This window comes from Psychrosphaera aquimarina (assembly GCF_032461525.1).
GTDB lineage: Bacteria > Pseudomonadota > Gammaproteobacteria > Enterobacterales > Alteromonadaceae > Psychrosphaera > Psychrosphaera aquimarina.
The window spans coordinates 634,388-692,058 of sequence record NZ_JAWCUA010000010.1; the positions used below are offsets into that span (position 1 = coordinate 634,388).

The 57,671-nt window shown below is 37.6% G+C and carries 58 protein-coding genes, 1 tRNA gene and 2 pseudogenes (2 of these 61 running past the window's edge); 37 read left to right on the top strand and 24 right to left on the bottom strand.

Annotated elements, in window-relative coordinates:
* The 6 genes and pseudogenes from rimM to RT723_RS14895 all read left to right on the top strand — a co-directional run.
* Positions 1–345, top strand: the 3' portion of a protein-coding gene (gene rimM, locus RT723_RS14870; protein WP_216053621.1) for a ribosome maturation factor RimM. Its footprint begins 195 nt before the window's first position; only the last 345 of its 540 coding nucleotides appear in the window; its start codon lies off the left edge, out of view; the stop codon is at positions 343–345.
* Between the two features lie 5 nt (positions 346–350).
* Positions 351–1,100 (top strand): tRNA (guanosine(37)-N1)-methyltransferase TrmD, encoded by a 750-nt coding sequence (gene trmD, locus RT723_RS14875; RefSeq protein ID WP_216053622.1) that lies wholly within the window; start codon positions 351–353, stop codon positions 1,098–1,100.
* Positions 1,101–1,151: 51 nt separating this feature from the next.
* Entirely contained in the window at positions 1,152–1,520 is a 369-nt protein-coding gene (gene rplS, locus RT723_RS14880) for a 50S ribosomal protein L19 (RefSeq protein WP_216053623.1), read from the top strand.
* 242 nt (positions 1,521–1,762) lie between these two features.
* Positions 1,763–2,845, top strand: coding sequence for a 3-deoxy-7-phosphoheptulonate synthase (locus RT723_RS14885; RefSeq protein WP_315947877.1), 1,083 nt, complete (start codon positions 1,763–1,765; stop codon positions 2,843–2,845).
* An 11-nt stretch (positions 2,846–2,856) separates the two neighbouring features.
* Positions 2,857–3,975, top strand: a complete 1,119-nt coding sequence (gene tyrA, locus RT723_RS14890) for a bifunctional chorismate mutase/prephenate dehydrogenase (protein ID WP_315947879.1) — start codon at positions 2,857–2,859, stop codon at positions 3,973–3,975.
* Positions 3,976–4,118: 143 nt separating this feature from the next.
* A pseudogene (locus RT723_RS14895) lies at positions 4,119–4,960 on the top strand (HDOD domain-containing protein).
* An 85-nt stretch (positions 4,961–5,045) separates the two neighbouring features.
* Here RT723_RS14895 and nadE read toward each other — a convergent pair.
* Complete coding sequence (gene nadE, locus RT723_RS14900; protein ID WP_315947880.1) at positions 5,046–5,879, bottom strand: NAD(+) synthase; 834 nt, start codon at positions 5,877–5,879, stop codon at positions 5,046–5,048.
* Positions 5,880–5,965: 86 nt separating this feature from the next.
* Between nadE and RT723_RS14905 the strand changes: the two genes are divergently transcribed.
* A complete protein-coding gene (locus RT723_RS14905) occupies positions 5,966–6,304 on the top strand; it encodes a P-II family nitrogen regulator (protein ID WP_216053627.1) in 339 nt (112 codons plus the stop codon).
* A gap of 75 nt (positions 6,305–6,379) precedes the next feature.
* Here RT723_RS14905 and RT723_RS14910 read toward each other — a convergent pair whose 3' ends face one another.
* Complete coding sequence (locus RT723_RS14910) at positions 6,380–6,817, bottom strand: Hsp20 family protein (protein WP_216053628.1); 438 nt, start codon at positions 6,815–6,817, stop codon at positions 6,380–6,382.
* 250 nt (positions 6,818–7,067) lie between these two features.
* On the bottom strand, positions 7,068–7,703 hold the full coding sequence (gene tpx / locus RT723_RS14915; RefSeq protein WP_216053629.1) for a thiol peroxidase: 636 nt from the start codon (positions 7,701–7,703) through the stop codon (positions 7,068–7,070).
* Between the two features lie 147 nt (positions 7,704–7,850).
* Here tpx and RT723_RS14920 point away from each other — a divergent pair, with 147 nt between their 5' ends.
* Positions 7,851–8,855, top strand: a complete 1,005-nt coding sequence (locus RT723_RS14920) for a response regulator (protein ID WP_216053630.1) — start codon at positions 7,851–7,853, stop codon at positions 8,853–8,855.
* Positions 8,856–8,857: 2 nt separating this feature from the next.
* The gene (locus RT723_RS14925) at positions 8,858–9,847 is read left to right on the top strand and encodes a GGDEF domain-containing protein (RefSeq protein ID WP_315947883.1); all 990 of its coding nucleotides are present in this window, start codon (positions 8,858–8,860) and stop codon (positions 9,845–9,847) included.
* Between the two features lie 89 nt (positions 9,848–9,936).
* Here RT723_RS14925 and RT723_RS14930 read toward each other — a convergent pair whose 3' ends face one another.
* On the bottom strand, positions 9,937–10,671 hold the full coding sequence (locus RT723_RS14930; RefSeq protein ID WP_315947884.1) for a TIGR04211 family SH3 domain-containing protein: 735 nt from the start codon (positions 10,669–10,671) through the stop codon (positions 9,937–9,939).
* Between the two features lie 211 nt (positions 10,672–10,882).
* On the opposite strand from RT723_RS14930, the gene RT723_RS14935 reads away from it, so the two are divergent.
* On the top strand, positions 10,883–12,442 hold the full coding sequence (locus RT723_RS14935) for a CYTH domain-containing protein (protein ID WP_315947886.1): 1,560 nt from the start codon (positions 10,883–10,885) through the stop codon (positions 12,440–12,442).
* 42 nt (positions 12,443–12,484) lie between these two features.
* Positions 12,485–15,307 carry a bifunctional [glutamate--ammonia ligase]-adenylyl-L-tyrosine phosphorylase/[glutamate--ammonia-ligase] adenylyltransferase gene (glnE, locus tag RT723_RS14940; protein ID WP_315947887.1) on the top strand — a complete coding sequence of 941 codons (2,823 nt, stop codon included), beginning with the start codon at positions 12,485–12,487 and terminating at the stop codon, positions 15,305–15,307.
* On the opposite strand, the gene RT723_RS14945 is transcribed toward glnE, so the two are convergent.
* Both RT723_RS14945 and RT723_RS14950 read right to left on the bottom strand, forming a co-directional pair.
* Positions 15,299–16,489, bottom strand: coding sequence for a GGDEF domain-containing protein (locus RT723_RS14945; protein ID WP_315947888.1), 1,191 nt, complete (start codon positions 16,487–16,489; stop codon positions 15,299–15,301). The genes glnE and RT723_RS14945 overlap by 9 nt on opposite strands.
* 23 nt (positions 16,490–16,512) lie before the next feature.
* A complete protein-coding gene (locus tag RT723_RS14950) occupies positions 16,513–17,478 on the bottom strand; it encodes a hypothetical protein (RefSeq protein ID WP_315947889.1) in 966 nt (321 codons plus the stop codon).
* A gap of 264 nt (positions 17,479–17,742) precedes the next feature.
* Here RT723_RS14950 and dnaK point away from each other — a divergent pair, with 264 nt between their 5' ends.
* Complete coding sequence (gene dnaK, locus RT723_RS14955) at positions 17,743–19,668, top strand: molecular chaperone DnaK (protein ID WP_216053637.1); 1,926 nt, start codon at positions 17,743–17,745, stop codon at positions 19,666–19,668.
* Between the two features lie 206 nt (positions 19,669–19,874).
* On the top strand, positions 19,875–21,017 hold the full coding sequence (gene dnaJ / locus RT723_RS14960) for a molecular chaperone DnaJ (protein ID WP_315947890.1): 1,143 nt from the start codon (positions 19,875–19,877) through the stop codon (positions 21,015–21,017).
* A 75-nt stretch (positions 21,018–21,092) separates the two neighbouring features.
* Here dnaJ and RT723_RS14965 read toward each other — a convergent pair whose 3' ends face one another.
* From RT723_RS14965 to RT723_RS14975, 3 genes are read right to left on the bottom strand one after another with little or no spacing between them, the layout of a single operon-like run.
* Positions 21,093–21,980, bottom strand: a complete 888-nt coding sequence (locus RT723_RS14965; protein WP_315947891.1) for an FAD:protein FMN transferase — start codon at positions 21,978–21,980, stop codon at positions 21,093–21,095.
* A gap of 16 nt (positions 21,981–21,996) precedes the next feature.
* Positions 21,997–23,301, bottom strand: a complete 1,305-nt coding sequence (locus RT723_RS14970) for a DUF3570 domain-containing protein (protein ID WP_315947893.1) — start codon at positions 23,299–23,301, stop codon at positions 21,997–21,999.
* A complete protein-coding gene (locus RT723_RS14975; RefSeq protein WP_216053641.1) occupies positions 23,292–23,504 on the bottom strand; it encodes a DUF4266 domain-containing protein in 213 nt (70 codons plus the stop codon). Before RT723_RS14975 ends, RT723_RS14970 begins: the two co-directional genes overlap by 10 nt.
* A 232-nt stretch (positions 23,505–23,736) precedes the next feature.
* Between RT723_RS14975 and RT723_RS14980 the strand changes: the two genes are divergently transcribed.
* Positions 23,737–26,283 (top strand): DUF748 domain-containing protein, encoded by a 2,547-nt coding sequence (locus tag RT723_RS14980; protein WP_315947894.1) that lies wholly within the window; start codon positions 23,737–23,739, stop codon positions 26,281–26,283.
* A gap of 68 nt (positions 26,284–26,351) precedes the next feature.
* Positions 26,352–27,314, top strand: coding sequence for a zinc transporter ZntB (locus RT723_RS14985; RefSeq protein ID WP_216053643.1), 963 nt, complete (start codon positions 26,352–26,354; stop codon positions 27,312–27,314).
* A gap of 13 nt (positions 27,315–27,327) precedes the next feature.
* On the opposite strand, the gene RT723_RS14990 is transcribed toward RT723_RS14985, so the two are convergent.
* On the bottom strand, positions 27,328–28,509 hold the full coding sequence (locus RT723_RS14990; RefSeq protein WP_315947896.1) for a benzoate/H(+) symporter BenE family transporter: 1,182 nt from the start codon (positions 28,507–28,509) through the stop codon (positions 27,328–27,330).
* A gap of 67 nt (positions 28,510–28,576) precedes the next feature.
* Here RT723_RS14990 and RT723_RS14995 point away from each other — a divergent pair, with 67 nt between their 5' ends.
* Entirely contained in the window at positions 28,577–29,149 is a 573-nt protein-coding gene (locus RT723_RS14995) for a helix-turn-helix domain-containing protein (RefSeq protein ID WP_315947897.1), read from the top strand.
* A gap of 1 nt (position 29,150) precedes the next feature.
* Here RT723_RS14995 and RT723_RS15000 read toward each other — a convergent pair whose 3' ends face one another.
* Both RT723_RS15000 and RT723_RS15005 read right to left on the bottom strand, forming a co-directional pair.
* Positions 29,151–29,513 (bottom strand): DUF2149 domain-containing protein, encoded by a 363-nt coding sequence (locus RT723_RS15000; RefSeq protein ID WP_315947898.1) that lies wholly within the window; start codon positions 29,511–29,513, stop codon positions 29,151–29,153.
* Positions 29,513–30,088, bottom strand: a complete 576-nt coding sequence (locus tag RT723_RS15005) for a MotA/TolQ/ExbB proton channel family protein (RefSeq protein WP_315947899.1) — start codon at positions 30,086–30,088, stop codon at positions 29,513–29,515. Before RT723_RS15005 ends, RT723_RS15000 begins: the two co-directional genes overlap by 1 nt.
* A gap of 191 nt (positions 30,089–30,279) precedes the next feature.
* On the opposite strand from RT723_RS15005, the gene RT723_RS15010 reads away from it, so the two are divergent.
* Complete coding sequence (locus RT723_RS15010) at positions 30,280–30,639, top strand: MerC domain-containing protein (protein ID WP_216053645.1); 360 nt, start codon at positions 30,280–30,282, stop codon at positions 30,637–30,639.
* A 13-nt stretch (positions 30,640–30,652) separates the two neighbouring features.
* On the opposite strand, the gene RT723_RS15015 is transcribed toward RT723_RS15010, so the two are convergent.
* From RT723_RS15015 to RT723_RS15035, 5 genes are all read right to left on the bottom strand, one after another.
* Positions 30,653–31,174 (bottom strand): DUF6702 family protein, encoded by a 522-nt coding sequence (locus RT723_RS15015; RefSeq protein WP_252731584.1) that lies wholly within the window; start codon positions 31,172–31,174, stop codon positions 30,653–30,655.
* Between the two features lie 83 nt (positions 31,175–31,257).
* A complete protein-coding gene (locus RT723_RS15020; protein ID WP_315947900.1) occupies positions 31,258–33,741 on the bottom strand; it encodes a M1 family metallopeptidase in 2,484 nt (827 codons plus the stop codon).
* 239 nt (positions 33,742–33,980) lie between these two features.
* Entirely contained in the window at positions 33,981–34,541 is a 561-nt protein-coding gene (locus RT723_RS15025) for a hypothetical protein (RefSeq protein WP_315947901.1), read from the bottom strand.
* Positions 34,542–34,617: 76 nt separating this feature from the next.
* Complete coding sequence (locus RT723_RS15030; protein ID WP_216053648.1) at positions 34,618–37,038, bottom strand: TonB-dependent receptor; 2,421 nt, start codon at positions 37,036–37,038, stop codon at positions 34,618–34,620.
* Positions 37,039–37,263: 225 nt separating this feature from the next.
* Positions 37,264–38,295 (bottom strand): sterol desaturase family protein, encoded by a 1,032-nt coding sequence (locus RT723_RS15035; protein ID WP_315947902.1) that lies wholly within the window; start codon positions 38,293–38,295, stop codon positions 37,264–37,266.
* A gap of 173 nt (positions 38,296–38,468) precedes the next feature.
* Between RT723_RS15035 and RT723_RS15040 the strand changes: the two genes are divergently transcribed.
* The 14 genes from RT723_RS15040 to RT723_RS15105 all read left to right on the top strand — a co-directional run bounded on the left by RT723_RS15040 (position 38,469) and on the right by RT723_RS15105 (position 49,331).
* A complete protein-coding gene (locus tag RT723_RS15040; protein ID WP_315947903.1) occupies positions 38,469–39,824 on the top strand; it encodes a serine hydrolase domain-containing protein in 1,356 nt (451 codons plus the stop codon).
* A 238-nt stretch (positions 39,825–40,062) separates the two neighbouring features.
* Positions 40,063–40,782, top strand: a complete 720-nt coding sequence (trmJ, locus tag RT723_RS15045; RefSeq protein ID WP_216053651.1) for a tRNA (cytosine(32)/uridine(32)-2'-O)-methyltransferase TrmJ — start codon at positions 40,063–40,065, stop codon at positions 40,780–40,782.
* Positions 40,783–40,794: 12 nt separating this feature from the next.
* The gene (gene cysE, locus RT723_RS15050) at positions 40,795–41,610 is read left to right on the top strand and encodes a serine O-acetyltransferase (RefSeq protein WP_216053652.1); all 816 of its coding nucleotides are present in this window, start codon (positions 40,795–40,797) and stop codon (positions 41,608–41,610) included.
* Between the two features lie 139 nt (positions 41,611–41,749).
* Positions 41,750–42,223: a Fe-S cluster assembly transcriptional regulator IscR gene (gene iscR, locus RT723_RS15055; RefSeq protein WP_315947904.1), complete on the top strand. Its 474-nt coding sequence runs from the start codon at positions 41,750–41,752 to the stop codon at positions 42,221–42,223.
* Positions 42,224–42,287: 64 nt separating this feature from the next.
* Positions 42,288–43,502 carry an IscS subfamily cysteine desulfurase gene (locus RT723_RS15060; protein WP_315947905.1) on the top strand — a complete coding sequence of 405 codons (1,215 nt, stop codon included), beginning with the start codon at positions 42,288–42,290 and terminating at the stop codon, positions 43,500–43,502.
* Positions 43,503–43,592: 90 nt separating this feature from the next.
* Positions 43,593–43,970: a Fe-S cluster assembly scaffold IscU gene (iscU, locus tag RT723_RS15065; RefSeq protein WP_216053655.1), complete on the top strand. Its 378-nt coding sequence runs from the start codon at positions 43,593–43,595 to the stop codon at positions 43,968–43,970.
* Between the two features lie 34 nt (positions 43,971–44,004).
* On the top strand, positions 44,005–44,328 hold the full coding sequence (iscA, locus tag RT723_RS15070; RefSeq protein WP_216053656.1) for an iron-sulfur cluster assembly protein IscA: 324 nt from the start codon (positions 44,005–44,007) through the stop codon (positions 44,326–44,328).
* Between the two features lie 102 nt (positions 44,329–44,430).
* Positions 44,431–44,949 carry a co-chaperone HscB gene (hscB, locus tag RT723_RS15075; protein WP_216053657.1) on the top strand — a complete coding sequence of 173 codons (519 nt, stop codon included), beginning with the start codon at positions 44,431–44,433 and terminating at the stop codon, positions 44,947–44,949.
* An 89-nt stretch (positions 44,950–45,038) separates the two neighbouring features.
* Positions 45,039–46,901, top strand: a complete 1,863-nt coding sequence (gene hscA, locus RT723_RS15080; protein WP_315947906.1) for a Fe-S protein assembly chaperone HscA — start codon at positions 45,039–45,041, stop codon at positions 46,899–46,901.
* A 43-nt stretch (positions 46,902–46,944) separates the two neighbouring features.
* Positions 46,945–47,283 carry an ISC system 2Fe-2S type ferredoxin gene (gene fdx, locus RT723_RS15085; protein ID WP_105053455.1) on the top strand — a complete coding sequence of 113 codons (339 nt, stop codon included), beginning with the start codon at positions 46,945–46,947 and terminating at the stop codon, positions 47,281–47,283.
* Between the two features lie 90 nt (positions 47,284–47,373).
* Positions 47,374–47,769: a DUF2750 domain-containing protein gene (locus RT723_RS15090; protein ID WP_315947908.1), complete on the top strand. Its 396-nt coding sequence runs from the start codon at positions 47,374–47,376 to the stop codon at positions 47,767–47,769.
* Between the two features lie 86 nt (positions 47,770–47,855).
* The gene (locus tag RT723_RS15095; RefSeq protein ID WP_315948545.1) at positions 47,856–48,323 is read left to right on the top strand and encodes an NYN domain-containing protein; all 468 of its coding nucleotides are present in this window, start codon (positions 47,856–47,858) and stop codon (positions 48,321–48,323) included.
* Positions 48,324–48,364: 41 nt separating this feature from the next.
* Positions 48,365–48,778, top strand: a complete 414-nt coding sequence (locus RT723_RS15100) for a DUF1801 domain-containing protein (protein WP_216053660.1) — start codon at positions 48,365–48,367, stop codon at positions 48,776–48,778.
* Between the two features lie 43 nt (positions 48,779–48,821).
* Positions 48,822–49,331 (top strand): GNAT family N-acetyltransferase, encoded by a 510-nt coding sequence (locus tag RT723_RS15105; protein WP_216053661.1) that lies wholly within the window; start codon positions 48,822–48,824, stop codon positions 49,329–49,331.
* Here RT723_RS15105 and RT723_RS15110 read toward each other — a convergent pair.
* The 4 genes from RT723_RS15110 to RT723_RS15125 all read right to left on the bottom strand — a co-directional run bounded on the left by RT723_RS15110 (position 49,328) and on the right by RT723_RS15125 (position 51,586).
* Entirely contained in the window at positions 49,328–49,654 is a 327-nt protein-coding gene (locus RT723_RS15110) for a hypothetical protein (RefSeq protein WP_315947911.1), read from the bottom strand. The genes RT723_RS15105 and RT723_RS15110 overlap by 4 nt on opposite strands.
* A gap of 11 nt (positions 49,655–49,665) precedes the next feature.
* A complete protein-coding gene (locus RT723_RS15115) occupies positions 49,666–50,019 on the bottom strand; it encodes a hypothetical protein (RefSeq protein ID WP_315947913.1) in 354 nt (117 codons plus the stop codon).
* A 48-nt stretch (positions 50,020–50,067) separates the two neighbouring features.
* Positions 50,068–50,589 carry a peroxiredoxin gene (locus RT723_RS15120; RefSeq protein WP_315947914.1) on the bottom strand — a complete coding sequence of 174 codons (522 nt, stop codon included), beginning with the start codon at positions 50,587–50,589 and terminating at the stop codon, positions 50,068–50,070.
* A 181-nt stretch (positions 50,590–50,770) separates the two neighbouring features.
* Positions 50,771–51,586: a putative RNA methyltransferase gene (locus RT723_RS15125; RefSeq protein ID WP_315947916.1), complete on the bottom strand. Its 816-nt coding sequence runs from the start codon at positions 51,584–51,586 to the stop codon at positions 50,771–50,773.
* A gap of 165 nt (positions 51,587–51,751) precedes the next feature.
* Between RT723_RS15125 and RT723_RS15130 the strand changes: the two genes are divergently transcribed.
* Together RT723_RS15130 and RT723_RS15135 are read left to right on the top strand one after the other, a co-directional pair.
* Positions 51,752–51,828: transfer RNA gene (locus tag RT723_RS15130), tRNA-Trp, on the top strand.
* A gap of 485 nt (positions 51,829–52,313) precedes the next feature.
* Positions 52,314–53,306: a transposase gene (locus RT723_RS15135; RefSeq protein ID WP_315947917.1), complete on the top strand. Its 993-nt coding sequence runs from the start codon at positions 52,314–52,316 to the stop codon at positions 53,304–53,306.
* Positions 53,307–53,533: 227 nt separating this feature from the next.
* Here RT723_RS15135 and RT723_RS15140 read toward each other — a convergent pair whose 3' ends face one another.
* Together RT723_RS15140 and RT723_RS15145 are read right to left on the bottom strand one after the other, a co-directional pair.
* The gene (locus tag RT723_RS15140) at positions 53,534–53,656 is read right to left on the bottom strand and encodes a phage integrase N-terminal SAM-like domain-containing protein (RefSeq protein ID WP_315947919.1); all 123 of its coding nucleotides are present in this window, start codon (positions 53,654–53,656) and stop codon (positions 53,534–53,536) included.
* A 980-nt stretch (positions 53,657–54,636) separates the two neighbouring features.
* Positions 54,637–54,861, bottom strand: a pseudogene (locus tag RT723_RS15145) (IS110 family transposase); the annotation flags it as partial.
* A 485-nt stretch (positions 54,862–55,346) separates the two neighbouring features.
* On the opposite strand from RT723_RS15145, the gene RT723_RS15150 reads away from it, so the two are divergent.
* From RT723_RS15150 to RT723_RS15160, 3 genes are all read left to right on the top strand, one after another.
* Positions 55,347–55,814, top strand: coding sequence for a YHS domain-containing (seleno)protein (locus RT723_RS15150; protein WP_315947921.1), 468 nt, complete (start codon positions 55,347–55,349; stop codon positions 55,812–55,814).
* Between the two features lie 169 nt (positions 55,815–55,983).
* Positions 55,984–56,163, top strand: a complete 180-nt coding sequence (locus RT723_RS15155) for a DUF6435 family protein (protein WP_315947922.1) — start codon at positions 55,984–55,986, stop codon at positions 56,161–56,163.
* Between the two features lie 136 nt (positions 56,164–56,299).
* Positions 56,300–56,911: a DJ-1/PfpI family protein gene (locus RT723_RS15160; RefSeq protein WP_315947923.1), complete on the top strand. Its 612-nt coding sequence runs from the start codon at positions 56,300–56,302 to the stop codon at positions 56,909–56,911.
* Positions 56,912–56,982: 71 nt separating this feature from the next.
* Here the strand turns inward: RT723_RS15160 and RT723_RS15165 are convergent, their stop codons facing one another.
* Complete coding sequence (locus RT723_RS15165) at positions 56,983–57,201, bottom strand: DUF2798 domain-containing protein (protein WP_315947925.1); 219 nt, start codon at positions 57,199–57,201, stop codon at positions 56,983–56,985.
* A gap of 287 nt (positions 57,202–57,488) precedes the next feature.
* On the opposite strand from RT723_RS15165, the gene RT723_RS15170 reads away from it, so the two are divergent.
* On the top strand, positions 57,489–57,671 hold the 5' end (the start) of the coding sequence (locus tag RT723_RS15170) for a GNAT family N-acetyltransferase (protein ID WP_315947927.1). The gene runs 249 nt beyond the window's last position; 183 of the gene's 432 nt are visible here — the first part of the coding sequence; the start codon lies at positions 57,489–57,491; its stop codon lies off the right edge, out of view.

The window sequence follows — 57,671 nt, forward strand, 5'->3', positions numbered from 1 at the left end:
GGCTTAATAGCTAAGTTTGATAATGTTGAAAGCAGAGATGACGCAGAAGCTTGGCTTCATGGCGAAATTTATGTTGCAGCGAGTCAATTGCCTGAATTGGCAGGTGACGAGTTTTATTGGCGTGACCTTAATGGCATGACAGTAAAAGCAATCAATGGTTATGACTTAGGTATTGTTTCAGGCCTAATGGAAACGGGTTCAAATGACGTACTGGTTGTTGATGCAAAAAGAAATGATGCATTTGGCAAGACAGAACGACTTATCCCATATATTCAGGACGATGTAATTATTTCAGTTAACAAGGAAGAAAACACCATTACGGTGGACTGGGATCCGGGATTCTGACAAGCATGAATTGTCAGTTATGGATTGGTGTTATTACACTTTTTCCAGAAATGTTTGATGCAATTACCCAACACGGTGTAATTGGCAGAGCCATTCAAAAAGGCACTATCGAGTTTAACACTTGGAATCCCCGAGCGTTTACACACGATAAGCACAACACTGTTGATGACCGACCATATGGCGGTGGTCCAGGAATGTTGATGATGGTTCAACCTTTGACAGACGCTATTCGCGCAGCGAAAGAAGCGGCTGGAGAAGGGGCAAAGGTTATTTATCTTTCTCCTCAGGGTAGAAAGTTAGATCAAACTGGCGTTAAACATTTAACACAACATAAGAAAATTGTGTTGGTTGCGGGTCGTTATGAAGGAATAGATGAACGAGTTATTCAATCGGAAGTCGATGAAGAATGGTCGATTGGAGATTTTGTTTTAAGTGGTGGTGAACTACCAGCCATGACACTGATTGATGCAGTGTCGAGAATGATTCCTGGCGTGTTGGGGCATAAGCTTTCAGCAGAACAAGATTCTTTTTCAGATGGTTTGTTAGATTGCCCACATTATACAAGACCTGAAGTTTTGGCTGGTCAGCGGGTACCAGATGTATTACTTAGCGGTAATCATGAAAAAATCCGACAATGGCGGTTACAACAATCGCTTGGCAGAACCTGGTTACGAAGACCTGATTTAATTAAAAATCTAGCTCTGACTGACGAACAGAAAAAGTTACTTGATTCGTTCCTCGCGGAACAGAAATAAATAACCTTAGACGTTTTGCAATTCAGTGAAATCTAGAAAAGTGAGAATATAATGAGCAAAGTAAGTCAAAACATCATTAAGGCTCTAGAAGACGAGCAAATGAAAACTGATCTTCCGGCATTTGGCCCGGGTGATACAGTAGTTGTAAAAGTACGTGTAAGAGAAGGTAACAAAGAGCGTCTACAGGCGTTTGAAGGTTTCGTTCTAGCGAAGAGAAATCGTGGATTACACTCTGCATTTACAGTACGTAAGATTTCTAACGGTGAAGGTGTTGAGCGTACATTCCAAACGCATAGCCCTGTTATCGACAGCATCGAAGTTAAACGTCGTGGTGATGTACGTCGCGCTAAACTTTACTACATGCGTGAACGTTCTGGTAAGTCAGCACGTATCAAAGAAAAGTTGGACTTTAAAAAGTAAACTTTTTTACTTGATGCCAAAAAGGAGCACATTGTTGCTCCTTTTTTTGTGCCTGAAATTTAAGCATAGTTTACAAAGGATTCTCCTTGTTAGTCCGACGCAAGATAGTCTTGCAAAAAAATCAATTCATATTCCTGATTAAGCGTTGACACTGGTGGCTCATTTTTATAATGTGTAACTAAAGGTGTACGGGGTGTAAAGTTAAAGTTACATAAATCCTCGCTTAATGAATTGAGGTTAATATGAATAAAGATAGTTTGAATAATGTGAACGTAAAAGCTGAAAAGCTTTTAGTTATGCCTAGTGCGCTTAAGTCTGCGTTACCACTTAGTGAAGAAAATAAAACATTTATAGCTGGTGCTCGAAAAACGATCTCCAATATAGTGCACAAAAAAGACCACAGAACGTTAATAATTTCAGGGCCATGTTCAATCCATGATCTGAGTGCGGCCAAAGAATATGCATTGAAGTTAAAAAAGCTACAAGAACAATGCAAAGATTCAGTGTATCTAGTGATGCGTGTTTACTTTGAAAAACCTAGAACAACAGTAGGATGGAAAGGCTTAATCAATGACCCTCATTTGGATGGTTCATTTGATATCGAAACTGGTTTGTTAAATGCTCGTGAATTATTACTGTGGTTAACCGACCAAGAAATTCCAATTGCTACTGAGGCACTTGATCCTATTTCTCCTCAATATTTATCTGATTTAATTAGCTGGTCGGCAATTGGTGCTCGTACCACAGAATCACAGACTCACAGAGAAATGGCCAGTGGTTTGTCTATGCCTATCGGATTTAAAAATGGCACTGATGGTAATGTTGGTATTGCAGTTAATGCGATGGGAGCAGCCGAAAGTGGGCATAACTTTATTGGGATAAACGATAAAGGTCAGGTTGCTATTATTCAAACTCAAGGCAACCCAGATGCGCATTTAATATTACGCGGCGGTAAGCAACCTAATTATCAAGCTGAATTTGTGGATGCCGCAGAAGCTGATATTGCAAAATCTGGATATAATCCTGCAATTATTGTGGATTGCTCACATGCCAATACAAATAAAGATTATACTAGGCAGCCAATTGTCGCTAAGGACATCTTAGAGCAGTTAGAGCAAGGGAATCGTTCTATTGTCGGGATTATGTTGGAAAGTCATATTAATGAAGGTAACCAAAAACTAACTGATGACCTTAGTACGTTAGAGTATGGTGTTTCTATTACAGACGCTTGTATAGATTGGGCCGCCACAGAAACCTTAGTATTAGAATTTGCACAGCGATTAGAAGCTGTCATTAAATCAAAACAATTAAATACAGCAGCATAACGGAGCTTAGTTTGGCGTTAAATAATCTGAGAGATGAGATCGACAAGTTGGACACCCAACTTGTTGAGTTACTTGCAAAAAGACAAGTAATTACCACCGCTGTTGGTAAATATAAACAAGAAGTTGGTAAGCCAATTTATGATCCCCAGCGAGAATCTGAGCTTATTGCTAAACGCCGTGAACTAGCCTCATCGTTAAATGTACAACCTGATCTAATAGAAGATTTGTTACGCCGTATCATGCGGGAGTCATATCAAAGCCAGCATGATGCTTATCGACGTGTTTTACCAGAAAGTAGTAAGGTGGTGATTGTTGGTGGTAAAGGGGCGTTAGGTGCGCGTTTCTTTGATATGTTTACTCGCTCTAATTATGTAGTTGAAATATTAGATAAGCACGATTGGCCGCAGGCACAAACCATACTAAAAGATGCAAAGTTGGTACTGATCACCGTTCCAATTAAATTGACTGAACAAGTTATTGTTCAACTGCCAGAGCTACCTAATGATTGTGTATTAGCGGATTTAACTTCGTTAAAACAATCCCCATTAAAATCCATGTTAGACAAACATTCTGGCCCAGTCGTGGGGTTACATCCTATGTTTGGCCCAGATGTACCAAACTTTGTAAAACAAGTTTTTGTGGTATGTGAAGGGCGATTTCCTGAACAATACGACTGGTTGTTACAACAAATCAAAATTTGGGGCGCCGTTCTACAAGTTGATGATGCAGCAGAGCATGATTCCAGTATGGAGTTGATACAAGCAATGCGACATTTTACCACATTTGTATATGGCCGATTTTTGTCAAATGAAAAACCCGATCTGGACCAGTTATTACGACTCAGTTCACCGATATATCGATTAGAGCTAGCAATGACAGGACGCCTATTTGCTCAAGATCCAAACCTTTACGCAGATATCATTTTTGGCGCTAAAAACGCATTGGAACTCGCCACTCGATTTAGACAAGAGCTTGACGATGCAATTACGCTTTTACAACAGAATGACAAAGAAAGTTTTAAACAAAGTTTTGAATTAGTGGCGCAGTGGTTTGGTGGAAAATCGAATGAATTTTTAGCTGACAGCCGTACCCTGTTGAAATCTGCACAAGACTCTCGGATTTTAAAATAGATATAATTTTACGATTGATCACTTTTCAAGCTAGTATTGATGTAATTGTAGTAAAAAAGTAGTTGTTTAATCATCTATTTAGTTTAACAATAGCTCTATAAGTATAAGACTTTTATACCAAATATATTTTTGAAGGAAATAATATGTCTACAGAAAATGCCTTACTGACGATCCTTGTTGAAAAAATTCAAAGTGACTCTCTTGTCTTACCCACTCTTCCAGAAATAGCTATTCGAATTCGTGAAACTGCAGATGACCCAGATGTTAATTTACAAGCAATGGCTCATGTTATCGCTCAAGATCCTGCGTTATCAGCTCGTATGGTAAAAGTGGCAAACAGTGCATTTATGGGGCGCTCTGTAAAAGTCGAAACACTTAATCAAGCTGTAACTCGTATTGGTTTACGCCAAATTAAAAATATTGCTACGGCCATTGCGATGGAACAACTTTTTGTTTCCAAGAATGAATTAGTTCGTGAGTACATGGGCAAATCATGGCAAAAAACAGTGAACGTGGCTTGTGTGGCTATGGCTGTGTTACAAATTTGGTTAAAAGATAACAAACGTACTTCATTAAATATCGATACCTTAACTTTAGTTGCTTTAGTGCATAGTATTGGTGTACTTCCAATATTATCGGAAGCTGAACGTCATGAAGAAGTATTTGCTAATCCAAGTTTCTTAGAAGCGGCAATCAAGCGTATGGCCGGTAAACTGGGGGCGCGATAATGCGCTCTTGGGAATTTACAGGTGAGTTTATCGATGTGACTGAAAACTGGAATAACTTAACGTTCCAAACTGAACAAGTGAGTTATATAGACTTTGTTCGTATCGGTGCTATATACAATAAAGTTCTTGGTAAGAATGTTGATACTAACGAGTTATTAACGCCATATATTGAAAAAGGTATTTTACCTGACTTAGATTTCTTAAGTTCAGATGAATTTACTGAAGCTTTAAATGATGTGAAGTCAGTATTCTCTTAATCTTTTGGTAGTAAACGTTTTATAACGTGTTGTTAACCAATAAAAAAGCTAGTCATGGACTAGCTTTTTTTATATCTAAAATTTATCAATCATAGACGGTAGGGATTGGTTCACGTTTATGTTGTGTTCGATTAAAAATCGCCACTAATTTGTTACTTGCGTCAGAACCGATGTTTTTGCCTTCCAGAAAGTCATCTATTTGATCGTAACTTAGACCTAACGCTGACTCATCTTCTTTACCAGGGTCTAACTCTTCAAGGTCGGCCGTTGGAGCTTTGGTCACTAATGCTTGTGGAGCGCCAAGGTGACTGGCTAATGCTCTTACTTGACGTTTGTTTAAGCCAAATAAAGGAATAAGGTCACATGCACCATCACCGAATTTAGTGAAAAAACCTGTGATATTCTCTGCAGAATGGTCGGTACCTAACACTAAACCGCCGAGTAAACCTGCAACTTCATATTGTGCAATCATACGCATTCGGGCTTTAACATTGCCTTTAACGAAATCAATATTATGATCAGATAGTTGGTCTTTTAATTGATTGGGTAATGCATCGATTACTTGACCATGTACACCTTCAACACCAGGTTTAACGTTTATTGTTAATGCATGGGTCGGATTAATAAAATCTATTGCTAATTGGGCTTCATCTTCATCAGCTTGGATATGATACGGTAGTCTTACTGCAGCGAAGATGTACTTATCCGTGTTATGTTCTTTGTTAAGTTCATCAACAGCTAACTGAGCTAGCTTGCCACAAGTTGTAGAATCAATACCGCCACTAATACCTAGAACCAAAGAAGTTAAATTGGAATCAATTAGTCTTGTTTTTATAAAGTTAACTCGTCGTGCGATCTCTTGTTCAACATCAATGACCGGTTTAACTCTCATTTCTTTAATTATTTGTTCTGCATCCATAACTTAACACTTCTATTGTTAATCTAGAGTGGTTATTCTATTCGAAAATTTAACATTGAACTAGCGCTAAGTTTAGCGAGGAAAATATGAAAAAAGTAACCGCTATTATTAAACCATTTAAATTAGACGATGTGAGAGAGTCTCTATCTGAATTAGGTGTAAATGGTATGACCGTCACTGAAGTCAAAGGCTTCGGTCGTCAGAAAGGGCATACGGAGTTATATCGTGGCGCAGAGTATATGGTTGATTTTTTACCAAAAGTAAAATTGGAGCTGATCATTACAGATGAGTTATTGGAACAAGTTTTAGACAGTATTTTAGAAACGGCTCAAACTGGAAAAATTGGTGATGGCAAAATTTTTGTTGAAGAAATAGAAAGAGTGATCCGAATTAGAACCGGTGAAGAAAACGATCAAGCTATTTAAATTAGATTAACCTATACAGAAAAACCGGAAGTTTTCACTTCCGGTCTCACAACAATAATCAGGAATTTTTATTTGTTACTCTTTATTAAGTAACTTTCGACCTATTTCAATCTTTCTAGGTTTTAATGCCTCAGGTATCTCTCTTTCCAAGTCAATGTGTAATAATCCATTTTCTAAATCAGCACCAAGTACCTTAATGTAATCGCCTAATTGAAAACGACGTTCAAAGTTTCTTTCTGCGATACCTTGATATAGGTATTTTGTCTGTTCTGTTTGTTCGGCTTTTACCCCTTTAACAATCAGAGTGTTTTGTTCTGATTTTATTTCAAGCTCGGAGTCTTGAAATCCGGCGATAGCCATTGTAATTCGGTATTTATCATCGGCGACGGCGGCGATATTATATGGAGGGTAACCACCATTTTTTTCAGTGCGATTAGCGGTATCTAATAATGATGCTAAGTGATCAAAACCAATGAATGAACGGTATAGTGGAGATAAATCTACATTTCTCATAATTCTTATCCTTTCTTTATAAGCAATAAGTTAATAAACAATCAATCGAAATTAAAACGCATTGTTGTTTATTTTGTTTAGTAAGTGCCTTCCAAATGGACAGGCTAATTGGTCAACTTGAACCCTACTGGCGAACAATGTCGTTGACTTAACTAATATATAGGGAGGGTGAGATTGTTTATCAAGGATAAAAATAAAAAAAGTCAGAACTTTCTGACTTTTTTATTATAAAACAATAAGATATGAGGTTTTAATTTTTTACATTTGTTTCTGGAACAGATTCAACAACGCCAGTTTGCTCTGAAACTGATGTTATAGCAGCAAGTGCAGCTTCGTAATTTGGGTGTGCTGATAATTTACTTACTATCTCTTTATAAACAATGTTTCCTTCCGGAGATATGACAAAAATGGCTCGAGCTAATAGGCCCATATCTTTTATTAACACGCCATAATTCATACCAAAATCACGCCAAACAGAATCAGATAAAGTTTGTATTTTATCTATATTTTCAGATTGGCAAAAACGCTTTTGAGCGAAAGGTAAATCCGTACTGATAGTTAACATCACGATATCTTGTGGTAAATTAGCAAACTCATCATTAAAGCGTTTAGTTTGAATACTACAAATACCAGTATCTAAACTAGATACAACACTGATTAATAAAGGTTTACCTGAGAAATCAGCTAATGTTTTTACACTAAATTTATTATCTACCACTTTAAAGTTTGGCGCTGGTTGATTTAATGTAACTTGGCTGCCTAATAAGGCGACAGGTTTATCACCGGCTTTAACTAAATCAAATCGAACAGGAAGATCTTTTTGGATGTCATAAGCAAAAGAAAAAGAACTTATGAAAGTCAGTAGTATATAAAGAGAATATTTCATATGTGGATTTGGCCCGCTTATATTTTTTTAAAGGTATAGGGTGTATTGTCCACTAAGTGCTATAGTTTTGAAAGCAATAATAAAATTCACCTTCGTGTGTTTTTATATATAACTAAACATTATTCAAATACGGTCGATAAAAGTTGTATGCAAACTCCAGTAATTATATGTGACGACTCAAACTTAGCCCGCAAACAGATGGCTCGTTCTCTTCCAGAGGATTGGAATGTTGAGGTGATCTTTGCCAATAATGGTGAAGATGCGATGGATAAAATTCATCAACATAAAGCTCAGATACTCTTTCTCGACCTTAATATGCCCGTTTTAGATGGTTATGGTGTATTAGAGGCGATTAAAGCGGAAAACCTTTCTATTATTACCATTGTTGTATCTGGTGATATTCAACCTGAAGCACATGCCAGAGTGAAATCTCTTGGTGCTTTGGATTTTATAAAAAAACCGATAGACAAAGATAAACTACAAGAGCTATTAAATAAATATGGCATAACCGAACCAAGTAAATTACAGGCATTAAAACCCCAAGCTGAAGATCTACTTGATGCTGAAACCAGAGATATATTGCAAGAGATCACCAATGTTGCAATGGGACAAGCAGGCAGCTTGTTAGCAAAAGTATTAAATGTTTTTGTTAAGTTACCTATCCCTAATGTGAATTTATTAGAGGTGAGTGAGCTCTCTATGGCTCTGCACTCAGTTGAGAGCAGCGACGCTACTTCAGGTGTATGCCAAGGTTTCATTAGTGGCGGTGTCGCTGGTGAAGCGTTATTAATTCTAAATGACTCTAGCTTTGTCGATATTGCACGTTTGTTGAACTACAACAAAAAAATTGATGACAGTGTTGAGTTAGAATTGTTGATGGATATTTCTAATATATTAATAGGTTCAATATTAAAAGGTTTGTCCGAGCAATTAGATCTTAACTTTAGCCAAGGTCACCCAGTGGTATTAGGACAACATTGTAATGTATCCGATTTGATTTATACCAACTCGACACATTGGAAAAAATCTCTAACGATAGAGATTAGTTATGGTATCGAAGATTACGATATTCACTGCGATTTATTATTGTTGATTACAGAAGATTCTATTCCAACGTTGAAAAATAAACTTAATTTCTTATTTGATGTTTAATTATGACTGAAAAAGCAACAGTAGAAGTATCAGAAATTCATTGGTTAATGGATATGTTCCAGTCTGTAGATGTTGGGCTGGTCGTATTAGACCGTGAATATAAAATACAAGTATGGAATGGTTTTATGGAAAACCACAGTGGTTTATCACCTTATGAAGTTAGGGATAAATCACTATTTGAAGCATTTCCTAATTTGGATAAAGAATGGTTATTGCAAAAGACGGATCCTGTTTTTGTATTAAAAAATAGAGCGTTTACCATTTGGGAACAACATGCTCATATTTTCAAATTTAAAAACTATCGCCCGATTACCAGTGTTGCGCCATTTATGTACCAAAACGCAACTTTCATACCTTTAACCAATACCACAGGTGATGTGACTCACCTGTGTATCATCATTTACGATGTTACGGATGTTGCTATTTCTAAAATTGAACTGCAAGAAGTAAATAAAGAATTACAGCGATTAAGTCGAACGGATAGATTAACCAACTTAAATAATCGTGGCTACTGGGAAGAGTGTTTGCAAAGAGAGTTCTTACGACAACGCCGAGGGCATAGTGTAAGTTCATTGTTAATCTTTGATATAGACCATTTTAAGAAAGTAAACGATACCTATGGTCACGCCGGTGGCGATGAAGCAATTTTACATCTCGCTAAGATATTGAAAAAAAGCTTACGAGAAACTGATATTGGTGGCCGTTATGGCGGTGAAGAATATGCGGTTATATTAACCGGAACACAAGCTAAAGATGCTTATGTTTTTGCCGAGCGTTTAAGAATTATGGTCGAAAAATCAATAGTTTCTTATAACGAGTTTGAATTCCAATTTACCATCAGTCTAGGTATTGCAGAATATACCGACGAATTGAATTCACACCAAAATTGGATTGAAGTGGCAGATTCAGCCTTATATAAAGCAAAAGTTGGTGGCCGAAATCGAGTTGAAATATATGCTCATCCAGATAAAAGTGAAGCTAAAGAAGACTAACTGCCACGTTTAAATATGCAAAAAGCTCAATATCATTGAGCTTTTTTAGTTTTTAGCGTTTTAATTTAAGCCTTAATCTACTTAGTCATTTATACCCATTGGTTTTTCTTACGACGGGTTAACAACCAACCAACAAACACACCAATAACGATGGCGCCAACATCATATAACTTAGCTAAAATACGTTTGGTTTCGTCACTTTCTTTAATCGATGCACGTAACGTTTCGCTTTCTTGGGTTGCGGTAATTAATTGCTGGGATAACGCAGCGTTGGTTTCTGTTAACTTAGTAATTTCATCTTCTAAATTTTTGAGGTCATCGGTAGACACCGAACCTAATTTAGAAATCTTAACATTCAGCTCATCAATTTGCGCGTTTGCTGATGCTAACTTAGCTTTCACTCCGGCTGTTTTCTCTAACATAGTTGAATCGATCCAACCTGTTTTACCATCTTTTAATTTAATTTCTAACCAGCCAGTACTTTCATCTTTTGACAAAATAGTGACTTGTTCACTTGCCGCCACTCGAGCAATGATCCGATAGCGGTTACTACTGCCAGAATGGAGGAAAACGAATAGTTGGTCAGTAACGTACATTTGATAGGGCGTAACTTGCACAATAGAGCTCACAGGTTCTTCAGTTTGCTCAATCGTTGTTGCCACATCGGTTGCAGCTTGAGGTTCATCGTTCGTTTTTTCTGTAGGAGTGACCGTTTTAGGTGTAGGCTCTGTCGGTTCAACTGTTGGGGTTGCAAATATAAAATTTGATAGTGTTAAACCACAAACTAATATAGTTAAACTCAGCTTTATTCGTTTCTTATCCATTGAGAGTATTCTTATTGTTATTCTACGATATTTTTATCCATAATTGATGTTAGGTTTTTACGCATGTTAGTTCAAGTACTTATTGCTGCGCAGACCAAAGCAAATAGGTTTTATAACTCATTATGTGGCTTCTAAAATATTGAGTTTACCTTGATGGTTAGGTAACCTGCTCAATACTTAATTTTTCATCCCACAAGACAAAGACATTTTAATGGAAATTGAATTAAAGTTTTTAGTGTCAACTGACGAAATTTCGTCTTTGAATTCAGCATTAGATAATAGTCAGTATCAAATACAATCTAAACCAACCTTATTGTTGTCCAATGCTTATTACGACACCCCGGATAATACATTACGAGAATGGGACTTTGGTTTAAGAACTCGGTGTAGTGAAACCCTCGACGGGTCTCGTGCTATGGAGCAAACCATTAAATTGTCAGGTGGCGATATTGGTGGTTTACAACAACGCCCAGAATATACGGAGTCACTACCGAATACCCAAACTGAGTATGTATTTGCCGACTTAACTCTGTTTTCTCCATCAATTTGGCCGTCAGGATTTTTAGCCGAAAAAGTACAACCTAAACTGCTCAAAGTATTTGAAACTAATTTTGAAAGGAAAATTTGGCTAATTACCACAGCAAATGGTGCCATTATTGAGTGTGTTTTAGACCAAGGACAGGTCGAAGTTACTGATAAAAATGGTCATAGACAGCAAGCTATTTCTGAATTTGAGTTGGAATTACAATCTGGTGACGTGTCAGATCTTATTGAGGTCGCAACCTACTTAACTTCAAAAGTGAATGCTAAGCTCGGTTATTTAAGTAAAGCGGCTAGGGGTTACATGTTAGCCCAAGAAGTGGTGTTAAAAAGTAAAAATTTAGAACCTTGTCGATTAAATAACGATAATCAGTTAGAGCCTGCCTTTATTAAACTGTTAACCAATGCCGTTAGTTTTGTGCAACACCATGAAGTGGTATTTGCTAATACTAAAACTTTAAAATCATTACGCCGTGTGCTCGATGGTATCTCTTTAATTATTCACATATTACAGCTGTTCTCTGAATATTTACCTAATAGTCAATGCCAAAAGTTTATCGATTTGTTTAAACAATGGCGTGGCGAACATGGCTGGATTGAAGCCTTTTATCAGCTTGATCAATTAACGGATCGTAAAAGTCCATACCGTAAAGATATTGATAAAAGTGAGTATTTAAGAACCACTTTAGCCTCAATAAAAATGCCAGAAGATAGAATTGAAAAATCTATTACACAATTTAGTTCGACTCAATATAACCATTTATTCCTAAGTTTTATTCAATGGATAAACATAAAACAGTGGCGTACTGAGATGCCATTGGAAAGTTTAAAACTGTTAACTATTCCTATTTCAGAGTTGTCTGAACATTGGCTGGACTATCACTGGTTATCATTAAAAGAAGCATTAACGGTATTAATAAAACAAGGTAATAATTTAAATATTGAATCCGCGTTTTGGCCGTTAACTAAAGTATTGTTAACGGGGGTGTGTGTAGATAGCTTATTTGATAACGATGAACGGAAACTGTTCCGTAGTCACTTATTAAACCTAATGGTCGGGTTCGAAGAAACTATTTTATTACAAAAATCCGAACTGATTTTGTCTACTAATGCAGCGGACGATGTCGATGAAAAAGAGGCAATAAAATGGTTGCAGTCTAAACAGCAAAGCCTACAGATTGCTCTTGATGCATCAGTAACTGCAATAAATAAACTCAAGCCATATTGGTAAAAAACACAGCGGTTAATGATGGATTTTATTTTGGAAAAGCAAATGGAAAACCTACCTAAAGAGTTAATGACGTTGGCTGAATCTCGGCTCCGTTCTTTATTATTAAAATGGCCAGAGATTGAACCTACAGCTGTAGGAATTGAGATAACAAACATATTGTTAGCTCATAGCGAATTTATTTATCAATCTTGCCAACGATACTCTCGTTTATCTGAATACTTCTTAACGTTGAATTCACCGGGTGAACTGTTAACCAAAATCCATTTTATTGAGCCGTCGGTGTTGTCTCTGGATGAACACGATTTCGTACAAAAATTAAGAAGTTTCAGACAGTGGGTTATGTCTGTGATTGCTGCTAAAGATTTCTTGAAATTACAAACCATTGAAACAACAATGGATGAGTTATCAGCATTGGCGGATCAATTTTATACGTTAGCTCGTGAGTGGGTTAAACACCAAATGGCGCCTCGTTGGGGAGTAGCGCTGGATACTCATGGTAAAGAAATTATATTAATTGCGCTTGGGATGGGAAAACTTGGTGGCAAGGAACTGAACTTTTCATCCGATATCGATTTAATATTTTGTTATGCTCAAAAAGGTCAAACGAGCACAGGTCGCAGAAGTGAAGATTACCAAATCTATTTCACTAAAATGGCACAAAAAATCATCCAACTTTTAGACTCTGTCACTGCAGATGGCAGAGTATTTAGAGTTGATATGCGCTTACGACCGTTTGGCGATAGTGGACCACTTGTCAGTAGTTTTGACGCGTTAGAAGATTATTATCAAGATCAAGGCAGAGAGTGGGAACGTTATGCTTTATTAAAAGCAAGGCCATTAGGGTTAAGTACAGACATAACCAACTCAGAACTAACTCAGCAACAATTATTAATGCAAGTGTTAAAACCCTTTGTTTATCGACGTTATATCGATTACAGCGTTATTGATGCCCTTAGAAAAATGAAACGTCAGATCCAACAAGAAGTGAAACGTAGAAATTTAACACTAAACATCAAGTTAGGTGAGGGCGGTATTCGTGAAGCTGAGTTTATTGTCCAAGCATTACAAATGTTACGTGGCGGTAAAGATCCGCAGTTACAAAAACAAAGTTTATTAAAAACCTTACCAGAACTCGTGGCGTTATCGGTTTTTAGTGAGGAAGAATCACAACAACTAAGAACTAGCTACTTATGGCTGCGTCAGTGTGAACAATACCTTCAAGCGTTTTCAGACGAACAAACTCAAACACTTCCACAAGATAAAGTTAAACAGTTAAGTTTAGTCACACTGTTTGGGTTAGCTGATTGGACGGAATTTTTAGCAACGTTTGAACACCATAGCCAAAACATTAACCATATATTTGTGAATGTTATAGGTGAAGCGCCACAAGATTCTGCAAAACAAGAAGATCACCTTATTAATAAATGGCGAGATATTTGGTTACTAAAAGATGAAATGGCCGAAAACCAAGATGATAATATTGTGATTCAAGGTTTAAAAGAAGATCTAACCAATGTTGTAAGCGGAGGGCGTGGACAAGATAAATTAGATTTATTAATGCCTTTATTATTTGCTGAGTGTGAATCACAAAAAATTCAACTAAATCAGGCGACTGCCGTATTTAACTTAGTTAAAAAAATAGCGTCACGGACCACTTACTTGGAGTTACTAGTAGAAAATCAGGGGGCAAGAACTCAGTTGGTTAAGTTAGTTACCTCTTGTCATTTTATTGGTAAAGAGTTAACAAAATTTCCGCTGTTGTTAGATTTATTAATTGACCCTAAATTACTATATTCACCTGCGGAGTTATCTAGTTATCATTCTGATTTAAGACGAAATTTACTGCGAGTCGAACCAGATGATTTAGAGTTACAAATGGAAGTGTTACGTCAATTTAAGTTATCGAACCAATTGGCAATTGCCGCTTGTGACGTACAAGGCGTAATGGATTTAATGCAAGTGAGCGATCACTTAACTGAGCTGGCTAGTGTTTGTTTATATTTTGCAGTAGAAATAGCCTGGACTCAGATGGTCGCTAAGTACGGATATCCTGTTGGAAGTTCGATTGAAAATAAAAACTTTGGCGTAATAGGTTACGGCAAGTTAGGGGGATACGAATTAGGTTATGGTTCAGATCTCGATATCGTATTTGTGCATAACTGTGATAGTTCACTGTCAACTGATGGTAAAAAGCAAATAGATTCGAGACAGTTTTATTTAAAGTTAGCACAACGAATTATGCATATTTTCACCACTAGAACTTTGTCCGGTGAACTGTATGAAGTAGATACTCGTTTAAGGCCTTCTGGCGCTTCGGGCTTGTTAGCAATAAACATAGAAACCTTTGCCCAATATCAACAAACAGAAGCATGGACTTGGGAGCATCAGGCTCTAGTTCGAGCAAGATATATTAGTGGAGATGACTCGCTAGGCGAGCGGTTTAATCAAATTCGTCGTGATATATTAACTACCGACCGAGATGTTGAGGCACTCAAACAAGAGATAGCTTCAATGCGGGTTAAGATGTATGAGAATTTGAATAAAGAAAAAGATGGTTTATTTGATTTAAAACAATCACGCGGCGGTATTGCTGACATTGAATTTATTAGTCAGTTATTAGTGTTATCAAAAAGCAAAGAGTACCCTGAATTAACGCAGCTGCCTGATAATGTCAGAGTATTACAATTAGCTAGCCAATTGGATTTGATTTCGGTAGAACATTATAAACTGTTAGTTGATGCATATTTGTTATATAGAAGGCTTTATCATAAAGCCTCATTAAACGGGGGTGAAAAGTTAATCCTAATGAGCGATATCGAACAAAGCCGTGACCAAGTTATTCAAATTTGGCAACGTTTATTCTAACCGTTCTTGGTTTAACATTAAGTTTGCCGTGAATTGTTTTACTTGATTTTTACCATGCTCTTTAGCGAAATATAACGCTCGATCTGAATGAATAATAGTGGTGTTTAGTGGTTCACTTTTATCAAATGTAGCCACGCCAAAACTAGCCGTATACCGAACATCACATATGTGTGATGGGATGATGGTTTGCATTATTTCGAGCCTAATTCGTTCGGCAAGTTCGTTCGCCCCTTTTTGATCGGTATAAGGCAACAACAAACAAAACTCTTCGCCACCAAACCTTGCCGTGATATCGGTATCCCGTGTTAATTTTTTTATAATTGAAGCAAAGTTGGCGATAACCTGATCTCCAAGATCATGACCAAATACATCATTGATGAATTTAAAATCATCAATGTCACCCATAATAACCGTAACCTCGAAACCTTCACGTTTTGCCATTTTGACTATTTGGTCTGAATTTACAAAAAAGTGACGTCGATTTAATAAGCCGGTTAAGAAGTCGATACTTGATTCTTTTTGGTATAAGTCAGCCACTTCCGATAAAAACATGATCAACGTTGAGCCAAATAAAATCATGATCACTAAAGTAATCGCAATGGTAATAGCAAAAAGATAATAAATATGATTGTTTAACAATAAGATAGCAATGATTAAAATGCTAAGGATTAACATCGTTAGTTTTATTGAGTTAATTGCTAATTTTTCACCAGATGAAGGTTGTTTGGGGATAAGTGCGATACAAGGAATAATAGTGAAAAGGATAATGTTGATAGCAAACATATTAACTATCATTCTTGCTAATTGCGATTTGTCGACAAAGTGAAATAAACACAGGTTTATTGATGTACATATCAATAAAACTAATAAAATGGGTTTCTCTAATAAAATGCGCTTTTGTTTTGGATGGCGACTTTTAAACGCGGCTTTTAAATAAGCAAAAGCTATAAGAAATAAAGTGTTATTGATCACAACTAATAGAGTGTTTTGTCTGGTAAGAGTTAAGCTAAAAACAACAAATGCGGTCGCAAATAATAAAAAGAATAAAGATAAGTATTTATCAGCATCAATATTATGTTTTACTTGTCTTAATGGTCTAAGGAAATAAAACGTTGAGGCAACCAGACTTATCATAATCATGATAGAAGCATAGGTTATTTTGGTTATTACAAAGGTACTCAAATCAACTGCCTTAAGTGAATGGTTTAGTTGTGTTTATTACTGATTTTTAATTGTAATTCTTTTACATATTTTGACAGGTTAGTTTCTAGAGTCCTTCCTTTTAAATGCGCTAAAGTTCGATGGACGAGCTCAATTTGATTTAAATTAAAATAAATGTCAGCCATCTGATAATAACAAAATAGTTCGACAATCTCATCTTTGGCATTAATTGCGGCCTGTTTTGCTAATTCAAATTCTTTTAACGCTTTATCGAAGTACTCCAACCTTTGGTAGGCTCTTGCAACGTTATAAATGGAAACCGATAGTTGTTGCAGATCAACTCCCTGACGAGCCCAAAATAAGCCTGTTTGGTAAGCTTGTAGTGATTCGACATGTTTATCAAGCCTGGTATAGGTATGACCGATATTGCCATACAGCTCTCGATTGAAAATAGGGTCATAAGAATTGTAAAACTTTTCTCTTAGTGATTCTAAAGTTGATAAAGCATTTAATAATTTTTCAGTATATGCAGCCTCGTTATTTGAAAGCAGCTCTAATTTAGCATGGTACAACTTTAGGTTTACTAAAGAGACAATCTTTCTGGGATCCGGGTATGTCTCAGTTACTTGTTCAATTAAATTAAATACAATTTCAGAATAATGTTCCGCGGATTCAAATTCTTTATAAAAATAGGCGTTTTTAGCTAAATATAAGTAAGCGGTGATTTGAAATACAATTGGTGCAGCATCAACGGGGTGCAGATCAGCTAACACGGCCCGTTGTTTTTCTGTTTGTTGTAAAACAAATAAACTTTCTAATTCATATAGTTTGAGTTTATACCAAGCATTGGAACGAGGCCTTAACTTAGCTAATTCATCAGGTAAAAGATCTAGGCAAGAGGAAGCTTGAGAAGCACACACTTTATGAATATTGTTTGTGTTTTTAGCTTGGGATTGTTGAGTGATGTTCATGATAAGAAATAAAATAAGAACAATAGCCTGACTTTTCATTATTTACCTATAAGTCTTACTAGTAATATATTTGAAGGTTGAAAATAAACCATAGTTACAGCGCTGTAATATCTTACCAAGTATGTATTTATAACATTCATTGAGCACAAAGTTTATAAAAACCATGAAAAAATGGAAACATCAGTAAAAATTTACATATTTTTGTAAAAAAAATTAAAAATTGAGTTGAAAAGCATTCACATAACCCCACTTAGTTAGCAAGAAAATTTAAACCCCTATTAACTGAATTTTGGAGAGTATCCCATGGGTAGAATGATTGGTATAGATTTAGGTACAACTAACTCTTGTGTTGCAGTATTAGATGGTGATACACCACGCGTAATTGAAAATGCGGAAGGTGATCGTACAACACCTTCTATCATTGCTTATACTGAAGACGGTGAAATTCTTGTTGGTCAACCAGCAAAACGTCAAGCAGTGACAAACCCGACAAATACATTATTCGCTATCAAACGTTTAATTGGTCGTCGTTGGGAAGATAAAGAAGTACAACGTGACATCGACATCATGCCTTTTAAAATTGTTAAAGCTGACAATGGTGATGCTTGGGTTGAAGTTAAAAACGAAAAAATGGCGGCACCTCAAGTTTCTGCTGAAGTTCTTAAGAAAATGAAAAAGACTGCAGAAGATTACCTTGGCGAAGCCGTAACTTCTGCAGTAATCACTGTACCAGCATATTTCAATGACTCACAACGTCAAGCAACTAAAGACGCTGGCCGTATTGCTGGTTTAGATGTTAAACGTATTATCAACGAACCAACTGCGGCAGCATTAGCATACGGTCTTGGTAAAAAAGGCGGCGACAATATCGTTGCGGTATACGACTTAGGTGGTGGTACATTTGATATCTCTATCATCGAAATTGATGAAGTAGATGGCGAGCAAACATTTGAAGTACTAGCAACAAATGGTGACACTCACTTAGGTGGTGAAGATTTTGATAACCGTGTTATCAACTACTTAGTTGAAGAATTCAAAAAAGAGCAAGGTGTTAATCTTAAAAATGATCCTCTTGCTATGCAACGTGTTAAAGAAGCGGCAGAAAAAGCAAAAATTGAATTATCTTCAGCTCAAAACACAGAAGTAAACTTACCATATGTCACAGCGGATGCTTCAGGTCCTAAACACATGAACATCAAATTGACTCGTGCAAAATTAGAGTCTCTTGTTGAAGATATGATCAACGCGACTTTAGAGCCGTTAAAATTAGCGCTTAAAGATGCAGACTTATCAGTAAGTGATGTCAATGACATCATCTTAGTTGGTGGTCAAACACGTATGCCTAAAGTACAAGCAGTTGTTTCTGAGTTTTTCGGTAAAGAACCTCGTAAAGATGTAAACCCTGACGAAGCGGTAGCCGTAGGTGCTGCTATCCAAGCTGGTGTTTTATCTGGTGACGTAAAAGACGTATTATTATTAGACGTAACACCTTTATCTCTAGGTATTGAGACTATGGGTGGCGTAATGACTGCAGTAATCGAGAAAAACACAACGATTCCTACAAAACAGTCACAAACATTCTCAACGGCTGAAGATAACCAAGCAGCCGTAACAATCCATGTGTTACAAGGTGAGCGTAAACAAGCAGCAAGTAATAAATCTCTAGGTCAATTTAACTTAGAAGGTATACGTGCAGCACAACGCGGTACGCCTCAAATTGAAGTGACATTTGACGTAGACGCTGATGGTATCTTACACGTATCTGCAAAAGATAAAGACACTGGTAAAGAGCAGAAGATCACAATCCAAGCATCTTCAGGTTTATCAGATGACGAAATCGAAGCAATGGTTCGTGACGCAGAAGCAAATGCAGAAGAAGATAAAAAGTTTGCAGACTTAGCTCAAGCTCGTAATCAAGCTGATGGTCTAGCACATGCGACTGAAAAACAAATCACTGAAGCCGGTGACGACTTACCAGCTGAAGACAAAGAAGCAATTGAAAAAGCAATTTCAGATCTTAAAGATGCGTCTAAGTCGGGTTCAAAAGAAGATATTGAAGCTAAATCTCAAGCGCTTATGGAAGCGTCTCAAAAGTTAGTTGAAATCGCACAAGCGAAAGCCGGTGCTCAACAAGCTGGTCCAGATGCAGGCGCTGAACAAGCTCAATCTGCACAAGACGATGATGTAGTTGACGCAGAGTTCGAAGAAGTGAACGACGATAAGAAATAATTTATATCGTCCTATTTGACTCCATGTCGTTGTCGGAAGTGCTCAGGTGGTAAACCACATTGCGCGCTTCCTCCTAGACCTGAAGCCAACTAGAACATCTAAATCCTTCTTAGTATTAAGATCATGATTTAGTTAAAATATTACACATGGGCGGATTCCGCCCTTGTTTGTTTCAAAAATTTAAAAGCTAAGGTTAATTTTTAGTTATGTCTAAAAGCGATTATTACGAAGTTCTGGGTGTTGATAAAAGCGCAACAGAGCGAGAAATCAAAAAAGCGTATAAACGCTTGGCGATGAAATATCACCCTGACCGCACTGAGGGTAATAAAGATTTAGAAGTCAAATTCAAAGAAGTTAAAGAAGCTTACGAAATCTTATCTGATGCTGGCAATCGTCAAAAATATGATCAATATGGTCATGCTGCATTTGAACAAGGGCATGGCGGCGGTCACGGCGGATTTGGCGGAGGCGGTGACTTTAGCGATGTATTTGGTGATGTGTTTGGTGACATCTTTGGTGGCGGAGGTCGTCGCGGAGGTGGTGGTCAACGTCAGCAACGTGGATCAGACTTACGTTATAACTTAGAGATGAGTTTAGAAGACGCGGTACGTGGCAAAGAGTTAGAAATCAAAGTACCTACTTGGGTAAGTTGTGAACCTTGTCATGGCAGTGGTGCGAATAAAGGTTCTAAACCTAAGACATGTTCAACTTGTCATGGTCAAGGTCAAGTTCAGATGCGCCAAGGCTTTTTTGCCGTTCAGCAACCATGTCCAACTTGTAAAGGACAAGGGCAGATTATTTCTGATCCTTGTAAGTCATGTTATGGCCAAGGCCGTGTTGAAAAGACCAAAACATTATCCGTTAAAATTCCAGCCGGTGTTGATACAGGTGACAGAATTCGCCTAGCAGGTGAAGGTGAAGCTGGGCCGAATGGTGCCGGCAGCGGTGACTTATTCGTTCAAGTGCATGTTAAAGAACATAAGATCTTTGAACGTGACGGTACTAACTTATATTGTAATGTCCCAATTGGCTTCACAACGGCAGCCTTAGGTGGCGAGATTGAAGTGCCAACACTGGATGGTCGCGCTAAACTTAAAGTGCCTGCTGAAACTCAATCGGGTAAAATGTTCCGCTTACGTGGAAAAGGTGTTAAGTCGGTACGCGGTGGCGCTATTGGTGACTTGTTATGTAAAGTGGTTATTGAAACGCCTGTTAATCTTAATGACAAACAAAAAGATTTACTAAATCAATTTGAAGAAAGCATGTCAGGTAAAACCTCTAAATATCGTCCGAAGGAACAAGGTTTCTTCGATGGTGTTAAAAAGTTTTTTGATGACTTAACAAGTTAGAACCTTGTAATTAAATGAAAACCGGCCAAGTGCCGGTTTTTTTTATACTTATTAAAGGATCAATGATGCCCAGAACTATTTATTTACAACGTATTTAATGCCTTTTTGCGTGGATAAAAAAGCCTCAGTATTTTTTCCATGCAATAAAGCAAGCGTTGCAATGGAACCGGCTTGAATACAAGATCTTGCTGTGACGGTAACGGTAGAAACAGTTTGCTTAATAGGCCAACCTGTCATGGGATTGAGGATATGGCTGTACCTTTGATTGTTAATAATAACAAACCTATGCGTGTCACCACTGGTTGCCATTGCGCCTTTATTTAATTGTACAACTTGCAGCTCTTGGTTGCGTCGTTCAATACCAATCGTCCACTTTTTGCCGTCAGTACGTTCTTGGCTTATTTCTATATCACCACCCAAGTTAATTAAAATAGAATGATTTGGTAATTGTTTACGGCCAATTTCGGCAATGTAACTAACCGCGTATTCTTTTGCGATTCCACCAAAATCTACTTCCATGCCATTTTTTAAGGTGATGGCATCCAACTCAAATTTCATTTTTTTCCAGCCCACAAAAGGCAATACCTTGTCGATAGTTGATTGTGATGGCGTGACCATTTCATTACTAAATGTCCAAGCTCGTCGTAATACGCCAGAGGTGATATCGAATAGCCCCTCAGATATCTCATATAATTCTTTGGCGTATTTAAATAAATTGTAGGTTTCAGGATCAATTTTTACCGGTTTACCGTTTGAGGCATTTATTTTGGAGCAGACACTGTCTGGTAAATAGCGAGAAAACTTTTGTTCTAATCGTTGTACTTCGCGTAACGTTTGTTTGATAAAGTCTTGGTGCTGTTTGGCGTCTTGGCCTTCTATTAATAAATAACAAGGGGAAGCCATAGCAGTAAAAGCAACCTGTATACAATCTTCCTTTTGCGTTACTTTTACTTTACTCGCCATTATTTAAATACTCATTTTAAAAACGATAATTATACTGCACGACAATAGCACTAACACTCGGGTACAAGTTTTGTTGCTGTAATACCCCTGGGCGCGCATGCCCACTGTCTTCAGACGTTTGATAATAATACTCTAAACGAATCGAATACGGGTTACCAGCTTGAGTTTGATCACCATATTTTAAACCTAAGGTAATAGCATTTAAATCGCCTATTCGGTAATCAGCGCTAACGTAATTAGGTGTTTCATTTTGACTTAAAATAAACGGAGCATAAAACTCTGCCGCCGATTGCTGATAAATTCTGATATGCGGTTGCCAATAACTCGTCAACTTAGATGGAATGTGAATCCTTGATTCTAACGTGTGTGAATTAATCTCCCAATCATCGGTTGAGTATCGATAAGATACATCAAAGATGGCCCAATCAAAGTGATACTTTGATTGCATGAAATAGCTTTGTTTATTTCTGGAATCAGGACGGCTTTCATTAATATTATCAAGAGTATAACCGTCTGATTGTACTCGACTCACTATTTTGAATGGGTCGGTTATATAACCATCTACTTTCGATATGCCGACATTTACTAATGTGATTAGCCGTTTGGTCCAAACTTGTGTGACACCAAATAACAAATCAAATGTTTGTTTATCAGAAGACGTTGTTGCAATAGTACTACTGTATGCTTGATCAAATAGCGCTTGTGACGCAAAAAAAGCCGGGTCGGAATAATGTTTCGTCAAGGCAATGGGAATACCGCCTTCTGGTTCTATTTCGTCATAAGCATATGAACCACCCAGTGTATAACTGGTGTTGTTAAAATTAGTGTCCCAAGATATAGAGCCGTTAACCGACAAAGACAAATAATCATACTCTTTGGATAATTGACCACCAAAACTAGTGGTGATATCTGTGGAGAAAGGGCTCGTCCATTGTCCGTTAATTTGTACTCTGGTATCTTTAAAAGTGTCATCCAACGGTGTTTCATTTGCCTTTACCGTATATTGCGCATTACCTGACGGGCGAGTAAATGTTTGCACATTAGGTTGAGATACCGCGCCATTTGCTGAGGCGCCCGTTAATGAATCTATAACCAATTTGCCACTAAAAATGTGTTCATCTTTGAAGTCTTTTTTAAAAGAGAAGACCGCTTCCAACGCACTGACACGGTCTACTTCGCTGTATAACATTAATGCAGAATCAATTTGCCAATCATCCAACCAATCAGATTCGGTGTTTATGCTCTCATTCGCAATAACTTCGGCTGATATTAAACAACAAGCCGCACTCGCAATTAAGCCTGATACATCTTTTAGTTGCATCCACATCCTCCACCGGCAAACGAACGTCCACCACTCGTACCTTCTTTACTGAAATATATATGGTCGTCCAAACCCATATCGATGGCATTTGCTTCTAATGTCATCTGTTCTTCGGCCAGTAGTCCTTTTTCCCACGGTTTAGGGCCAATATTGGCACAAGCTGATAAGGTTATTGTGAGCAATATTGAAATGATAATTTTCATGCGTTATATGCTTTTCTGTTGGAATAAGATAACTATAGATAGTTATTATGCTAGAAACCAGAAATGATAGAAATATGTTTTAAAACAGCAACTAAATTTACAGATTAAAGGTAATAAATAACGTTTATTGTGTATACAATTGATGTTAAATTAAACGCAACTAATCTGCTATTTTTTTCAATACGGCCTTTTTTAATTAGGCTAAAAAATAAACTTCCAAAAAAGTTGAGTCATGTCGAATATATATACCCGCATAATTAAAGTTATTCTGATTTGTTATTTATTGCTAAATGGAGCAATTTGGGCATTTTCACCATTAATAGTAGATAAGTATTTAACCGATTTTTTAGCAAATAAAAACTTACAGCTTAATGAAACCTCGTCCGTTAGATATAATCCTTTTATCTCACAAATCTATATAACTGATTTACAAGTGCTTGTGCTTAACACACAAGAGTCAAATGAGACAGATCCACAAACAAAGGCATTCAATGAAGACGTTGAATTAATTTCAATCCCAACTGCTACAATCGAATTTAGCTTGTTCAAGTTATTTGCCAAAAGAGTGGTGATTGAAAAATTTGAAATATCGGGGGTGAAAACTGATGTTTCTAGAACATTAGCTCATATTAACGCTTTACCTGCGCAATCTGACAATATTAAATCAGAAGCGGCTAAATCAGAGCAAAGTAATCATGATTGGCTGTCATCTTTATCATTTGAAATGCCACTATTTTCGTTTTCAAACGCGACATTATTGTTTGATTTAGAAGGGCAGGAGCAAGTTGTCGAGTTTTCACAACTGACTTTAACTGATCTGTTAGTGTCACAACATAAACAATCTGCTGATATCGATATTAGCTTGTTATTCAACAAAGCTTTGATTGAATTGGACGCAAGTTTTGGCTTAGGTAAAGGCGTGGGTGAGCTACAATATGACTTAGATATTCAAGAGGTCAGTCTTGGCACGTTAAACTCACTATTAATGAAGTCTACAAGTAACGCGTTTAGAAATATAGATGGATTGGTTTCTCTTAATTTAAAACAAGAAGTGGCATTTAGTAAAACTGAGATATCTTCACAAATACAAGATATCAACTTTCTCTTGGCTAATTTAGTGGTTGAACAAAACGGCCAACAAAACGTGAGGTTAAACCTTGCGGATTTAGGTATTAAAGAAGGGGTAGTGGAAATACTGTTGCCACATTCTGTTGAAAGTATTTTAAATCCCGAACATGTTTCTACAATGAATGTTATGCAAGACTTAACACTTCGTTCAAACCTAAACTTTCAGCAAAATGACTTACTGGTTACCTTGGCAGATAATGATAGGGGCGCTGTTAACGAGTTGCTAAAACTAACCAAACTCGATATCCCAGACATTGATATTTTGTTAGAAGGTGGTGAGAGTTTAATCCAAGCTAGTTTACTTGAGTTAAATAATATTACCTTGGTTAACTCCCTTGATGATGTGGCATCTCAGAAAGAACCTCAACCGACGCAACAAGCTGAATCACCGCTGCTCGAGCTTGAAAAGCTCACGGTTGCTGATATTCAATTAACTAAAGATAGTTTACATATCGCGAACATTGACTTTTCTAAAATCAAGGCGGCAATCACTAAGTTAAAAGATGGGCAAATAGTACAACTGAATTCTGTGTTACCGCCTGCTAACACACCGACTAATGATACACAGGTGTCATCGGAAAGTAATTCAGACAAAAAGCCTGAAGTCGTTAAGCAAACAGTGGATGAGAATAAGTTTGATATTTATATCGGTAAGATAAGTCTGGAAGACAGTTTACACTTTGCTATCTCAGATACATCGGTCTCGCCAAGTTATGAAAATATCATTCAAGTAACATCATTTTCTGTTGAGCCTATTGATAGCTCAATGCCAAATGATATGTCAAAAATCCGTATGACTGGCGATCTAGATCAGTACTCAAAATTTACCTTAGATGCTGAAATAAAACCATTTAGTAGTAAAAAATACATAAAAGCTGATATCAATGTCACTGAGTTTGATCTGTCGACAATAACGGCTTACATCAAAGAGATCATGGCGATTGAAAGTGGCCAATTAAACACGGTCACCAACTTTATAATTGATGATGACATTATTAAAGGAAATGCCAAGCTTAACATAGCGCGTGTTGAGTTAGCCGAAGCGGTGGAATACGACGAGTCCAATACGGTGGATACTTTTATTCCCGTTAACGTTGCTTTGTCTATGTTAAAGGATGGGAAAGGTAATATAGAGCTAGATGTACCTGTTGAAGGCAGTTTAGATTCCCCTGATTTTCGACTAAGTGGATTTATGGCTTTGTTAATTCAAAGAGCGACCATGTCAGCGACCAAAAAGTATTTAATGAACGCGTTTGTTCCTTACGCCAATATTATTCAAATTGGCATGCAAGCTGGCGAGTTTATTCTTAAAGTCAGATTCCAAGATCTAATTTTAGAGACAGGTGAAGATGAATTGCCTAAGTCTGCCGACGTGTTCTTAAATCAATTTTCAGCGTTAATGTTAGATAAAAAATCGACCCAAATTACAGTTTGTGCTGTCGCCACAAAAACCGATATTGATGTGCAAAATTCAGAAAAGTTAACAAGTAATCAGTTGGATAAGTTAAATAAGCTGTCGTTAAAACGGATGAAAAACTTTAAAGATTATATGATTGAAAATCATGAAATAGATAGTGCACGACTGTTGTTATGCGCACCTAAAATTGACACAGCAGTAGATGCTAAACCAAGGTTATCCTTTACTAATTAATTATTTATGTCATGACCAAAAGATGTAGGTCATTTCCAACCCTTGTTATGAATGTGGGAGTAACGTTTATGCAATCAGAACAGTTTATTTACGGCTATTATTTTGGTGCACAAACATCAAGTAATGATATTCATCAGCTTGAGCAACTGCAGAACGACAAACCTTATTGGTTACACTTTGATTACAAAGCTGAGGGGACATCAAAATGGTTGCAGGAACAAAGTGGATTAAACCAAGTAGTTATTGACGCTTTACTTAATGATGAAACTCGGCCAAGAGCATCCGTGTTTAATGATGGCATTCTGATCTCGTTACGAGGAGTCAATTTAGCCGCCAATAGTAATCCTGAAGATATGGTTTCTATCCGGTTATGGTTTTCAAAAGATAAAGTTATTAGCACACGTCACCGCACCTTATTATCAGTTAAAGACATAGCGAATGAATTATCTATTGGTGAAGGACCTAAAACGCCAGCTCAATTTGTTAGCTTATTGGCTGAACGCTTAATTGCTCGGATGTCAGGCACTATCGAAGAAATTGAAGATAAAGTATCTGAAATTGAAGAGTCAATTTTGTTATCGAGTAATTACAGTCTTCGCAATGAATTATCTGACCTACGACGTCAAATAATCTCATTACGTCGTTATTTATCACCACAACGTGAGGCAATGCAGCAGCTACTAAGTGAAAAAGTAACTTTATTCAGCAGTGAAGAAAAAATACAATTACGTGAAACGACCGATCATTTAATACGTTTTATTGAAGATCTGGACTCAATAAAAGACAGAGCCGCTGTAAGCCAAGAAGAATTAAGTAATCGATTGGCTGAGCAAATGAATGGCCGCATGTATGTACTTTCAATTGTGGCTGCTATCTTCCTTCCTCTTGGATTCTTAACCGGGATGTTAGGGATTAATGTGGGAGGCATACCTGGGGCCGATAACGAATATGCTTTTGCAATCTTTGCTCTCATGTTAGGGCTTATTGTTTCGTTACAAATTTGGGTATTTAAAAAGAATAAATGGTTTTAACTTTTCAACGATTTTAATCGTTTCTACTTAATAATCTTTGTGTAAATAAAACAAGCGAACCTGCAATTAATCCCCATAACACAGAACTTAGCCCCCACAAGGTTAAATCAGAAGCGGTTACTAAAAATGTGATGATAGACGCTTCTGATATTTTATCCACAGCTAAAGCTTGTTTAATGCTGTTAGTTATAGTGGTGAATAAAGCAATGCCCGCAATTGAATAGATCAGTGCTTTTGGTAGTATTGAAAATGCCACGACTAAATAACCAGCAAATATAGCCATTAAAATATAAAAAATACCACCAGAAACAGCAGCCCAATAACGTCGTTTAGGGTCGTTGTCGACATTATCTGCCATACAAACTGCAGCGGTAATGGCTGCTAGATTTATCGCATAACAACCAAATGGCGCCATTATCATATTAATAAAACCGGTGAGGTTAAGAATTGAAGATACTGGCGTTTTATAATTATGAGCTTGCAAAACAGCAATGCCTGGCAAATTTTGTGCGGCCATAGTGACGATAAAAAGTGGTAGAGCTATGTTAAATATTGAACGGGAATTAAATTCAGGGGAAATATAAGTAAATTCACTAAATTGCCAAGTAAACTCGTTTAGAGTAAACATTTCTTGTTGTGAGGCTAATAGCATACTGATCATTAATACGATTAATATAGTGAATTTAGGCGCGATGTGTTTCATCAGCAAATAGGTAAGGAACATAACTATAACCAATAAAGGTTCTTCATTCATTTGATTAAAAACATCAATACCAAAACTAACTAGGATCCCACCTAACATAGCGGCTGCTAATTGAAATGGTATTTTACTCATTAACTTTTCAAATAATCCTGTTATACCACACAGAAAAATGAGTAATGCCGAAAGAATGAACCCCCCAACAGCTTCATTTAGACTGATACTTTGATTGTTGGTAATTAGTAAAGCTGCACCTGGAGTGGACCAAGCTATTAAAATTGGGATCTTGTAATATAAAGATAAAACTAAGGAACTAATCCCCATCGTTATTCCCAATGATAATACCCAACTAGAAGCAAGGTGGACATCTCCACCCAAGTTTAGAACCATCTGATAAATGAGTGCAATTGAACTAGCAAAACCAATAATTACAGCGACTAGACCGGCAACAGTAGGGCTTAGAATACGGTTGACTAAAATAGAGAAGACTTTCATAATTACCTTGTTAGGTGCGTTATAGCGCACAACTTAACATTGTATGTTATAACGCACAAGGAAAAAAATGAGCACTTCTATCAATGAGGCTATTGGCCGGCAGCTAAAACAGGCTAGAGTTAATAAAACATGGAGTTTAGATATAACTAGTGAACACACAGGTGTCTCTAAAGCTATGTTAGGTCAAATTGAACGTGGTGAATCAAGTCCTACCGTAGCGAGATTATGGAAGATTGCAAATGGCTTTCGCTTGCCTTTGAGTTACTTTTTTGGTGCGGTAGAGGGCAGTATACTAAATCAAGGAATTTTGACGACAGACAAAGGAATGTCCATTACCAGGTTATTTCCATTCGATGTGGTTACTAAGTGCGAAATGTTTTCTTTAACCTTAGCGCCACATTATCAACAAATATCACAAGCACACATAGTCGGTGTGGTAGAACATATTATTGTTATTGAAGGTGCAATTGAATATTTACTTGATGGTGAATGGCATTATTTACGACAAGGTGAGGTTATAAAGTTCAATGCCGATAAGGAACATGGTTATCGTAATATGTTGGATCAACCTGCCGTATTTCATAACATTATTTCATACACTAATGGTGGTATAACTGATCTAAACACATCACATATTTAGATCAGTTTGAAAGCAAATTGAATGAGACTCTAATGTTACTTAGCGCCTTTTTTTCATCGTCGTTTGGAACGTAAACCATTGAGCCGTCGGCCATTTTGTAAGCAATACCCGCTTTGGTACCTTCGCCTGAACCAATAGCACCGTTAGATTTATATTGTTTGATTTCTTTACCTTCTTTCACTATTACCTCCATATTGGGCTCACCAGCGTTTTTAATGACGGTGACATTTTCAGCGTTAAAGGTATTAAGTGGATTTTGCGCAATCGCAATTAACAACGCGGCGATGATCACTAAAAATACATCTACTAAGTTAACTGCACTAATGATGGGGTTTAGCTCCTCATCTTCATTTAAAAATTTCATTACGCTGCACCTTCCAACTTAGGTGTCGTTTCTGTTTCGGTTGTTTTTGATTGGTGTTCTTTGATTTTTCTAATATTGATGAGTTCGTCTGCGTACCAACGCTTTTTAACCGTAGCAGGCCAAAAAGTAAGGGTTGATACCACTAATCCCCAAATAACGGCGGCAAAGGCGATGATAAGGTTCTCACTGATGCCTTGAATGTTACCATCCGCTAAAGACTTCAATGCAGGACCCATTGGGATCATAGTTGCAATAAGGCCTAACATTGGGCTCAATCGAGTTACAATTCGTAAAGTCTCTAACTTCTTAAGAGCAACGACCTCTAATTCATCTTCAGATGCATTTTTATTCTCTACAAAGTAATTGTGGATTTCATAACCAGGGACTTGTTCAGTGTCATGCTGCTTGGTTTGTTTAAAATACGGAATGACGTTTTTTCTACGGATCAAGGTTTGGGAAGAAAAAGTACCGAGTGCAAATAAAGCATAAATAAACATGATTAATATTGCGATGATCACAGGTGCAATAAATAACTCTGACACATCAGCCATAAGGTTTTCAATAAATGTTAACAAGACAAACTACTCCGCAAGTAAAATAAATTTTGATTTGGCGTAGTGTAAACAAATATTAAAAAAAGTAAATGTAAATAGGAATGATTATCATTTAATGGTTGTGATTTTAGTTAGATATAGAATTAAAATGTGGCGCAAAAAAATGTAATGTTATATTATATCAAATCTTGATTTTTAGAGTTGGAATTATAATGCGTGATGTATTGGGTGCATGGCTGTCAGTTTTATGCATGATCCATTGTTTTTTACCTATATTGTTAGTGGCGTTTGGCGCCAGCTTAGGCTTAAGTCATATGGCTGAATCAATACATGAAGGTTGGATGCATACAGCGTTACTAACGCCAATTATTATTATTTTAGCGGTGAGCTTACCAAAAGCCTATGTTGCGCATCGTAATCGTAACCCTGCAATATTAGCCGTCCTTGGTGTGATTACATTATCAATTGCGATTTTAATTGGTGATACGACAGAAACCGTATTAACAATAATTGGCAGTGTTTTTGTAATTAGTGCTCATTTAATTAATCGTAAAAAATTAAAATCAGTTTAATTTAAAACTGATTTTAATGGGCTATATCGGTAGATAACCAAGTATCAGATCCGGAAAAGCTCAAGGTAACAACTTGCTCAAAACCTTCAACATTGACAACGTTAAATTGTTCATCCCAAATATCTCGTAACGCATCATCACGTATTTGCAATTGAGTTAGTCCCGTTGGTTGTTTAATTTCTTGGTATACCCAGAAATAACCAGCGTCGTTCTGAAAGCCCACTAAATCTAAATTGATGTCATCACCATTTTGATCTTTTAAACCAAAACGCTTAATAACGTATTCAGCAAATTTTTCTTGCGTATCAGGGTTACCAATAATATCGGCTTTTTTGTCTATAAGCTCCCAAACGGCTTCCTCAGCATCATGCAAATAAAAGCGGTGCATGACTTCTAAGTTATCAGTACGTTCGTTAAACAGAATGACAGTGAATGCGGTTTTTAGTTTGTGTGCACTTTCTTGTTTGCTTATGCTTGGTGAACTAAATGCAGCGGTAATTACTATAAGGGTAATTAAAGTTAATCGTTTGAACATAATAATCTCATATAAAAATGCCCGAGGTAAGTCGGGCATTTTATTCAAAGTGTATGACTAAAAGAAGTACTATTTAAGATTTACTAATCTTTTTTATCTTCTTCTTTTTCACCATCTTTTTTATCTTCGTCAGTTTTTAGCTTAGTTGTGATGTCATGCATGATGTCACGGCCAGCACTGTTTTTACCAACAGAACGTTTGTATTTATAAGCTTCAACACGTGAAGGAATAATACGACGTGGGTAAATGTTGTTTTCATTGTCTACGTCAGCAGTTTCCCAAGTTGGGTCAACAGCAACGCTTACCAATTCTTTATCAGTAACAACTAAACGTTTAACTTCTTTTGGAGTACGACGCCAAATTTCAGCCGGAATATATTGATCTTCAACCGTACCGTCTGCAAAAGTAAGTTGCAGAAGGATTGGCATCACTAGGCCACCTTTATTTGAGAAATCAATTACGTAGTAATTTTTGTTTTCTTCAATAGCACGTTCAAAAACACGTTTTTCCCAAGGCTTAAGACCTTTAAGGAAGCTGTTGTAAGAATTTCTTTCTTTATTAGTTACTGTGAAACGGTCGTTTTCGTCATAAAAGTCAGTAATGTCAGGGTTAGACTCAACCCAAGTTTTCTTACCTTCTTTTTTGTTTTGCGTGATGAAACGAGCCGTTGGCTTGTTGTTTTCGATATCACGGAAACGTGGGTAATCGATATCTGGGTTTTTAGAATCTAGTTCCATCTTATGAACGGCATCAACAGAGATATCAACGTGATCAGTAGTGTAGAACCAACCATGCCAGAACCAATCTAAATCCACACCAGAAGCTTCTTCCATTGTACGGAAGAAATCAGATGGAGTAGGGCGTTTGAATTTCCAACGTTGTGCATATTCTTTAAAAGCAAAGTCGAATAAGTCACGGCCAAGGATAACTTCACGTAAGATGTTTAATGCAGCAGCAGGTTTTGCATACGCATTTGGACCTAATTTTAATACGCTGTCAGACTGAGTCATGATAGGAACTTGAACATTACCTTTCATATAGTCAGTGATATAACGTGGCTCAACACCCCATGGGATATTTTCGTCCCATTCACGACATGCAACAGCATCTAAGAAACTGTTTAAACCTTCATCCATCCAAGTCCACTGACGTTCGTCAGAATTTACAACCATTGGGAAATAAATGTGACCAATTTCATGGATAACAACACCAATTAAGAAACGTTTTTCAGCTTGAGTATAAGTACGAGTACCGTCATCTTGCAGTTTAGTTCTTGGGCCGTTAAAGGTGATCATTGGGTATTCCATTCCACCAACTGGTCCGTTTACAGACTGTGCAGTTGGGTATGGGTAATCAAAAGAGTAACGAGAATAGGTTTCCATAGTGTGAACGACCGCTTCAGTAGAATACTTCTTCCAAAGATCGCCACCTTCTTTAGGGTAAAAAGACATTGCCATTACGAATGGTTGATCTTTGCCACCTTGGTTATAACCTTTAGCATCCCACATGAATTTACGTGATGAAGCCCAAGCAAAGTCACGAACGTTTTTGGCTTCAAACTTCCAAGTTTTCTTCTTGTTTGTGCCTTCTTTTTCGTTTTCTAATGCTTCTTCAGCCGTTACAACAAATACAGGGCGTTTAGCATTTTTTGCTTTTTCTAAACGGTTACGCTGTTCTCTAGTTAATACGTCACTAGCGTTATCTAACTCACCCGTTGCAGAAACAATGTGGTCAGCAGGTACTGTGATTTCAACTTCGTAATCACCAAATTCAAGAGTAAATTCACCACGGCCGATGAATTCTTTGTTATGCCAACCTTCATAGTCAGTATAAGCATGTAAGCGAGGGAACCATTGAGCTAACAAGAAGATGTCGTTGCCACCTTCACGTGCATCATCTGGAAAATGTTCATAACCAGCACGAGCTGAAACGGCATCTTCTTCAACAATGTTAAAGCCGAAGTCCATTTGAAAAGTAACTGATTTACCAGGTTTTAATGGTGTTTTTAAATCGATACGTAAGTTAGTACCTACCACTGTTGATTTTAATGTTCTACCGTTATCATCTCTTACGGCTAAAACATCATAACCTAGTTCATTGTCTTCAAGGAATTGTTGACGACGTAATTCACCTAAGCTTAATTTTGCTGGTTTGCCTGAACCGCCAGCTGAAGTTGCTGGTCCACGACGACCGATACCACCGAATGAAGTACCCGCTTCTGCAATAGAATCAGCGTGGTATTTATTTTGCTCTAATTGTAACCAAAGGTATTTAAGAGTATGAGGAGAGTTATTTTTGTAGTCGATAGTTTGAGTCGCATCAAGACGACGTTTTTCTTCATCAAGTTTAACTTTAATTTTATAGTTAACTTGTTGTTGCCAATAATTTTCACCTGGCTCGCCAGCTGCATTTCTGTATACATTTGGTGTTGGAAGAATTTCGTCTAATTGACGGAATTTATCTTCAAAATCACCTTTAGTTTGTTTGACTGCGCTTGCATTAGCCGTTGCACTTACTGCTACTGCAAAAGCAAACGTCAACAAACGTCGAAAGTTATGGTTTTTCATACGCATATTCCAGGCTGTTTTATAATAATTAGTTTTTTTAATTTCTATGTACAAACATAGGTTTATCCATAGAAATTTTCACACAATAGACTAACAAATAATTTCTAAAAATAGTAATTCTTGGTCTTACTGTTCGCGTCGTTCATCGTATTGAAAACGTGACAGGAACGAACGACTTTTTGTATTAGGTTTTAATGGTACCAATATGGTGCAAAGTTAGTCCTAAAAACAGTCTAAAGTTAATCGAGATGTTGGTTTTTTTGTATTTTTATAGACAGTGCGATAAAGAAAAAATGCAATGCTAACAACAAATGAAATAACCCCATTTTAAAGTCATAAGATACCGGAAGTATTGCGGTAGTTGGTACCAATAACAGTGCAATTAATGCTAAAATACTGGGTGGTTTAACCTGAGTGAAAAAGGCATAAAATAATAAGCTCACAAATAACACAAGATCAACACCTAACGTGCCCAATAACTGACTCATGGCAATCAATACTATGACAGCTAGGACAATTTTAGCTTTATAATTAATCACAGTATAAGCCAGCCCAGCAGCGTAAAGCAGCATGGCGATATGTTTAGATATCCATGACAGGGTGTCATGTGTTGGAATCACACTATTTACCCCAGCAAACCGTGCACTGCCCAATAATGCGGTAATGGCAATCAATGCAAAACAAACTAACGTAATGCGTTTGAACAGTGGGGGGATTGTTACTGATTTGTGCCATATGTAGCTGATATAAATCAACGAACATACTAAAATTAGCTCACCAAAGGTGCCATAGTAAGTCATTATTTTTCCTAATTGATAGAAGCAATAAAAAAGCCCTAAAGTAATTAGGGCTTATATAAACCTTTATATCATAGGACTAGAAGTCCATCCCAAATTCAATGCCGTACATTTTAGGCAATCCAGGTGTAGCAATCGGCGAGCCTACCGCCATTGCCTGTCCGCCGGTTTGCATAAGATATTTTTCATCAGTTAAGTTGTTAACAAAAAACGCTAAATGAATTGGGTGATTATCGCTTTCCCAACTTAAACGAATATTGGTTAATCCATAACTCGAAATAGAATTTAACTCGTCATCATTCAGTCCGGTCACAGAACCTTGTTCAAATGGTAATACCGCTAATGCTGGTCCATCTATATCTTGCGTTCTATCGCCAGTATAGGCATAACTTAAATGGAAGTTCATTTGTCCGTCTAGGCCCTCAAAGTAATAATCCATGCGGATATTACCCTGATCTTCTGGCATTCCTGAGATTGGCTCTCCGACTTTACTAACCCCCGAGTTGTTTGCTATTTCAGCATCAAAAAATTGCCATTTAGTGTATTCAGTTTGAGTGTTGCCGTAATTTGAGGTGAAGATTAAATCTTCAGTCGCTTGCCAAATTAACTCAACATCAAAACCAGAACCTTCTGCGTCAACATTACGTAAATTATAGGTAGGCACTGGCGAACCAAATAATTCAAGTTGTTGTAAGTTGGTGTAGTCGTATTGATACGCTGACAGATTCAGGCGTACTTTGTTTTCAAACCAAGAAGACTTGATGCCGACTTCTGTATTCTTTACTGTTTCAGCTTCTACCGGTGGCGCTTCACCTAATGTATTAAAACCTCCCGATTTAAAACCTTCAGAATAAGAAACATAAGTCATGATGTCATCATTCCATTGGTAATCAATTACAATACGCGGAGTAAACTTTTCCCAACTGTTTTCTTGTGTTGCTTCATCAGGGATGAACGCTACCGCAAGCGGAATGTTATCTATGCCATCAAATGGCATGATGATTTCATTGGTTGGTGCTGTTTTTAAGTAAAACTCTTTGTCATCATAAGTGTATCTGGCACCAAGAGTGATATCTAAACTGTCTGTTAGCGCATAAGTCCCATCAAAATATATAGCGGCGCTGTTAGTTGTACCTTCATTATCAAATCGTTCGTGATGCGGATTATAAATGTTAACACTGACAATCGCGCCCATGACTTCTTCAAACGATAAACCTGTACCTACCATTATTTGGCCTAACGTTTGTTGAGGTATAAATTGTTGTGCATAAACGCCAGCGACTCCCATGCCAAAAGGCAGCCCTAGAATGTCACGAGGGTCTGCACCGGACTGAACTAAGGCTAATGCGTCAAAGGTTCGTGTATTAAAATGAGCATGGGTTTGTTGGGTAATATTTTCATGGAATAAGGTTGCACCTAATGTCCATTTAAAGTCATCACCATTTTGAGTGACTCTAAATTCTTGACTGAACTGGTTTTGATCTTCAATTAAATTACTGGTGAAATAAGCTCTGGCATAAGCAGAACCATCATCTTCCATATGGTTTGTTCTTTCAAACTGTCGATATGCGGTGATTGAGGTTAATGCCATTTGATCCGTTAACTGATAGTTAACTTCCGCTGATATACCGCCCGCTTCGCGAGTTTCTTTACCTTCAAAATCATATTCAATAGGCGCAAACGGATCGCCACTGCCGTAACTGGTATTTAAAGTTACAGCCGGACGACCTTGTTGGTTTGTGTCTGTGTAATCCGCGCGGATTATTGTTTCTACATCTGGGCTAACATCCCAATGTAATGCACCTCTAGCAGACCAATCTCTCTGGTTGCCATACATTTTTACACTGTCTTTTTCTTCTAGGTAACCACCACGATGGTTTGAATTAAAGCTACCACGGAAGTTCATGTTTTCGTTGATCATGAAATTGGTAGAAAATTCAACTTTTCGTTTATCATGGCTTCCTAAAGTAAACTTAATCGCGCCTTCATTATCGGCGGTGGCGTCTTTGGTAATTATATGGATTGCACCGGCTGCAGAGTTACGACCAAATAATGTACCTTGAGGACCTTTTAATACTTCAACACGTTCTACATCGTTAAAATTCATATTAGACGTACCTCTACGACCAACATAAACACCATCAATATACACCGCTACTGCAGCATCTAAACCAATACCAAAGTCGTTGGTAGTGATACCGCGAATGTTAAAAGAGGTTTGTGTTGCGGTTGCGTTATTGGTTTCTAATCCCGGCGTTAATAAGCCCAAATCATTGACATTAGCTAAGCCCATTTTTTGGATATCGCCTTCTCCAAAGGCGGTTATTGCAATTGGAACCGTCTGAATACTCTCGCTGCGTTTTTGAGCCGTTACTTCAATAACTTCCAGACCTTTTTTCTTTTCATCAGCTTCAGCGGCTGTCACAGTATATGTGGACATTAAACCTAACATGATGGCCATGTTTACTTTTGAGCGAAGCCAATTATTGTTATTCAACATAAATAAATCCTTTATTTGATATTAGTAATTATTGTTCTTGTTGTAATTTAACTGCAAATGTTGACTTACTTAACCAAAGTAAGAAATTACTCAACACAAACCAACTAATGCCAATCAAGTAAGGAGAAGGCAAATTGGTTATGTCAGAGCAAATTAATACTGTGATTAGGCAATTTTTTATAAATTCAATTAGGTAAGCGTTTGGCTGTTGTTGTTGAAAGCTACCTAGGCTAAAAGAAAAAATAGAAAAGCGGCACTGATCACTATAATGGTTTGCATAGTCATACTGGTGGCACTTAACAATAAATAAACAACAATAGCGATGGCAGAAATATGCTGGAATAAAATGTAGTACTTTTGCGTTAACGTTAAAGCAACATCAAATTTAATTTGTTTATATGGGTCAAAGGTTGGGTAAGGATGTTTCTCATTCATATCTGCAGGTCGCCAACCTGTTGGTTTGAACCAAATGCTGACTTTATCTTTCCAGCTCTTTGTCCGAACCGCATCTAATATGAGATTCCAATAAAACTCAGCGTTCGCCCATAATGGGTTCCAACTTGCGAGTGGTTTGGTAATACCAAAAATAACTGGCTCTTCTTTTAACTCTGGGTGATAGGTGTTGAACAATCTATCCCACAAGATAAACACGCCACCATAATTTTTATCTAAGTAAACCGGGTTTTGAGCATGATGCACCCTATGATTACTCGGCGTGACAAACATAAATTCATACCAGTTAGGCATTTTATCTACGTGTTTTGTATGAACCCAGAATTGATAAATTAAGTTAAGTGAACCAACCGCGACAATAACTAAAGGATCCAAACCAATAAAGGCCAAAGGCAAATAGAATATGAAGTTTAAAAAGCTACCACTGGTTTGTCTTAATGCTGTGGTTAGGTTGTATTCTTCACTTTGATGATGCACAACATGTGAAGCCCAAAAAATATTCATTTCGTGCCCCATTCTGTGTGACCAGTAATAACAAAAATCGTATGCGATAAACGCAAAGATCCACATGTAGGGAGAATTGATATCAAATTGAAAAGCAGCAAAACTTTGAAACACAATGGCATAAATACTAAATTGCAGTGTTTTTTTAATTAAGCCAATAACTTGGCTCATCATGCCGAGGTTAATTGAGTTAATCGCGTCATTAAATTGGTAAGTTTTTGATTGTTTACGCCAATCAATCACCAATTCAATAAGGATCAAAATCAAAAATAACGGGATAGCGAGTACGATTAAATTCATTGGAACACCTTTTGTATTTATTATTGTTTAAGGTTAATTCACAACACATCCGTCCAGATGGTTTACAGGAGATTATCACAGTAAAATAAAAATACAATTGTAGTTAACTTATTGGTTAATTAGCTTTAACATGCATTCAATTGTTCGTAACTTACATGTTTTGGTTGTTTTAAATGAAAAAAATATTGTACACATTTGTAGTGTTTATTGGCTTGTTGTTTGCGCTAGCGCCTTCAATTCTAGGTTTCTCTTTGCTTAACCTTGGACACGCTATCAATGTTAGTACTGCGTTAGGTGCTAAATTAGGTTGCTCTAGTTATTTTGTTTCTGGTTTTAGCAAAGAACAAACAGTGAAAGATTTAGCGTCGTATTCGCCAGTGGCAAATATTGTCACTATGGATTACCAAGAAGATAATAAAAGAGTGACAGCCTCTTTATATGGCATGGCAGAAACATCAGCCACTTACCGAGAAGGTTTAGGTTGTGCTTTAGATGCAGAGGGAGCAGAAAAATTAGACTTGGTAACGGTTAAAAAAGTAGTAGTGTCAGACTCAGATGAGTGGCCGTTAGGTAGTTTAGTTAGTCATCAAGCACCCGTTATTCAAGATAAGGTGGATGAGATTGTTCGTGCCGATAATGAGAAAGGTTATAACACACGCGCTTTATTAGTGATCAAAGATGGACACCTACTGGCAGAAACATACGGCCCTAATGTCAATAAAGATACGCCGTTGTTAGGGTGGTCTATGGGCAAAAGTTTAACCGCAATCATGATAGGGCATCTGCAGCACAGCAAACGAATTGAAAGTAATCCCACTCATTTATTTGAGCAATGGCAAGATGACCAACGTGCAAATTTAACGCTTGTTCAACTGTTACAAATGAGCTCTGGGTTAGAATTTGATGAAACCTATGCACCAGGCAGTGACGCCACCCATATGTTATTTACTGCACCAAGTGCTTCAGATGTTGCCATTTCTAGCCCGTTAACAAAAACACCCGGTTCAGAGTTTTCGTATTCTTCAGGAACGACTAACTTATTGTCTCGTTATGTTCATGAGAAACTGGGGAATACTAGTCAACAAAGTTACGACTATTTAATACAACAATTATTTGAACCATTAGGCATGGCAAACAGTGTATTCGAAGTGGACGATAGTGGGATATTTGTTGGCAGTTCATATATTTACGCATCAGGGCGAGACTGGGCCAGGTTAGGTTTGTTGATGTTGAATCAAGGCGAAATAAATGGACATCGACTGTTAACTAAAGACTGGGTTGCAGCAGCCTCTATGCCAAACACCAGCGAAAATGACAAACGTTATGGTTATCAGTTCTGGCTTAATGCCGGTGAAGATGAACTGCGTTGGCCTGCATTGCCAAGTGATGCTTATGCCATGATGGGGAATCGAAAACAGACTGTGATGATCATTCCGTCCCAAGGCGTTGTATTTGTTAGATTAGGTTGGACCGCAGGTGATTATCCAATGGAAAAAAATTACCGCCAACTGTTGGATGTTATAAATTAACCTTTGGGGAATTCATGTAATAACACATCGCCTTAACGGACAAAGTTAAGGCGAAACTCTTCTATGAAAATCGGCTTTGATTGATATTCAACAACCACAATTCAGCCAATCCTTATTTTCTTATATTTAAACGTAGGTATTTATTCAATTTTGTATTAGCAAGACTCTGAATATTACTTAAACCGTATAAGGGTTTTGTGCTAACATCTGGCCAAATTTTTGGGTAAGAAAAATAAAGATGTTAGAAAACGTAAAAATCGTATTAGTAAATACCTCCCATACTGGCAATATCGGCTCTACCGCTAGAGCGATGAAAACCATGGGATTGTCTAATTTAGTTTTGGTCGATCCTGTTCAGGCACCGGATAGTCAAGCTTCAGCGTTGGCTGCTGGCGCTACTGATATCTTAGGAAACGCACAAATTGTCTCTACGTTACAAGAAGCCATAGCCGATTGTGGTTTATCAATCGCTGCAAGTGCGCGTTCTCGTACTTTATCTTGGCCAATGGTTGATCCAAGAGAGTGTGGTGCAAAGGTGGTATCTGAAGGTCAAAAACATAAAGTTGCTTTGGTATTCGGTCGTGAAAACTCGGGTTTAACCAACGAAGAATTACAGCAATGTCAATTCCATGTGCACATACCTGCAAACCCTGATTATTCATCTTTAAACTTAGCTATGGCGGTTCAAACATTAAGTTATGAAGTTCGTATGCAGTTTTTAGAACATCAAAATAAAGCCTATGAAACCATAGAAACGGATTACCCTAACGGTGAGCAGTTAGAAGGGTTTTATACCCATTTAGAAGAGTCATTAATGCATACCGGGTTTATGATCAAACAACACCCTGGACAAGTCATGCCTAAACTACGTCGTTTATTTAATCGTGTTCGCCCTGATGCACACGAATTAAATATTTTACGTGGAATATTAACCTCAATCACTAAGTTGAAAAAGTAGAGTTAACGCCGAATGTTTGAACGAATGAAAGAAGATATCGCCAGCGTATATAATCGTGATCCCGCAGCGCGCAATAATTTAGAGATATTATTTAATTATCCAGGTCTTCATGCCATTTGGTTTCAACGTGTCGCCAACAAACTTTGGCGTAATAACTGGAAATCAACGGCTCGTTTTATTTCTACCATCACTCGCTGGTTAACTGGAGTAGAGATACATCCCGGTGCAACAATTGGTCGCCGATTTTTTATCGACCATGGTATGGGGGTAGTGATTGGTGAGACGGCAGAAATAGGTGATGACGTCACTCTATATCATGGGGTGACTTTAGGTGGAACAAGTTGGAATGCGGGCAAACGTCACCCTACGTTAGCGGATGGTGTTGTCGTTGGTGCTGGCGCTAAAATACTTGGGCCAATACTCATTGGTAAAAACTCGCGTGTTGGTTCCAATTCGGTCGTGGTAAAAGAAGTTCCAGAAAACTCAACGGTTATCGGGATCCCTGGTCGAGTGGTTGTTAACAAAAAAGACATCGCGGGCAGTGAAAAGCGTAACAAAATTGCCCAACGTTATGGGTTTGATGCGTATGCCGTTTCTTATGACAATCCAGATCCGGTTGCTAATGCGATTGGTCGTATGCTTGATCATATTTCAGTGATGGATGAAAAATTAAGTTCAGTCTGCTCGGAAGTTACTAAAATGGGCGGCGAAGTCTGCAATAAAGATTTACCGGATATGGATATTGAATCGGAAGATTTTGTTGCCGCAGAGCAACAATCTGCTGAAAGCCGTAAAGCCGGTATGACCTCATTCGATCCAGAAATATAATTAAACAAACCCTATACCTGACTAAATTAGTCGGGTATAATTACTTGACTAATTTAGTCAGGATTGTAAAATGCGCGTCATTAAATTTAGTGTCTCAAAAAATCCTATTTATTTTACCCATTTTACATGAGGTCTGGTTATGAAACTTACATCTAAAGGTCGGTACGCAGTTACAGCTATGTTAGATGTTTCTTTGCATACAGATTCAGGCCCTGTGCCATTGACGGATATCTCAGAACGCCAAGGTATTTCACTTTCTTATTTAGAGCAGTTGTTTGCAAAGTTACGTAAACATGAATTAGTAAGTAGTGTAAGAGGTCCAGGTGGCGGGTATTTCTTAAGCCGAGACGCAAAAGCAATTTCAATCAGAGAAGTGATAGCTGCAGTCGACGAAAGTGTTGATGCAACTAAATGTCAGGGCAAAGGTAATTGCCAAAGCGGTACAACTTGTTTAACTCACCATTTATGGTCTGATTTAAGTGAACAAATTGAGAGCTTTTTAAGCGAGATTAGTTTGGGTGAATTAGTTGAACGTAACAATGTTCAAGATGTGGCAAGACGACAAGATAAAACTTGTGCAACAAAAGAACAGTTAGCCGTTAATAACATATAAAATATTTAAAGAATTTGTTTCGCTTGATAAAATTCGAGCGCAATTATTATACGTGGAGAAATTAATGAAATTACCAATTTACCTAGATTACGCGGCAACAACGCCTGTTGATCCTCGTGTAGCTGAGGAAATGATGAAGTGTCTGACTATGGATGGCACGTTTGGTAATCCCGCTTCTCGTTCTCACCGTTACGGTTGGCAAGCAGAAGAGTTAGTAGATATAGCTCGTAATAACATTGCAGAATTAGTTAATGCTGACCCTCGTGAAATCGTATTTACATCGGGTGCAACTGAATCAAATAACTTAGCAATAAAAGGTGCTGCACACTTTTATTCTAAAAAAGGCAAACACGTCATTACAGCTAAAACTGAACATAAAGCGGTTTTAGATACATGTCGTGAATTAGAACGTGAAGGTTTTGAAGTAACGTATTTAGACGTTATGTCAAACGGCCTTGTTGACTTAAACGTGTTAGAAGCAGCAATGCGCGACGACACTGTTTTAGTCAGTATCATGCACGTAAATAATGAAATAGGTGTTATCCAAGATATCGCTAAAATCGGTGAGTTATGCCGCGAACGTAAAATAGTATTCCATGTAGATGCGGCACAAAGTGCAGGTAAAATTGCCATTGACCTTAGCGAGTTAAAAGTAGATTTAATGTCTTTTTCTGGTCATAAAATATATGGCCCTAAAGGTATAGGCGCATTATACGTAAGCCGTAAACCTCGCATTCGCTTAGAAGCACAAATGCACGGTGGTGGTCATGAGCGTGGTTTCCGTTCTGGTACACTACCTGTTCATCAGATTGTTGGAATGGGTGAAGCATTCCGTATCGCTAAAGAAGATATGGCAAAAGATACTAAACACATTGAAGCATTACGCGCTCGTTTATGGGAAGGTGTAAAACATATTGAAGAAACCTATATTAACGGCGACATGGATCACCGTGTACCAGGTATCTTTAATGTTAGCTTCAACTTTGTTGAAGGCGAAAGCTTGATCATGGCATTAAAAGACATGGCTGTATCTTCTGGTTCTGCATGTACTTCAGCCAGTTTAGAACCTTCTTATGTTTTACGAGCTTTAGGCTTAACGGACGAGTTAGCACATAGTTCAATTCGTTTCAGTATTGGTCGCTTTACAAAAGAAGAAGAAATTGATCACGTAATTGGTCAAGTAAATAATTCAATAGATAAACTTCGTGAAATGTCTCCACTTTGGGAAATGTTTAAAGACGGAATTGACCTTAGTACGATTGAGTGGGAAGCCCACTAGTACTAAAGATAGTAGTATGCAGCGTTACATAAGTACGCTGCAAACCAGCACTCATTTTATACTAACCGATTGGCGGTTAAGGAGCTTCAAATGGCTTATAGCGAAAAAGTAATCGATCATTACGAAAACCCTCGTAACGTTGGTTCGTTTGATAAAAACGATCCTACAATAGCAACGGGTATGGTTGGCGCACCAGCATGTGGTGACGTTATGAAACTTCAATTAAAGATCAGCGAAGGCGGCATCATTGAAGATGCTAAATTTAAGACTTACGGTTGTGGTTCTGCTATTGCTTCATCTTCTTTGGTAACAGAGTGGGTTAAAGGCAAATCAATTGAAGAAGCACAAAAGTTAAGTAACACTGAAATCGCAGAAGAATTAGCGTTACCTCCAGTTAAAATTCATTGTTCAATTTTGGCTGAAGACGCAATTAAAGCAGCGATAGAAGATTATAAATCAAGAAAGTAATAAACTGACTCGTTTGGTTTGGGAGTAGTAATACATGGCCATCAGTTTAACTGACGCAGCAGCAGATCGCGTTAGAACGTTTTTGGAAAATCGTGGTAAAGGGTTAGGATTAAGACTAGGTGTGAAAACCACCGGTTGTTCTGGCTTAGCTTATGTTCTTGAGTTCGTTGATGAACTACAAGAAGGCGACACTGTGTTTGAACATCAAGATGTTAAAGTGATCATTGACGCTAAAAGCTTAGTTTATTTAGACGGAACACAACTCGATTTTGTTAAAAATGGCTTAAACGAAGGTTTTGAATTTACTAACCCAAATCAAAAAGACGAATGTGGTTGTGGTGAATCTTTCACTGTATAAACTAAACGTTTTGATGCCAGGTTAAATTACTGTTTTGTTAAGGCCATGATCTTTTATCGTGGCCTTATCTATTTCTGATAGACCAAATTCATAGGACTATAAATGCGATTTTTTGACTTATTTGAATTACCCGTCAGTTTTCAACTCGACAATGAGTTACTCCTTGAGCGTTATCGAGAAATTCAAAAAAAAGTGCATCCAGATCATCACGCCAGTGCCTCAGATAACGAAAAGTTATTGTCGGTGCAAAAAGCCTCAGAAGTAAATGATGCCTACGAAACGTTAAAAAAGCCGTTAACCCGTGCCGAATATATGGTTGCCGAACATGGTTTTGACGTCCGTCATGAACAACACACAATACGTGATGGTATGTTCTTAATGCAGCAAATGGAACTACGTGAAGAGTTGGAAGAGATTGAATCTGCTACTGATGTTGAAGCTGCATTTGACCGTTTTTACAGCGACGTAAAACAATTGATCAATGAATATACGGCAAAGTTTGAGTCTGAGTTTAACCAATCATCGTTTGAGTCTGCGGCCGACGCCGTTCGTAAATTAAGATTTATTTACAAGTTAAAAGAAGAAGCGCAATTGTTAGAAGACAAACTTTTAGACTTTTAATTTTAAAGCTTGGTACAAGATAAGTTAATGAGCTTTTAAACTAGCTTATAAATTAGCTCAGCAAATAAAGAAATACAGGTAAACGACACATGGCATTATTACAAATTGCAGAACCGGGCCAAAGTACTAACCCTCATGAACATAAGTTAGCTATTGGCATCGACTTAGGAACTACTAATTCATTAGTAGCATCAGTAAGAAGCGGAGAAGCTAACGTATTACCCGATGCACAAGGCCGATATCATTTACCCTCTGTTGTGCATTACGGTGCAAACAGAACGATAGACGTTGGCTTTGACGCCAAAGCCAATGCTGAAAATGACCCAGAAAATACCATAGTTTCGGTTAAACGTTTTTTAGGCCGTGGTCTTAAAGACATAAACGAAACCTACGGGAAATTGCCTTACACCTTCGTTGAAAAAGAAAATACAGTTAACTTGTTAACCGGCCAAGGCGAGAAAAATCCAATTCAAGTATCTGCTGAAATTTTGTACGTATTAAAAACTCAAGCAGAACAAACCTTAGGCGGTGATTTAATGGGCGCGGTTATTACCGTTCCTGCTCACTTTGATGATGCACAGCGTCAAGGTACCAAGGATGCAGCTCAACTTGCCGGTATAAAAGTATTAAGATTAATCAACGAACCTACTGCCGCAGCTGTTGCTTATGGCCTAGATTCAGGGCAAGAAGGCATTGTTGCTATTTATGATTTAGGTGGTGGTACATTTGATATTTCTATACTGCGCTTAAACAAAGGTGTATTTGAAGTGCTGTCTACCGGTGGAGATACCGCGTTAGGTGGTGATGATTTTGATGGCAAAATTGTCCAACGTATTTTAGCCAATGCAGGCGTTAATGAAGAATTATCGGCTAAAAGCTTACGTAAACTTGCTGATTTAGGTCGTAAAATAAAAGAACAGTTATCCGATGTTGATTCTGTTGATTTTAATATCGACATTGAATCACAACAGCTAACAGGTAGCTTTAGTAAAGCTGACTTTGAAGCGGTCATCGCGGATTTGGTTAAGGCCACATTACGTAGTTGTCGCCGCGCATTAAAAGATGCCGATGTTGAAAAAGAACAAATTTTAGAAGTGGTCATGGTGGGCGGCTCTACGCGTGTTCCTTATGTCCGTGAGCAAGTGAAAGCCTTTTTTGGTAAAGAACCATTAACCTCAATCGACCCTGACCAAGTCGTAGCAATAGGTGCCTCTATTCAAGCGGACTTATTAGTGGGCAATAAACCAGATTCTGACATGCTGTTGTTAGATGTTACGCCGTTATCACTTGGTTTAGAAACCATGGGTGGCTTAGTAGAAAAAGTCATTCCAAGAAATACCACGATTCCTGTAGCCAGAGCACAAGAGTTTACCACCTATAAAGATGGTCAAACTATGATGGCCATTCATGTATTACAAGGTGAACGTGAATTGGTGGATGATTGTCGTTCATTAGCAAGATTTGTATTAAAAGGTATTCCTCCGTTAACCGCTGGAATTGCGGTGATCCGAGTTACTTTTAATATCGATGCAGACGGATTATTAAGTGTTACGGCACTGGAAAAATCCACTGGTGTTGAGTCATCTATTCAAGTTAAGCCGTCATATGGTTTAGAGCAATATGAAATAGCCGACATGATCACCGCATCCATGACCAATGCAAAAGAAGATATCCAAGCACGTATGTTACGTGAGCAACAAATTGATGCAGTGCGTATGATGGAAGCATTAGAAACCGCCATGACAGAAGATAATGCCATCGTATTAGACGAAGAACGTGTAGTGATTGAACAAGCCATTGAGCAATTAAAACAAGCAACTCAAGGCATTGACGGTCAAGCGATTAAACAAGCAATTAAAAACCTAGATGATACGAGTCAGCCATTTGCGGCAAGACGCATGGAAAACAGTATTAAAAGGGCACTAACTGGTCATTCAGTAGATAAAGTGTAAAAACAAATTATATTAATTAAGTCGATTTATAGAGATTAAAAACATGCCACAAATTATATTTTTGCCAAACGAAGATCTTTGCCCTGACGGCGCTGTTGTAGAAGCCAAAAAAGGTGAAACTGTTTTAGATGTTGCTTTAAGAAGTGACATTGACGTTGAACATGCATGTGAAAAAGTATGTGCTTGTACAACTTGTCATATGATCATCCGCGAAGGTTTTGATTCACTTGATGAAAGTGATGAATTGGAAGACGACATGTTAGACCGTGCGTGGGGATTAGAGCCTGAGTCACGATTAAGCTGCCAAGTGATCATCAAAGATGAAGATTTAGTGGTAGAGATTCCAAAATATACCGTGAATCACGCCAAAGAAAACCACTAGTAATTCACTCAGTTAGGCGTATAACTTAGCTATATTTGGTCTTTTTAGTCATTATTAAAGCAAGCCTAGGCTGAGCTTTTAAGGAATCGTATGAGCAGTCAACCATTAGAATCAAGTCGAAAAACCGAAATACTTAACTTTGATGCTGAACAAAGATGTAAGTACTTGTTAAAACAAGTAGTGGCCAATCAACAAGTATGGATTTTAACCGATGAACATGGTTCTGTCATGGTGACCACAGATGAAGAAGATTGTATTCCTGTTTGGCCAAATGAAGAGTTTGCACAAATGTGGGCGACTAACGAGTGGGAAGGATTTGAACCTAAAGCTATTCCGTTAACTCAGTGGCACAAGAAATGGACTAGCGGTTTGGAAGAAGATGAATTGTCAGTAGTTGTATTTCCATTACCAGACGATGAAGGTGCTGTTTTATATCCAACTGAGTTGGATGATGAAATTAAACAAATGGCAAATAAGGTCAAATAGTGGAAGATTCAGATGCGCCATTTGAATATGAAGAGCCAGAAGGTTTTGATAAAAATGCTCCGGTAGTAGATACCAGCAAAGATGGGATGCGCAAAATAGGCATATTCGTCGATATTCAAAACATTTATTACACCACCAAACAAGGGTTTAACCGTCAGTTTGATTACCGCCGCTTTTGGCAAGAGATCAGTTATCTTGGTGATATCCAAATTGCCAATGCCTATGCCATTGCCAGCAATAATGACGGACAACGTAAATTCCAAGACGCGCTAAGGCATATAGGGTTTGAAATCAAACTTAAACCTTTTATTCAACGTAGTGATGGTAGTGCCAAAGGCGATTGGGATGTGGGGATTACGGTTGATATTATGGAAGCTGCAGAGCAGTTAGATCATATTATTTTATTATCAGGCGATGGCGATTTTGATCTGTTGATGCACAAAATAAAAGAAAAATACCAAGTCAAAACCCAGGTATTTGGTGTGCAAAAATTAACGGCGCAATCACTTATTAAAAGTGTTGATCTGTTTACCGCCATTGAACCCCTTTGTTAAAGTAATCATAAGAGCAACAAAGGAAAAAGTAAGGATTCAAGATGACGGATAGCCGAAAACATAAGTTTGACCAATATCCGCCATTGGTCAAACCGGTTTTAGAGTCCTTACGGCAAATGATTTATAACCTTGTGTTAGAGCTGAACTTAGGTGAAATAGAAGAAACGTTAAAATGGGGAGAACCTAGTTTTAACGTTAAAAGCGGTAGCCCAGTGAGAATCGATTGGAAAGACTCAACACCGGAAAATTATTATGTATTTGTAAATTGCCAAACTAAGTTAGTAGACACGTTTAGAGAGTTATACTCAGACGTATTGCAGTTTCAAGGTAACCGCGCCATTATTCTTAACCTGACCGAAGCAACAGATGAAAAGATTAACCATGCACTTAAACATTGCTTAGCCTTGGCGTTAACCTATCAAAAAGTAAAACACTTGCCATTGTTAGGTGCATAACCTCGGCTTTAATGTCATATCAAGGTTTAAAGAGTAAAAACGCATGATCACACTTAGACATTTTAATACCTCTGACGTTGGTCAGTTAGTGACTTATTTAAATGATAAAGAGGTGACTCAATACATTACAGGGGCTATCCCTTCGCCTTATACAAACGCCGATGCATTTTGGTGGATTGAACACGCTAACCAATCTGAATACATTCAAGCGATTGAATACCAAGGTGACTTTGTGGGTTGTATTTCTGCCACCGTCGGGCAGTTTGAATACGCAAACAGTGCAGAGTTAGGTTATTGGATAGGCAAAGGCTTTTGGAACTTAGGCATAACCACAGAAGCGGTGAAACAGTTTTGTGAGTTACTGTTTAACACCAATAAACTAAACAGATTATATGTCTCAGTGGTGGCGCAAAATATAGCGTCTGTTAGGGTATTAGAGAAAAACGGTTTCCGCTGTGAAGGAATATTACAAAGTGCCTCTTGTAAGCTTGATCCTGTCACAGGGGAGAAGCAATATTATGATGAATGTTTAATGGCTATGGTGAGTCGTTAATAATACACAGCTTCAAATAAACAATTTTCAATTGGCGAATTATTTTTTTGAGATTTGATAACAAGATGATCCGCTTTTTTCTCTCCTGAGTAGGTTTGTATTTTGGTTTCATTTATTGCTAAATAACCGGTTTTAAACTCAATAAAATCAAGCTGTATTCGGTTATTTATTAAAGTGTATTTTCCAGTATGTTTTCGATAGCTATTCTTTAATAGCTTGCCCTCACGATAAAGTTCTACCTCAAGTATAACCTCGCCACTTCGACGAAACTCTAGCGTTGCATCAACTGAATCACCATTAACAAAACATGAAATATCGCCCATGATAGGTGGCATTATTTTTGGTAACCGTTTCGTAAATATAGGCCAAAACTGTCAGGTGAATAAAAGTGATTACCTTGCGCAAACTGGTAATAACTTGGCGTGGGGAATTCAGATTCTTTGAGTATATTTTCAATGATTGGCAGATCAGCTGGCGCTGCAACGACAGGATGAGTTGCGATAGCGGTATCGCTAAACTCTGCTGGAATTTCAGCATTTACATGTTCAACATCATAACCTAGGTTAATTAATTTTACGGCCACCTCATCAACGGACTCTTGAGGATAACCATTGTTAAATAAATAAACCGTTTTATTAGTACAACCAGTTAACAATAAGATTGCAGTAATAAAAACGGTTAACTTCAAATGATTCAACATATAAATATAGGAACTAGGTTAGTTTTTTTATCTATTTTATATTTTTTCAAATCCAAGTCTACCCATATGTTGCGCCATATCTTCAGCCGACGTTTTAGGACGAACATTACGGTCAATCATGACAATCTTACCCGACTTATCAATATAGAAAGTATGACGTTTTGCATACCCCATAAAACTCACACCATAGGCTTCTGCTACATCGCCGGTTGGGTCACTTAACAGTGGGAAATCGGCTTTAGTTTCTTTGGCAAACTCTATGTTTTTAGACAACTCGTCAGTACTGGCCATAAAGTATTGAGCGTTAAATCCCTTTAATAAATGCCCATTATCAGCCAATGACTTACATTCAATGGTACAGCCTGATGTGAATGCTCTTGGAAACCAAGCCAACACAATGCTTTGCTTGCCTTTAAAGTCTGACAGTTGATAGGTTTTACCATCACTGGCCTGCAGCTTAAAGTTAGGTGCTTGATCGCCAACAGAAAGCTCAGCAGTGGCTAAGTTACTGAATAACAATAAGCTAATAGTAATAAATAACGTGATTAATTTGTTCATGAATTTTTCCATGTTTAAGGTCTATGTTGGTAAGGTTAAGAACGTCTTTATATACGTTCTCATTATTAATTTGGTTCACAAATATTACAGACACAACAAGTTAACCTGTATTGGTGGTTTTCACAACGGCCGCTATTAAAAATACAGCGCTAACTTACAGAGCGTGCACAATGACTATACGTTAAAATTTTGCCAAAACAAATTGGTTTAGGGTAAAGCTCAAGGTCAATTGAAATGGTAATTGTGATAACAAACTTTGTTTATTTTGCTCAGATATCTTCCAGCCAAAAGGCGTCATGGTTAACAAGTTTTCAATATCAACCTTGTTGTCCAATACAATGACTTGTTCAATATCAAGTTGAACCGCCAGCTCAAATCCATCAGGTGGTGTAGCCGCATCATGAAATTGGGGTGTGTCGTAGATGATTTGTTTTAACTCTATTAGATGTTTCGCGCCTGGGGAAACCGACAATATACGACCTTGTTCTGTTAAAACACGCTGGCATTCTTTACCTACTAAAGGCGCAAATACATTCACTATTAAATCAGAGAAGTTATCGCTAAATGGCGTATGTGAATTGGTTGCAACACAGTAGTGCACTTGTTTGTTTCTTTTCGCGGCATACTTAACGGCAGACTTAGAAATATCCACACCATACACATTAGTATCAACAACCTGGCTTTGGATACTGTCTGTGTAATAACCTTCACCGCAGCCTAAGTCGATAATATTATTGTGCGGCAATGTTAATAAGGATTTCACCAACGCTTGACGTAAAAAATCATAATGACCCAATGATAAAAACGCACGACGCGCTAACACCATATTTTTATCGTCACCCGGTTGCAGAGAGTTTTTTAACTGCACGGGCAATAAATTTATATATCCCTCTTTGGCATAATCAAACATATGTTTGTTTTCACACACAAGACTATTGTCTGTTTTTAACAGTTGAGTGAAACAAATCGGGCAGCTAAATTGAGGAAGTTTGGTCATGATATAAGTTTTTAAGCTAGTTTGGACGGCATTATAACCGATCAAAACCCGGTTAGTTGGTGATTTTGCCTAATAAAACAGCGTTCGAGTCATAAAATGAAAAAATATTTAAAATTGGTCTTTACCTTAAGCCGTTGCTAAGTATAATTGGCGCAACTTCGATGCAGGGGCGTAGTTCCAATTGGTAGAACAGCGGTCTCCAAAACCGATGGTTGGGAGTTCGAGTCTCTCCGCCCCTGCCAATTCGAAGTTAAAATTAGCCGCGTAAAGCGGTTTTTTTGTGTCTGAAATTCAGGTGCTAATTGGTAGAACAGCGGTCTCCACTCTCTATAAAAGCAGCGATGGTTGGGAGTTTGAGTATCGAAGCGCCTGCCAAGTTACTTCTTCTATGTATCATATTTCTTAAATTTCATTTTCAAAAGCTAATTTTCTTTCTTACTTAATAATCATATTTTAATTCTAAGTTTATTTGATTCCTGAAATTCACTATTTCACCTGACGGCGAGTTACCTTTTTTCAACAGCCAAAAAACGTAACCCAAAAAGGCCGCTTCCAACAATATTCTATTCCTCAATAAAATTAAGTTTTATCTTCAAAAGCGGGATGTACATTCGTCCCTGAACGAAATAACAAGGCCGAAATAACAAGGCCACCCACCTCAATTTGACAGTTATTTAAACTGCGCTAGACTTATTTGTACCTATATTGGTACGGTGAGTGTTTTGTTATGCCTAGACCAAGAGAATTTCAAATTAGCTTATCGGATACGCCGTATTATCACTGTATATCTCGTTGTGTTCGCAGGGCATTTTTATGTGGTGAAGATAAACAAACCCATCAATCTTATGAGCACAGAAGACAATGGGTAGAAGATAAGCTGTTATTTCTCCCTCAAATATTTGCTATTGAAGTCTGTGCTTATGCAGTCATGAGTAACCACACACACCTTGTATTGCATGTAAATGAACAGCAAGCACTTAACTGGAATACAACAGAAGTTCTAACTCGTTGGCATAAGGTGTTTAAAGGCACATTACTGACACAAAAATATCAGTCCTTAGCAGAAAATGAACGTGATACGTTAAGTCAATCAGAGCTTCTAGCCATAGAGCAAACCACCGTTATTTACAGAAAACGCCTAATGGACATAAGTTGGTTTATGCGCGTGTTAAATGAAGGTATAGCAAGACAAGCGAATAAAGAAGATAACTGCACAGGGCGATTCTGGGAAGGACGTTTCAAATGCCAAGCCCTCTTAGATGAGTCAGCCTTACTTGCCTGTATGGCATATGTAGATTTAAACCCAGTAAGAGCCAAAATAGCAACCACACCAGAAAACTCTAATTACACCAGCGTAAAGCAACGCATTAAACATATAATCCAAAACCAACAACAACCAAGCACATTAAAACCATTTGTTGGTAACTCAAGAAAAGATATGCCAAACGGTATTCCTTTTGAACTAAATGAATACATAGAATTAGTAGAGGTGACAGGACGTTGCATAAGAGAAGATAAAGCAGGGCATATAAACAACAACCTACCAAGTATACTCACACGCTTAAGCATAGAGCCTGAGAGCTGGTTAATAATGACCAAGCAATTCACCAAAGTATTCCATGGTGCAGTAGGTAATGAGCATGTATTACAAAACTTCAGTGAGAACTTACAACTAAAACGACGACCAAACTTATCGAGTTGTAGAAGATTGCTAGCTTAATACCCAAAAAAGCCTGTAAAAAAAATAACCAAAAAGACAAAATATCAAATCAGAATCCACTGAGATAAGTGCATATCTAGCATTCAACCCAAAAGTTAAAACAAGCCAAAAATACGAGTAAAAGCGTAGAATTACACTCAATATTTCAAATTAAACTTCGATTAAAAATCTAGAACTTATTTTAAATTTACAAATTGATTAAGTTTAATTTAAAGTGGGTGGCAATGTTATTTATAAAAATGAATATAAGCGGCAATCCAACTCAAATATGTTTCGATAGATGATTTGGCGTAATGTTTACGGTACATACATTCGATAATGCTGTTTAAAAATGGCGATCTTGTTTTCATTTACCCACCCCTGTAAAGCTGTATTTATATACAGTGTTGGGGGTTCCTACCAAGTCAAGAAAACAGGAATAATGCCCATCCTTGGGGGATCACAAAAAACCGAGTTGTTACGTAACAAAGGTGTGGTAAATGATGTAGAGGTTTGATATTAATAGTGAAAATAAATAAGAGGAACCGCGTTGTCAGAAACTTAGGCAATCGTCCTCTGATTAAATTGTTAAGCTATGAGGAGTACATCTATGAGGATAATGCTACAAAGAAAAACCGCCTTCGTTTGGCTTCTAGCCGGAACTTGCGTTCTTCTTCTTGTTCCGTTTTTCGCTATGCAGTTCACCAGCGAAGTTCACTGGACGAGCTTTGACTTCCTGGTTATGGGAACATTACTACTTTTTGTAGGTAGCCTGTTGATTATCCTAGCTCGGAAAGTTTCCGCAAGACATTTTCCAGTCTTGGCGATTGTAGTTTTACTGGGTTTTTTCTATGTTTGGGCCGAGTTAGCTGTCGGCATATTTTTTTCATTCGGCAGCTGACACTCTCTGGCGCTTAACAAGCGCAGCCACAGCGACGGCTTTTCGTTACGGCTGCGCCTACACTACAAAGCTGCGCGTGTTATGGTATGACTCCCCACGTCAAGTTAAAAACACAGATCTCTCTTAATCTTTTAAGCCTTTAATAGTCAGTTTTTTTTCAATTTTAAGTTGAGTTAACGTATTAGATGAAGCAAGTAATTTCGTCGGTTTTCATGCTGGTATTCGTGGATTATTAACCTTTCAGTTAACAGCGCCTACCTTACTTATTCCGTCGTGACACCTATCTTCAGTCTATGTTCGTGGTTCAATCAATATTTCTATTCATTGCCATCCTAAGGCTACCGCGTCCTGCTATCGCCCCTCACCTACATCCATGTAGGCAACGCCCTCGGTGGTTGTGCCACATCCGATGCTTGATCTAAGTACGCTAACTCAAAAACGGTTTTCATTTTATGCTGGAACCCTTGCAATACGTAGTTTCGGATTAATAGGGGTTAGTACCACTTCTCTTGATATTGCCCATATATAGGCGATCATTTCCCGAGCAATTGCCGTCACAGCGACATTGTAATGTTTTCCTTTAAAGGTCAGTCGTTGGTATCGACGGCACAGCCTTAATTGTGCTTGCCATGCGATATCAATAATCTCTTTGGGTAATCCTTCTTGCCGTTTTTGAATCGATAGGGTCAGATCACTTTGATTTAAGTAACATTAAAAAATACAGCAACTCAAGTTCGGTATAATTCAAAATGTTAGTTATTTAATTCCAGCATCTAGCTTTTCCTCGAAACTCGTCTCTCGCAGCAAAAAATAAGAGGCATCCACTCAAATTATTCTAGTTAAATGTAAGAATAAACTGCTGAACATTATCAAAGCCATTAATATTTTTACAGCTTACAGCTTACAGCTTACAGCTTACAGCTTACAGCTTACAGCTTACTTTTTCTTTTCCTCGAAGCTCGGGACTCGCCCCTCGTAGCTAACGTCTTAAGAGTCGTTGATTTAGTTATTGAGTAATAGCTTGTAATAATAACGAGTACACGCAAATATCGTTTTTAAATAACCCCTTACCCCCATGCAAATAAAAATATAACGCCTACACTTTGAAAGTATTTTCCTAAATCCACGGTTTATTAAAGTAGTTAATAAACGAGGTTCACATGACAAAATTAATTACGCGTACATTTTTACTTATTTCTGCATTATTTAGCTTTTCGTCCATGGCCGCAGATGATGCGATTAGCACTGGGATTTTTAATGATCTTGCTATTGATGGATACGACTCGGTGGCTTATTTCACGGTAAACAAACCCGTTGAGGGCAGTGACAAGTTTGAGTTAACTTGGCGGGATGCGACTTGGCGTTTTTCTAGCCAAGAGAATTTGGAGTTATTTAAACAAGCGCCAACTAAGTATGCACCTCAGTATGGTGCTTATTGTGCTTGGGCTATGTCTGGCGGTAAAACGGCCAGTGTGGATCCTGAGGTTTGGCATATAGAAAATGGCAAATTATATTTAAACTACAACAAGTCGGTTCAACAGGAATGGTTTGCTAATATGGAGAGTGACATTGTATCGGCGGATAAATTTTACCCTGAAATTACCAATGTTAAAAAATACCAAGATTAACTATCCAGACTAACTACTCAAGTAAGTAAGGCTAAATAATTAGGTTTGTTTAGCTTTACTATTTCAATCAGTTAATGACGTTGTAAATTAACTACGGTTTTAACAAATCCAAAACATCTTACTTTACGTATAACCTTACAATCATCCACTTTAACAGTAGTTATTATTTATGTTTTCATTTTTTAAAAAAGACCCAACCAAAAAGCTGAATAAGTTGTACGACCGTAAACTTGAAGAAGCTATGCTCGCACAACGCAATGGTAATATTCGTGCTTATGCGATGATCACAGCTGAAGCTGAGAAGATCAGAGAGCAGATACTTGAAATAGATCCGTCTAATAAAATTTAATTGCTTCTGTTTAGTATTGAGCCTTCAACTTAACTTGCTTATTCCGCCAGGTTTCATTAATTAGGTTAATTAATTATAAGGTTATTTATAGTTAGCCTGATAGATTAATGACCTAGCTAAAGACGGAGTAATTACATTGAATGTTGGTATTTATATTTACGATGATGCAGAGGTACTAGACTTTTCTGGGCCTTTTGAAGTGTTTTCCACTGCCAATAGATTATCGAATCCCCAAAATGTTTTTAATGTGTTCTTAGTTGCAGAAAACTCGGGCACTTCAAGTTCTTCCAACATTACCTTGCCTATTAAAGCTAGAGGTGGGTATAACGTCCTGCCACATTATGATTTCACTAATCACCCAAATATAGATGTATTGATTGTTGTGGGCGGTGTGCATACACACGAGCTCAACAAAGCTGCGGTTATTAACTGGGTAGCACAACAAGATAAATCGGCTAATGTAGTCGCGTCGGTTTGTACAGGCGCTTTTATCTTGGCACAAGCCGGTGTATTAAATGGACTTAATGTTACGACTCATTGGGAGGATATCAACGACCTACAACAAGCTTATCCAAACTTAACCGTTATAAGCGGTAAACGTTGGGTTGATGAAGGTAAATACATTACGTCCGGTGGTATTTCAGCGGGGATAGATATGAGTCTGCATTTAGTATCCAAACTGGTAAATATACAGCTTGCAGAAAATACCGCTAAGCAAATGGAATTTGATTGGCGGAAGAATGAATGAAACGTTGTGGCTAGGGCAGGCCTCAGTCGTTCTTAATTATATGGAGTGACGGAGGCCTACAATAGAAATAATTAAGAAGTGATTTTATGCGCCAACTTAAAGCCTAAATTACCCACTACTAAAGATAAACAAAATGCGATTGGCCAGGCAATAATAAAGTGTTTTGTCCAGGTGATAAGCCAAAATATTGTAAAGCCAAGTTCAAAAAAACTGAAAATTCCAGTCATTAAAAATGCCATCATTAGAGATATGAAAAACTGTGCGAAGATAATTGTTTTTTTGTTTTGCATGATTGTCATCCAAGTTTTGGATGGTGGATGAAAAAAAATTTACACCAGCACCATCCTAATTAAAGGTTAGTGCCGTGGGTTCGCGGGAGCGACTTCATCTCGTTTTAACGAGGACTGGAATAACCTAACCAGCCTAAAATCTTTTCGACTCGCGCATAATATTCGATGTAGCTTAATTAGTAAAGCGAGCTCATGTTTCCATTTTATAAGCTGTACACCCTCAAAATATATTTGTTAATATCAGATTTCGCGGCTGCACAAAGTACTCGATTAATGAAAGGAATATTATGATTGTAGAAAATGTGCTTCCTGAATATTTTGCAGAATTGTTAAATATCTGGGAAAACTCAGTCCGAGCTACTCATGACTTTATAACAGAAGAAGACATTGAGTTTTTTAAACCCATTATCATGGAACAAGCCTTTCCAGCCGTTAGCTTAATGTGTGTAAAAGATGAAAGCGGTACAATT

Coding starts and splice junctions, on each gene's coding strand:
- trmD (WP_216053622.1), top strand. CDS start 351: ATGAATTGTCAGTTATGGATTGGTGTTATTACACTTTTTCCAGAAATG.
- rplS (WP_216053623.1), top strand. CDS start 1,152: ATGAGCAAAGTAAGTCAAAACATCATTAAGGCTCTAGAAGACGAGCAA.
- RT723_RS14885 (WP_315947877.1), top strand. CDS start 1,763: ATGAATAAAGATAGTTTGAATAATGTGAACGTAAAAGCTGAAAAGCTT.
- nadE (WP_315947880.1), bottom strand. CDS start 5,879: ATGGATGCAGAACAAATAATTAAAGAAATGAGAGTTAAACCGGTCATT.
- RT723_RS14905 (WP_216053627.1), top strand. CDS start 5,966: ATGAAAAAAGTAACCGCTATTATTAAACCATTTAAATTAGACGATGTG.
- RT723_RS14910 (WP_216053628.1), bottom strand. CDS start 6,817: ATGAGAAATGTAGATTTATCTCCACTATACCGTTCATTCATTGGTTTT.
- tpx (WP_216053629.1), bottom strand. CDS start 7,703: ATGAAATATTCTCTTTATATACTACTGACTTTCATAAGTTCTTTTTCT.
- RT723_RS14920 (WP_216053630.1), top strand. CDS start 7,851: ATGCAAACTCCAGTAATTATATGTGACGACTCAAACTTAGCCCGCAAA.
- RT723_RS14925 (WP_315947883.1), top strand. CDS start 8,858: ATGACTGAAAAAGCAACAGTAGAAGTATCAGAAATTCATTGGTTAATG.
- RT723_RS14930 (WP_315947884.1), bottom strand. CDS start 10,671: ATGGATAAGAAACGAATAAAGCTGAGTTTAACTATATTAGTTTGTGGT.
- RT723_RS14935 (WP_315947886.1), top strand. CDS start 10,883: ATGGAAATTGAATTAAAGTTTTTAGTGTCAACTGACGAAATTTCGTCT.
- glnE (WP_315947887.1), top strand. CDS start 12,485: ATGGAAAACCTACCTAAAGAGTTAATGACGTTGGCTGAATCTCGGCTC.
- RT723_RS14950 (WP_315947889.1), bottom strand. CDS start 17,478: ATGAAAAGTCAGGCTATTGTTCTTATTTTATTTCTTATCATGAACATC.
- dnaK (WP_216053637.1), top strand. CDS start 17,743: ATGGGTAGAATGATTGGTATAGATTTAGGTACAACTAACTCTTGTGTT.
- dnaJ (WP_315947890.1), top strand. CDS start 19,875: ATGTCTAAAAGCGATTATTACGAAGTTCTGGGTGTTGATAAAAGCGCA.
- RT723_RS14965 (WP_315947891.1), bottom strand. CDS start 21,980: ATGGCGAGTAAAGTAAAAGTAACGCAAAAGGAAGATTGTATACAGGTT.
- RT723_RS14970 (WP_315947893.1), bottom strand. CDS start 23,301: ATGCAACTAAAAGATGTATCAGGCTTAATTGCGAGTGCGGCTTGTTGT.
- RT723_RS14975 (WP_216053641.1), bottom strand. CDS start 23,504: ATGAAAATTATCATTTCAATATTGCTCACAATAACCTTATCAGCTTGT.
- RT723_RS14980 (WP_315947894.1), top strand. CDS start 23,737: ATGTCGAATATATATACCCGCATAATTAAAGTTATTCTGATTTGTTAT.
- RT723_RS14985 (WP_216053643.1), top strand. CDS start 26,352: ATGCAATCAGAACAGTTTATTTACGGCTATTATTTTGGTGCACAAACA.
- RT723_RS14990 (WP_315947896.1), bottom strand. CDS start 28,509: ATGAAAGTCTTCTCTATTTTAGTCAACCGTATTCTAAGCCCTACTGTT.
- RT723_RS14995 (WP_315947897.1), top strand. CDS start 28,577: ATGAGCACTTCTATCAATGAGGCTATTGGCCGGCAGCTAAAACAGGCT.
- RT723_RS15000 (WP_315947898.1), bottom strand. CDS start 29,513: ATGAAATTTTTAAATGAAGATGAGGAGCTAAACCCCATCATTAGTGCA.
- RT723_RS15010 (WP_216053645.1), top strand. CDS start 30,280: ATGCGTGATGTATTGGGTGCATGGCTGTCAGTTTTATGCATGATCCAT.
- RT723_RS15015 (WP_252731584.1), bottom strand. CDS start 31,174: ATGTTCAAACGATTAACTTTAATTACCCTTATAGTAATTACCGCTGCA.
- RT723_RS15020 (WP_315947900.1), bottom strand. CDS start 33,741: ATGAAAAACCATAACTTTCGACGTTTGTTGACGTTTGCTTTTGCAGTA.
- RT723_RS15025 (WP_315947901.1), bottom strand. CDS start 34,541: ATGACTTACTATGGCACCTTTGGTGAGCTAATTTTAGTATGTTCGTTG.
- RT723_RS15030 (WP_216053648.1), bottom strand. CDS start 37,038: ATGTTGAATAACAATAATTGGCTTCGCTCAAAAGTAAACATGGCCATC.
- RT723_RS15035 (WP_315947902.1), bottom strand. CDS start 38,295: ATGAATTTAATCGTACTCGCTATCCCGTTATTTTTGATTTTGATCCTT.
- RT723_RS15040 (WP_315947903.1), top strand. CDS start 38,469: ATGAAAAAAATATTGTACACATTTGTAGTGTTTATTGGCTTGTTGTTT.
- trmJ (WP_216053651.1), top strand. CDS start 40,063: ATGTTAGAAAACGTAAAAATCGTATTAGTAAATACCTCCCATACTGGC.
- cysE (WP_216053652.1), top strand. CDS start 40,795: ATGTTTGAACGAATGAAAGAAGATATCGCCAGCGTATATAATCGTGAT.
- iscR (WP_315947904.1), top strand. CDS start 41,750: ATGAAACTTACATCTAAAGGTCGGTACGCAGTTACAGCTATGTTAGAT.
- RT723_RS15060 (WP_315947905.1), top strand. CDS start 42,288: ATGAAATTACCAATTTACCTAGATTACGCGGCAACAACGCCTGTTGAT.
- iscU (WP_216053655.1), top strand. CDS start 43,593: ATGGCTTATAGCGAAAAAGTAATCGATCATTACGAAAACCCTCGTAAC.
- iscA (WP_216053656.1), top strand. CDS start 44,005: ATGGCCATCAGTTTAACTGACGCAGCAGCAGATCGCGTTAGAACGTTT.
- hscB (WP_216053657.1), top strand. CDS start 44,431: ATGCGATTTTTTGACTTATTTGAATTACCCGTCAGTTTTCAACTCGAC.
- hscA (WP_315947906.1), top strand. CDS start 45,039: ATGGCATTATTACAAATTGCAGAACCGGGCCAAAGTACTAACCCTCAT.
- fdx (WP_105053455.1), top strand. CDS start 46,945: ATGCCACAAATTATATTTTTGCCAAACGAAGATCTTTGCCCTGACGGC.
- RT723_RS15090 (WP_315947908.1), top strand. CDS start 47,374: ATGAGCAGTCAACCATTAGAATCAAGTCGAAAAACCGAAATACTTAAC.
- RT723_RS15095 (WP_315948545.1), top strand. CDS start 47,856: ATGCGCAAAATAGGCATATTCGTCGATATTCAAAACATTTATTACACC.
- RT723_RS15100 (WP_216053660.1), top strand. CDS start 48,365: ATGACGGATAGCCGAAAACATAAGTTTGACCAATATCCGCCATTGGTC.
- RT723_RS15105 (WP_216053661.1), top strand. CDS start 48,822: ATGATCACACTTAGACATTTTAATACCTCTGACGTTGGTCAGTTAGTG.
- RT723_RS15110 (WP_315947911.1), bottom strand. CDS start 49,654: ATGGGCGATATTTCATGTTTTGTTAATGGTGATTCAGTTGATGCAACG.
- RT723_RS15120 (WP_315947914.1), bottom strand. CDS start 50,589: ATGAACAAATTAATCACGTTATTTATTACTATTAGCTTATTGTTATTC.
- RT723_RS15125 (WP_315947916.1), bottom strand. CDS start 51,586: ATGACCAAACTTCCTCAATTTAGCTGCCCGATTTGTTTCACTCAACTG.
- RT723_RS15135 (WP_315947917.1), top strand. CDS start 52,314: ATGCCTAGACCAAGAGAATTTCAAATTAGCTTATCGGATACGCCGTAT.
- RT723_RS15140 (WP_315947919.1), bottom strand. CDS start 53,656: ATGAAAACAAGATCGCCATTTTTAAACAGCATTATCGAATGTATGTAC.
- RT723_RS15150 (WP_315947921.1), top strand. CDS start 55,347: ATGACAAAATTAATTACGCGTACATTTTTACTTATTTCTGCATTATTT.
- RT723_RS15155 (WP_315947922.1), top strand. CDS start 55,984: ATGTTTTCATTTTTTAAAAAAGACCCAACCAAAAAGCTGAATAAGTTG.
- RT723_RS15165 (WP_315947925.1), bottom strand. CDS start 57,201: ATGCAAAACAAAAAAACAATTATCTTCGCACAGTTTTTCATATCTCTA.